The organism is Streptomyces sp. NPDC048606, from assembly GCF_040650855.1.
Taxonomy (GTDB): Bacteria; Actinomycetota; Actinomycetes; order Streptomycetales; family Streptomycetaceae; genus Streptomyces.
In genome coordinates, this window is record NZ_JBEZIB010000024.1 from 1 (window position 1) to 53,885 (window position 53,885).

54 protein-coding genes and 1 pseudogene (1 of these 55 running past the window's edge) are annotated in these 53,885 nt (G+C 72.9%); 22 read left to right on the forward strand and 33 right to left on the reverse strand.

The window, feature by feature from the left end; translation table 11 throughout:
* The 3 genes and pseudogenes from AB0D01_RS24560 to AB0D01_RS24570 all read right to left on the reverse strand — a co-directional run.
* A pseudogene (locus AB0D01_RS24560) lies at window positions 1-183 on the reverse strand (phosphatidylserine decarboxylase family protein); the annotation flags it as partial.
* Between the two features lie 101 nt (window positions 184-284).
* Window positions 285-773, reverse strand: a complete 489-nt coding sequence (locus AB0D01_RS24565) for a DUF4265 domain-containing protein (RefSeq protein ID WP_363058701.1) — start codon at window positions 771-773, stop codon at window positions 285-287.
* 128 nt (window positions 774-901) lie between these two features.
* A complete protein-coding gene (locus AB0D01_RS24570) occupies window positions 902-1,666 on the reverse strand; it encodes a hypothetical protein (RefSeq protein WP_363058703.1) in 765 nt (254 codons plus the stop codon).
* A gap of 117 nt (window positions 1,667-1,783) precedes the next feature.
* On the opposite strand from AB0D01_RS24570, the gene AB0D01_RS24575 reads away from it, so the two are divergent.
* Window positions 1,784-2,677 (forward strand): RNA polymerase sigma-70 factor, encoded by an 894-nt coding sequence (locus tag AB0D01_RS24575; protein ID WP_363058705.1) that lies wholly within the window; start codon window positions 1,784-1,786, stop codon window positions 2,675-2,677.
* Between the two features lie 12 nt (window positions 2,678-2,689).
* Here the strand turns inward: AB0D01_RS24575 and AB0D01_RS24580 are convergent, their stop codons facing one another.
* Complete coding sequence (locus AB0D01_RS24580; protein WP_363058707.1) at window positions 2,690-3,451, reverse strand: hypothetical protein; 762 nt, start codon at window positions 3,449-3,451, stop codon at window positions 2,690-2,692.
* Between the two features lie 155 nt (window positions 3,452-3,606).
* Between AB0D01_RS24580 and AB0D01_RS24585 the strand changes: the two genes are divergently transcribed.
* From AB0D01_RS24585 to AB0D01_RS24595, 3 genes are all read left to right on the forward strand, one after another.
* A complete protein-coding gene (locus AB0D01_RS24585; RefSeq protein WP_363058709.1) occupies window positions 3,607-3,975 on the forward strand; it encodes a PRC-barrel domain-containing protein in 369 nt (122 codons plus the stop codon).
* A gap of 164 nt (window positions 3,976-4,139) precedes the next feature.
* Window positions 4,140-4,352 carry a hypothetical protein gene (locus AB0D01_RS24590; protein ID WP_363058710.1) on the forward strand — a complete coding sequence of 71 codons (213 nt, stop codon included), beginning with the start codon at window positions 4,140-4,142 and terminating at the stop codon, window positions 4,350-4,352.
* A gap of 76 nt (window positions 4,353-4,428) precedes the next feature.
* Window positions 4,429-5,298: a GNAT family N-acetyltransferase gene (locus AB0D01_RS24595; protein WP_363058712.1), complete on the forward strand. Its 870-nt coding sequence runs from the start codon at window positions 4,429-4,431 to the stop codon at window positions 5,296-5,298.
* 63 nt (window positions 5,299-5,361) lie between these two features.
* Here AB0D01_RS24595 and AB0D01_RS24600 read toward each other — a convergent pair whose 3' ends face one another.
* The 3 genes from AB0D01_RS24600 to AB0D01_RS24610 form a co-directional block, all read right to left on the reverse strand.
* Window positions 5,362-7,095: an FG-GAP-like repeat-containing protein gene (locus tag AB0D01_RS24600; RefSeq protein WP_363058714.1), complete on the reverse strand. Its 1,734-nt coding sequence runs from the start codon at window positions 7,093-7,095 to the stop codon at window positions 5,362-5,364.
* Between the two features lie 95 nt (window positions 7,096-7,190).
* The gene (locus AB0D01_RS24605) at window positions 7,191-8,345 is read right to left on the reverse strand and encodes a transglycosylase family protein (protein WP_363058716.1); all 1,155 of its coding nucleotides are present in this window, start codon (window positions 8,343-8,345) and stop codon (window positions 7,191-7,193) included.
* Between the two features lie 181 nt (window positions 8,346-8,526).
* Entirely contained in the window at window positions 8,527-9,882 is a 1,356-nt protein-coding gene (locus AB0D01_RS24610; RefSeq protein ID WP_363058718.1) for a VCBS repeat-containing protein, read from the reverse strand.
* 445 nt (window positions 9,883-10,327) lie between these two features.
* Here AB0D01_RS24610 and AB0D01_RS24615 point away from each other — a divergent pair, with 445 nt between their 5' ends.
* Window positions 10,328-10,777, forward strand: a complete 450-nt coding sequence (locus AB0D01_RS24615) for a hypothetical protein (protein WP_363058947.1) — start codon at window positions 10,328-10,330, stop codon at window positions 10,775-10,777.
* Window positions 10,778-10,804: 27 nt separating this feature from the next.
* Here the strand turns inward: AB0D01_RS24615 and AB0D01_RS24620 are convergent, their stop codons facing one another.
* The 3 genes from AB0D01_RS24620 to AB0D01_RS24630 form a co-directional block, all read right to left on the reverse strand.
* Complete coding sequence (locus AB0D01_RS24620) at window positions 10,805-11,482, reverse strand: dihydrofolate reductase family protein (RefSeq protein WP_363058720.1); 678 nt, start codon at window positions 11,480-11,482, stop codon at window positions 10,805-10,807.
* A gap of 156 nt (window positions 11,483-11,638) precedes the next feature.
* Window positions 11,639-12,520, reverse strand: a complete 882-nt coding sequence (locus tag AB0D01_RS24625; protein ID WP_363058722.1) for a methyltransferase domain-containing protein — start codon at window positions 12,518-12,520, stop codon at window positions 11,639-11,641.
* A gap of 210 nt (window positions 12,521-12,730) precedes the next feature.
* Window positions 12,731-13,321, reverse strand: a complete 591-nt coding sequence (locus AB0D01_RS24630; RefSeq protein ID WP_363058724.1) for a hypothetical protein — start codon at window positions 13,319-13,321, stop codon at window positions 12,731-12,733.
* A 291-nt stretch (window positions 13,322-13,612) separates the two neighbouring features.
* Between AB0D01_RS24630 and AB0D01_RS24635 the strand changes: the two genes are divergently transcribed.
* Window positions 13,613-14,551 (forward strand): hypothetical protein, encoded by a 939-nt coding sequence (locus AB0D01_RS24635; protein WP_363058726.1) that lies wholly within the window; start codon window positions 13,613-13,615, stop codon window positions 14,549-14,551.
* A 34-nt stretch (window positions 14,552-14,585) separates the two neighbouring features.
* Here AB0D01_RS24635 and AB0D01_RS24640 read toward each other — a convergent pair whose 3' ends face one another.
* Window positions 14,586-14,906 carry a helix-turn-helix domain-containing protein gene (locus AB0D01_RS24640; protein WP_363058728.1) on the reverse strand — a complete coding sequence of 107 codons (321 nt, stop codon included), beginning with the start codon at window positions 14,904-14,906 and terminating at the stop codon, window positions 14,586-14,588.
* 305 nt (window positions 14,907-15,211) lie between these two features.
* On the opposite strand from AB0D01_RS24640, the gene AB0D01_RS24645 reads away from it, so the two are divergent.
* The gene (locus AB0D01_RS24645) at window positions 15,212-16,474 is read left to right on the forward strand and encodes an NADH:flavin oxidoreductase/NADH oxidase family protein (protein ID WP_363058730.1); all 1,263 of its coding nucleotides are present in this window, start codon (window positions 15,212-15,214) and stop codon (window positions 16,472-16,474) included.
* Window positions 16,475-16,519: 45 nt separating this feature from the next.
* On the opposite strand, the gene AB0D01_RS24650 is transcribed toward AB0D01_RS24645, so the two are convergent.
* Complete coding sequence (locus AB0D01_RS24650) at window positions 16,520-17,728, reverse strand: cytochrome P450 (RefSeq protein WP_363058732.1); 1,209 nt, start codon at window positions 17,726-17,728, stop codon at window positions 16,520-16,522.
* Between the two features lie 208 nt (window positions 17,729-17,936).
* On the opposite strand from AB0D01_RS24650, the gene AB0D01_RS24655 reads away from it, so the two are divergent.
* On the forward strand, window positions 17,937-18,593 hold the full coding sequence (locus AB0D01_RS24655; RefSeq protein WP_363058949.1) for a hypothetical protein: 657 nt from the start codon (window positions 17,937-17,939) through the stop codon (window positions 18,591-18,593).
* Between the two features lie 63 nt (window positions 18,594-18,656).
* On the opposite strand, the gene AB0D01_RS24660 is transcribed toward AB0D01_RS24655, so the two are convergent.
* A complete protein-coding gene (locus AB0D01_RS24660; protein WP_363058734.1) occupies window positions 18,657-20,048 on the reverse strand; it encodes a Mucin-2 in 1,392 nt (463 codons plus the stop codon).
* Between the two features lie 767 nt (window positions 20,049-20,815).
* On the opposite strand from AB0D01_RS24660, the gene AB0D01_RS24665 reads away from it, so the two are divergent.
* Window positions 20,816-21,268, forward strand: a complete 453-nt coding sequence (locus AB0D01_RS24665) for a barstar family protein (protein ID WP_363058736.1) — start codon at window positions 20,816-20,818, stop codon at window positions 21,266-21,268.
* Window positions 21,269-21,319: 51 nt separating this feature from the next.
* Here AB0D01_RS24665 and AB0D01_RS24670 read toward each other — a convergent pair whose 3' ends face one another.
* From AB0D01_RS24670 to AB0D01_RS24690, 5 genes are all read right to left on the reverse strand, one after another.
* Window positions 21,320-21,493 (reverse strand): hypothetical protein, encoded by a 174-nt coding sequence (locus tag AB0D01_RS24670; protein ID WP_363058738.1) that lies wholly within the window; start codon window positions 21,491-21,493, stop codon window positions 21,320-21,322.
* A gap of 46 nt (window positions 21,494-21,539) precedes the next feature.
* Window positions 21,540-23,189, reverse strand: coding sequence for a PQQ-binding-like beta-propeller repeat protein (locus AB0D01_RS24675; protein WP_363058740.1), 1,650 nt, complete (start codon window positions 23,187-23,189; stop codon window positions 21,540-21,542).
* Window positions 23,190-23,332: 143 nt separating this feature from the next.
* Window positions 23,333-24,376, reverse strand: a complete 1,044-nt coding sequence (locus AB0D01_RS24680; RefSeq protein ID WP_363058742.1) for a hypothetical protein — start codon at window positions 24,374-24,376, stop codon at window positions 23,333-23,335.
* Window positions 24,377-24,443: 67 nt separating this feature from the next.
* A complete protein-coding gene (locus AB0D01_RS24685; protein WP_363058744.1) occupies window positions 24,444-25,055 on the reverse strand; it encodes a GDSL-type esterase/lipase family protein in 612 nt (203 codons plus the stop codon).
* A 125-nt stretch (window positions 25,056-25,180) separates the two neighbouring features.
* Window positions 25,181-26,497 (reverse strand): hypothetical protein, encoded by a 1,317-nt coding sequence (locus tag AB0D01_RS24690; RefSeq protein ID WP_363058746.1) that lies wholly within the window; start codon window positions 26,495-26,497, stop codon window positions 25,181-25,183.
* Between the two features lie 224 nt (window positions 26,498-26,721).
* Here AB0D01_RS24690 and AB0D01_RS24695 point away from each other — a divergent pair, with 224 nt between their 5' ends.
* Together AB0D01_RS24695 and AB0D01_RS24700 are read left to right on the forward strand one after the other, a co-directional pair.
* On the forward strand, window positions 26,722-27,354 hold the full coding sequence (locus AB0D01_RS24695; protein ID WP_363058747.1) for an HAD-IA family hydrolase: 633 nt from the start codon (window positions 26,722-26,724) through the stop codon (window positions 27,352-27,354).
* A gap of 105 nt (window positions 27,355-27,459) precedes the next feature.
* Window positions 27,460-28,212 (forward strand): hypothetical protein, encoded by a 753-nt coding sequence (locus AB0D01_RS24700; protein WP_363058749.1) that lies wholly within the window; start codon window positions 27,460-27,462, stop codon window positions 28,210-28,212.
* A gap of 104 nt (window positions 28,213-28,316) precedes the next feature.
* On the opposite strand, the gene AB0D01_RS24705 is transcribed toward AB0D01_RS24700, so the two are convergent.
* Window positions 28,317-29,771, reverse strand: a complete 1,455-nt coding sequence (locus tag AB0D01_RS24705) for a hypothetical protein (protein ID WP_363058751.1) — start codon at window positions 29,769-29,771, stop codon at window positions 28,317-28,319.
* Window positions 29,772-29,943: 172 nt separating this feature from the next.
* Here AB0D01_RS24705 and AB0D01_RS24710 point away from each other — a divergent pair, with 172 nt between their 5' ends.
* The 3 genes from AB0D01_RS24710 (at window position 29,944) to AB0D01_RS24720 (ending at window position 31,374) form a co-directional block, all read left to right on the forward strand.
* Complete coding sequence (locus AB0D01_RS24710) at window positions 29,944-30,165, forward strand: hypothetical protein (RefSeq protein ID WP_363058753.1); 222 nt, start codon at window positions 29,944-29,946, stop codon at window positions 30,163-30,165.
* 206 nt (window positions 30,166-30,371) lie between these two features.
* Window positions 30,372-30,821 carry a hypothetical protein gene (locus tag AB0D01_RS24715; protein ID WP_363058755.1) on the forward strand — a complete coding sequence of 150 codons (450 nt, stop codon included), beginning with the start codon at window positions 30,372-30,374 and terminating at the stop codon, window positions 30,819-30,821.
* A 97-nt stretch (window positions 30,822-30,918) separates the two neighbouring features.
* Window positions 30,919-31,374 carry a hypothetical protein gene (locus tag AB0D01_RS24720; protein WP_363058757.1) on the forward strand — a complete coding sequence of 152 codons (456 nt, stop codon included), beginning with the start codon at window positions 30,919-30,921 and terminating at the stop codon, window positions 31,372-31,374.
* On the opposite strand, the gene AB0D01_RS24725 is transcribed toward AB0D01_RS24720, so the two are convergent.
* A complete protein-coding gene (locus tag AB0D01_RS24725) occupies window positions 31,371-32,279 on the reverse strand; it encodes a LysR family transcriptional regulator (protein ID WP_363058759.1) in 909 nt (302 codons plus the stop codon). The genes AB0D01_RS24720 and AB0D01_RS24725 overlap by 4 nt on opposite strands.
* A 72-nt stretch (window positions 32,280-32,351) precedes the next feature.
* Here AB0D01_RS24725 and AB0D01_RS24730 point away from each other — a divergent pair, with 72 nt between their 5' ends.
* Complete coding sequence (locus tag AB0D01_RS24730) at window positions 32,352-32,741, forward strand: RidA family protein (protein ID WP_363058761.1); 390 nt, start codon at window positions 32,352-32,354, stop codon at window positions 32,739-32,741.
* 42 nt (window positions 32,742-32,783) lie between these two features.
* Window positions 32,784-33,664, forward strand: a protein-coding gene (locus AB0D01_RS24735; RefSeq protein ID WP_363058951.1) for an IS5 family transposase whose coding sequence is annotated in 2 segments (ribosomal slippage) — window positions 32,784-32,892 and window positions 32,892-33,664 — 882 coding nt in all. Because the reading frame shifts where the segments join, the coding sequence is not laid out codon by codon here.
* Window positions 33,665-33,794: 130 nt separating this feature from the next.
* On the opposite strand, the gene AB0D01_RS24740 is transcribed toward AB0D01_RS24735, so the two are convergent.
* On the reverse strand, window positions 33,795-34,274 hold the full coding sequence (locus tag AB0D01_RS24740) for a DUF3515 family protein (RefSeq protein ID WP_363058763.1): 480 nt from the start codon (window positions 34,272-34,274) through the stop codon (window positions 33,795-33,797).
* A 128-nt stretch (window positions 34,275-34,402) separates the two neighbouring features.
* Here AB0D01_RS24740 and AB0D01_RS24745 point away from each other — a divergent pair, with 128 nt between their 5' ends.
* Complete coding sequence (locus AB0D01_RS24745) at window positions 34,403-34,924, forward strand: hypothetical protein (RefSeq protein ID WP_363058764.1); 522 nt, start codon at window positions 34,403-34,405, stop codon at window positions 34,922-34,924.
* A 145-nt stretch (window positions 34,925-35,069) separates the two neighbouring features.
* Here AB0D01_RS24745 and AB0D01_RS24750 read toward each other — a convergent pair whose 3' ends face one another.
* Window positions 35,070-36,296: an MAB_1171c family putative transporter gene (locus AB0D01_RS24750; RefSeq protein WP_363058765.1), complete on the reverse strand. Its 1,227-nt coding sequence runs from the start codon at window positions 36,294-36,296 to the stop codon at window positions 35,070-35,072.
* A 729-nt stretch (window positions 36,297-37,025) separates the two neighbouring features.
* Here AB0D01_RS24750 and AB0D01_RS24755 point away from each other — a divergent pair.
* Window positions 37,026-38,471 (forward strand): FAD-dependent monooxygenase, encoded by a 1,446-nt coding sequence (locus AB0D01_RS24755; RefSeq protein WP_363058767.1) that lies wholly within the window; start codon window positions 37,026-37,028, stop codon window positions 38,469-38,471.
* Here the strand turns inward: AB0D01_RS24755 and AB0D01_RS24760 are convergent.
* The 3 genes from AB0D01_RS24760 to AB0D01_RS24770 all read right to left on the reverse strand — a co-directional run bounded on the left by AB0D01_RS24760 (window position 38,466) and on the right by AB0D01_RS24770 (window position 41,161).
* Window positions 38,466-38,705 carry a hypothetical protein gene (locus AB0D01_RS24760; protein ID WP_363058769.1) on the reverse strand — a complete coding sequence of 80 codons (240 nt, stop codon included), beginning with the start codon at window positions 38,703-38,705 and terminating at the stop codon, window positions 38,466-38,468. The genes AB0D01_RS24755 and AB0D01_RS24760 overlap by 6 nt on opposite strands.
* 141 nt (window positions 38,706-38,846) lie before the next feature.
* Window positions 38,847-39,773, reverse strand: coding sequence for a glycosyltransferase (locus tag AB0D01_RS24765; protein ID WP_363058771.1), 927 nt, complete (start codon window positions 39,771-39,773; stop codon window positions 38,847-38,849).
* Between the two features lie 89 nt (window positions 39,774-39,862).
* Complete coding sequence (locus AB0D01_RS24770; protein ID WP_363058772.1) at window positions 39,863-41,161, reverse strand: UDP-glucose/GDP-mannose dehydrogenase family protein; 1,299 nt, start codon at window positions 41,159-41,161, stop codon at window positions 39,863-39,865.
* 304 nt (window positions 41,162-41,465) lie between these two features.
* Here AB0D01_RS24770 and AB0D01_RS24775 point away from each other — a divergent pair, with 304 nt between their 5' ends.
* Window positions 41,466-41,807 carry a hypothetical protein gene (locus tag AB0D01_RS24775; protein ID WP_363058774.1) on the forward strand — a complete coding sequence of 114 codons (342 nt, stop codon included), beginning with the start codon at window positions 41,466-41,468 and terminating at the stop codon, window positions 41,805-41,807.
* Between the two features lie 39 nt (window positions 41,808-41,846).
* Window positions 41,847-42,752, forward strand: a complete 906-nt coding sequence (locus AB0D01_RS24780; protein ID WP_363058776.1) for a hypothetical protein — start codon at window positions 41,847-41,849, stop codon at window positions 42,750-42,752.
* A gap of 12 nt (window positions 42,753-42,764) precedes the next feature.
* On the opposite strand, the gene AB0D01_RS24785 is transcribed toward AB0D01_RS24780, so the two are convergent.
* A complete protein-coding gene (locus AB0D01_RS24785) occupies window positions 42,765-43,739 on the reverse strand; it encodes an L-threonylcarbamoyladenylate synthase (protein WP_363058778.1) in 975 nt (324 codons plus the stop codon).
* Between the two features lie 144 nt (window positions 43,740-43,883).
* On the opposite strand from AB0D01_RS24785, the gene AB0D01_RS24790 reads away from it, so the two are divergent.
* Entirely contained in the window at window positions 43,884-44,936 is a 1,053-nt protein-coding gene (locus AB0D01_RS24790) for a MerR family transcriptional regulator (RefSeq protein ID WP_363058780.1), read from the forward strand.
* A gap of 21 nt (window positions 44,937-44,957) precedes the next feature.
* Here AB0D01_RS24790 and AB0D01_RS24795 read toward each other — a convergent pair whose 3' ends face one another.
* The 5 genes from AB0D01_RS24795 to AB0D01_RS24815 all read right to left on the reverse strand — a co-directional run bounded on the left by AB0D01_RS24795 (window position 44,958) and on the right by AB0D01_RS24815 (window position 51,628).
* Window positions 44,958-45,764, reverse strand: coding sequence for a DUF1295 domain-containing protein (locus AB0D01_RS24795; protein WP_363058782.1), 807 nt, complete (start codon window positions 45,762-45,764; stop codon window positions 44,958-44,960).
* Window positions 45,761-47,146 carry a cyclopropane-fatty-acyl-phospholipid synthase family protein gene (locus tag AB0D01_RS24800; protein ID WP_363058784.1) on the reverse strand — a complete coding sequence of 462 codons (1,386 nt, stop codon included), beginning with the start codon at window positions 47,144-47,146 and terminating at the stop codon, window positions 45,761-45,763. Before AB0D01_RS24800 ends, AB0D01_RS24795 begins: the two co-directional genes overlap by 4 nt.
* Window positions 47,143-47,859 (reverse strand): DUF1365 domain-containing protein, encoded by a 717-nt coding sequence (locus AB0D01_RS24805; RefSeq protein ID WP_363058786.1) that lies wholly within the window; start codon window positions 47,857-47,859, stop codon window positions 47,143-47,145. Before AB0D01_RS24805 ends, AB0D01_RS24800 begins: the two co-directional genes overlap by 4 nt.
* A gap of 98 nt (window positions 47,860-47,957) precedes the next feature.
* Window positions 47,958-49,277 carry an FAD-dependent oxidoreductase gene (locus AB0D01_RS24810; protein WP_363058787.1) on the reverse strand — a complete coding sequence of 440 codons (1,320 nt, stop codon included), beginning with the start codon at window positions 49,275-49,277 and terminating at the stop codon, window positions 47,958-47,960.
* A gap of 191 nt (window positions 49,278-49,468) precedes the next feature.
* On the reverse strand, window positions 49,469-51,628 hold the full coding sequence (locus AB0D01_RS24815; protein ID WP_363058789.1) for an MMPL family transporter: 2,160 nt from the start codon (window positions 51,626-51,628) through the stop codon (window positions 49,469-49,471).
* A gap of 175 nt (window positions 51,629-51,803) precedes the next feature.
* Between AB0D01_RS24815 and AB0D01_RS24820 the strand changes: the two genes are divergently transcribed.
* Complete coding sequence (locus AB0D01_RS24820) at window positions 51,804-52,220, forward strand: MarR family transcriptional regulator (protein ID WP_363058953.1); 417 nt, start codon at window positions 51,804-51,806, stop codon at window positions 52,218-52,220.
* A gap of 25 nt (window positions 52,221-52,245) precedes the next feature.
* Here the strand turns inward: AB0D01_RS24820 and AB0D01_RS24825 are convergent, their stop codons facing one another.
* Window positions 52,246-52,782, reverse strand: a complete 537-nt coding sequence (locus AB0D01_RS24825; RefSeq protein ID WP_363058791.1) for a hypothetical protein — start codon at window positions 52,780-52,782, stop codon at window positions 52,246-52,248.
* Window positions 52,775-53,885, reverse strand: partial view of a DUF6286 domain-containing protein gene (locus AB0D01_RS24830; RefSeq protein ID WP_363058792.1) — the 3' portion only. It continues 8 nt past the right edge of the window; 1,111 of the gene's 1,119 nt are visible here — the last part of the coding sequence; its start codon lies beyond the right edge, outside the window — the gene reads right to left on this strand; its stop codon occupies window positions 52,775-52,777. The genes AB0D01_RS24825 and AB0D01_RS24830 overlap by 8 nt, the downstream gene beginning before the upstream one ends.

Genomic DNA, 53,885 nt, shown 5'->3' on the forward strand with positions numbered 1-53,885 from the left:
GGGGTCGCGGAAGAACCACAGCATGCCCGCGGCGAGCGCGGTGGCGGGCACGGCCGCCGCGGCCCAGCGCCCGGACTTGCGCGCCCGGGTGAGGCCGATCGCCGCGGTGGCGACGGTCGGCAGGAACCACGGCGTCGCCCCTCGGGCGATGGACAGCGGACCGAACTTCAGAGGGGCATTCATCAGGGCTCCCGAACGCAGACGTACCGTATGGCCCCCATATCCTGCCGGCCCCGGACGGCGGCGCCGTCCTCACCCGCGCGGGCCCGCACAGAGCCGAGCCGTCACGACGGGCCGGCGAACGGTACGACGTCGGCCCACTCCCCGTAGCCGTACCCGGCGTTGACGGCTGCCTCCATGACGGCGAACACCCTGGAGGGCTGAGCCCCGGGCGGTACGTCGACGGCGACGAACCCGGCGCCGTTCCACTCGCTGAGGAGCCCGGCCGCCATGACCTCGGTCTTGATCTCGTCAGCGAGCTTCCGGCGAACGGCGGGCGGAAGATCGGGAGCGAACAGGAGCCGCAGCGTGCGGTGGGAGGATCTCCCGACCACTTCGGTGACGTAGTCGTCGTCGTTGAGCACCACGACGTCGCCCAGGGCGATCCCGTAGGCGGAGAAGGGCACGCAGGCGACCTCGTGGTGTCCGTTGTCGGACGTGCTCAGCCAGAGCTGCTCGACCTGGTCGTCCAGGCCGAAGGGAGCGAGGTCGACGCGCGCGATGTGGTTGGTCGCGGCGCGCCCGACCGGATGCTCGTGAACAACGAAGTGCATGTTGCTCTCCCGATGACCGCTGACCGCTGACCGAACCCGATGGTCAGCCATCATGCGCGAACCCGTCACCCCGGCGGCCGGCGGGGTGTGGGGCGCCCGATCCAACGCCCCCGCCCCCGTGAACGTGGTCAACCCGCGAGGAGGGACCGGACGTGGTCGTTGCCCACGAGGGCGAGGTACTCCGCCAGACCCCGGCCCGCCGGGCCCCGCGAACGGAGCGCCCCGGTCACGGCATGGGCCATCGTCCGCCCTCCGGAAGCGGGACCGGCATGGAGGACGCGGGTGATCAGGTCCACGCCGAGCTCCTCGTCGACGAGGACGACCGCGTTCGCCAGGTCGACGAGTTGGGCCGGCAGGTCGAAGCCGTGGCGGACCCCTGCGTCGATGGACTCCAGTCCGCGCACGATGACGTCACGCACGTCCGGCAGACAGGCACGCACGGTGGACGTCGCGAGACAGTCCCCGAGCCTGTCGTCGAAGTACTCGCGGTCCCCGATCCGGATGAGGGAGCGGGACAGGTCCAGGAGCAGATCGGACGAGTTCTTCTCCTGCGCCATCTCGTGGCTGTCCGCGGCGGTTTGGGAGAACAGTCCGTAGCTGCGGTCGACGGAGAATCTGCGGTCGATGTCGAGGCCGTACCAGAAGGCGGCCCGAGGATCACGGGTGGCTTCCTGGACCGTTCGATAGCCGGCAGGCTCGGCCCAGGCCACGAGGGTCAGACAGGCCCAGTACCGTTCGAAGTCGGGTGCCGAGGCGTCTTCCATCAGGGCGGTGAGGTCGGGGACGCGCTCACGATGTTCGGGGTGGTCGAGGCCCTCCCAGATGACGTCCTGGACATCGTCGGTTCGATTCCCCTCGAAGTCCGTCCGGAGGAGGGCCTCGAAACGGGTCACGCGCATTGCATTCCTCATCATTCGCCGGCGCAGTACCCCTCGTTGACCGGAAACCGGGGCCGCCCACTGTGTCATCTTTGCCTTGTCAGGGGCAGGGGTGCTTGGCACGATACGCCGATGATCACCTCGAGCGAGTCGGAGCTGGACCCCTTCACCGCGCACCGTCCCCTGCTGTTCGCCACCGCCTACCGGTTGACCGGCACGGTCACGGACGCGGAGGACGTCGTCCAGGACGCCTGGCTGGCCTGGAACAAGGACGACCGCACCCAGGTGAGCCACCCCAAGGCGTACCTGGTCAGGGCCGTGACCAACCTCGCCCTGAACCGGCTGACGTCGGCCCGCGCCACGCGGGAGACGTACGTCGGCCCGTGGCTGCCCGAGCCGCTGCTGACCTCGCCCGACGTCGCGGAGAACAGCGAGCTGGCCGAGAGCGTGTCGACCGCGATGCTCGTCGTGCTGGAGAGCCTGACGCCCGTGGAGCGGGCGGTGTTCGTGCTGCGCGAGGCGTTCGGGTTCTCGCACGCGGAGATCGCCGGGTTCCTGGACCGGCCCGAGGCGACGGTCCGGCAGATCGCCCGTCGGGCGCGTGCCCACGTACAGGAGCGGCGGCCCCGCTTCGACACCGACGGCGCGCGCCGCGAGGAGGTCACCGCCCGGTTCATGGACGCCTGCGCCGGCGGCGACCTGAACGCCGTCATGGAGCTCCTCGCGCCCGAGGTGACGGCCTGGTCGGACGGCGGCGGCAAGGTCACCGCCGCCATCCGCCCGCTGCACGGCCCCGCCCACGTGGCCCGTTGGCTCCTGGGCGTCATGGCCAAGCCCGAGATGGCCACCGCCACCGTGGAGACGGCCTTCGTCAACGGGGAACTCTCCGTGCTGTGCCTCATGGGCGGGGCCCCCATCGGCGCGCTCACCTTCGACGTCGACGAGAGCGGCCTGCTGGTCAACCTGCGCTTCCAGGTGAACCCCGACAAGCTGCGAGGGCTGCACGGCGTGCGCGACGAGGTCTGACGCCCGCGTACGTCAGCGTGCGGGGCCCCGCCCGCCGCCCCGGGCCGCCTTCGCCGCCGCCTTCGCCGCGGCCTTCGCGTCCGCGGCCGCGCGCCGCTCGCGCTCGTACGCGACCCAGGCGTCGGAGTCGATGCGCTTGCGGTAGACCTGCTCCGGCTCGGCCGCGCCCAGGTGCACCGTCCACACCCACAGGACGGCCGACGCCACGAAGAAGCAGAGCGCGAGCCCCAGGTAGGAGCCGGCCTCCTCGGACTCGGAGACCCCCTCGTCGTGCATGAAGCCGGGTACACCGACGATGAGCACGTTCACCCACCAGGCGAGCGCCGCGTTGAACAGGGCCAGGGCGACCCAGTACGCGACGCGCATGCTCCGCGCGGGACCGCTCAGCTCCCCCAGCAGGAGCAGGCGCCGCAGCGAGACCGGCCCCGACCGGCGGCGGGTGCCCGACTCCGACTCGGCGCGACGCACCGCTGCGTAGCAGTCGTCCAGCCAGCGGTCCGGGTCCGGAGCCGACGGCGGGGACGGAATCGGGGACGACTGCGGGGACGGAGACAGGGACGGGCCGTCGGTCGGGGCCGCCAGTTCCTTGGCCTGGATCCAGCCGGAGATGAACTGGATCTCCAGCTGGGCCTTCTCCAGCTGCCGACGGTAGTGGTGGTCGGCGCTGCGCGCCTCGCGGCGGTCCCGGATGAGGAGGCTGGCTCCGCCCACGAGGCCGCTGATCACGGGCACGCAGAAGGGGGCGAACAGCACCAGGGAGTCCATGACAGCCACCGTGCGCGCCTCCTCACTCCCCCCAGCGTCGCACCGTCGCGCGGCGCGGCCCCGTCCTGGGGGGCCGATCGGGCGATTCGATCGGGGCCGATTCGATCGGGGCGGGCGGGGCAGGCGAGGGCGGGCAGGCAACCGTCTACGGAAGGAGTCATGAGATGACCGACGACATGTGGGCCTACCGGTCCGGCATCGTGCACCCGACGGGTGAGGACCTGACGGGCTTCCGCGTGGAGGCCTCCGACGGGCACATCGGCAAGGTCGACCGGCATTCGAGCGAGGTCTCGGACGCGTACATCGTCGTGGACACCGGCGTGTGGATCTTCGGCAAGGAGGTCCTGATACCGGCGGGCACCGTGATCCGCGTGGACCGCGAAGCCCGGACCGTCCACGTCGAGCAGACGAAGGAGCAGATCAAGGCGGCTCCGGAGTTCCACCGCGAGAACCATCTGGGCGACCCGGACTACCGCTTCGAGCTGAGCAAGTACTACGGCGGCACCGGCCCGTTCGGTGGTCCGCTCGGCTGACGCCCCGCGGGACCGGCGGAGCCCGCGGGGCCGGCCGGGCGCGCGTTCGGGTGGTGTGGGCGGTGTGGGTCGTGTCGGGTACGGCGTGCGACGCGGTGTCGTCATGCTGGTCGTCGGGCCGGGCCGGGTGCGGCCCCACCGCACGCCCGCGAAAGGAGCACGGCATGGCCACGGACGAGGTACGACGCTTCCTGGCCGCGCTGCCGCCCGAGGAGCGGTCCGCCGTCGAGGGCAGGTCGCCCCAGGAGCAGGAGCGGCTGGCCGCTGCCTGGGAACGCGAGCTGGAGTCGGACGACGAGCTCGACACCCTGGACGAGCTGTCCCCGCCGGCGGCCGAGGCCGAGGCCGCCCGACGCGTCATCGAGCGCGAGGCCTGACCCGCCGCCGCGCCGCGCTCCCGGTACGTCCGTAATTCGGGTGCGTACGGCGGCGCGGTGGGGTGGGATCGGCCGCATGACGATCGAGTGGGACAGACCCGCGGTCGGCGGGGCGGACGCCGCCCTGACCGTACTGCGGGAGTGGCAGGACGACGGTGCGCCGTTCCAACTCCATCCGGGGGACCTCGGCTGGTTCCGCCGGTTCGGCTCGGCGGCGACGGACTCGGCTCTGCGGACCTGGAGCCGGGACGGACGGCTCCTCGCCATCGGGCTGCTGGACGGTCCCGGGCTGCTGCGGCTGGCCATCGCGCCCCGCGCCCGACGGGACGAGGAGTTGGCCCGGCGGCTGGCCCTGGACCTGGCCGATCCGCTGCGCGGCGTACCGGGCAAGGGGACGGCGTACGTGGAGGCACCCGCGGACGCCCTGCTCCAGGACCTGCTCTCCCACGACGGGTGGGACGTCGACGAGCCGTGGACACCGCTGCGCCGCGACCTCGCGGAGCCGGTGGAGGACGCGGGCGTGCGGACCGAGGTGATCGGGCCGGACCGGGCGGGCGTACGGGCCCGGGTGCACCGGGCGGCGTTCGACGGGTCGACCTTCACGGACGGGCACTGGCACGCCATGGCGGCCGGACCGGCGTACGCCGACGCCCGCTGCCTGGTCGCGTACGACGACCGGGGCGAGGCGGTGGCGGCCGTGACGGTGTGGTCGGCCGGTCCGGGCCGGCCCGGGCTGCTCGAACCGATGGGCGTGGCCGCCGCACACCGCGGGCACGGCCACGGCAGGGCGATCACCCTGGCCGCGGCGGCCGTGCTGCGGGAGTCGGGTTCGTCGAGCGCGGTCGTCGCCACCCCGAGCTCCAACGTCGGCGCCGTCGCCACCTATCGGGCGGCCGGCTTCGAGCCGCTCGCCGAGGTCCGGGACCGGCGCCTCGACGGCCGATGACGACCTCCCTCCTCCTCGACGGCCTCCTCGACCTCCTCGGGGATGCCCGGACGTCCTCGCGGGTCAGAAGAGCAGTTCACCGGCCGGGTATCCGGTGCCGACCTTGACGGGGGCGGCGAAGGCGCCGGCGCCGGTGCCCTTCAGCAGGAAGAGGGTGTCGCGGCTGTCGCGGGCCAGCAGGTCGGCGCGGCCGTCGCCGGTGAGGTCGCCCGGGGTGGTCAGCGCGTCGAAGGCCTTGAGGCCGGAGGCGGTCTTGACCCGGGGGGCGTAGCCCCCGGAGCCGTTGCCCCGGTACAGGTACAGGTCGCCCGCGGCGTCGCGCCCCAGGAGGTCGGGCCTGCCGTCGCCGGTGAGGTCGCCGGGGGCGAGCAGCCGGTCGTAGACGTTCCAGCCGTTGCCGATCTTCAGGGGGGAGCCGTAGGAGGCGGCGCCGTTGCCGGCGTGGAGCCACAGGTCGCCCTTGGTGTCGCGGGTGACGAGGTCCGGTCTGCCGTCGCCGGAGAAGTCGCCGGGGGCCAGCAGGAGGTCGTACGCCGACCAGCCGGTCGCGGCCCGGACGCGCGTGGATCCCTTGTACGCGCCGGCGGCGTCGGCGGGGTAGTGCCACAGTGCGCCGTCGTCGTCGAGGGCGGCGAGGGTGGTGGTTCCGGGGAGCCGGACCACTTCCCGTATGACGTTCCAGCCGCTGCCGGTCTTGCAGGCGCCGGCCAGGGTGCCGTCGCCGCGGCCCGCGTAGCGGAAGAGGGCGCCGGAGGCGTCGCGACGGAACAGGGCCGGGGCGGAGGCGGCGATCGTGCCGCAGTCCGCCCAGGAGGCGGCGCCGCGCAGCATCCGGTGGTCGGAGACCGCGGGGGCGTCGGGGAGCGCGTCCCCCTTGGGCGACTTGAAGTGCCGGGAGCTGAAGAACAGGTAGTCGAGCTTCTTGTCCTGGCGGGTGAGTTCCCCGGAGCGGCAGCGCGGGTCCGTGCCCACGGTGCAGGCGGCCGGGTCGAAGAAGTCGGTGTCGGTCTCGTCGGCCTCGATGAAGGCGCCGTGGGCCCCGTCGTTGACGGTCGGGTCGTAGAACTCGCTCAGCGGTGCCGTGCGGGGGCTCGCGTTGAAGTCGCCGCCCAGCACCACGGGTATGCCCGCGTCCTGCCAGGCCTCGGCGCGCGCCGCGAGCTTCTCGGCCTCGCGCAGGCGCAGGGCGGGCTCGCGCCAGTAGAGGTGGACGGAGCAGGCCCAGTTGGCCCGGTTCTGTACGTAGTTCTTGACGCAGGGGACCTTCACCGGCTCCACCTCGGGTCCCACGGTCAGGTCGAGGTCGAGGGTTTCGGTGATCGGTCCGCGGACGAGGACGGCGTTGCCGTAGTCGCCGTCACCGCACGAGGGGTCGTCGCCGGTGAGGGTGGCGCTGTAGAAGCCGTTGAACCCCAGGGGCGCCAGGCGCGCGAGCACGGCCTCGTACTGGGGGCCGCAGACCTCCTGGAGGAAGATCTGGTCGGCGTTCCAGGTGGTGACGGAGGCCTGGGCGACGATGCTGTCGATCCGCTCGCGGTCGTCGTAGCCCTTCGTCGGGTCGGAGCACTCGCTGCCGCAGATGTTGTGGCTGACGAAGCGCAGGGGCGGGGCGGTGGCGGGGGTGACCGTGTCGGCCCGGGCCGGGAGCGCCGTGGCGACCGTGGCGGCGACCAGGGCGAGGGCCGCGGCGGGGACGGCGAGGGCCCGGGCGGCGTACCGGGCGCTGCGGCGGCTCGGGGGTGGACCGGGGCGCGGACGTGAGCGCGGACGCGGGCGTGGGCGTGGGAACAGGCGCATGGGAACTCCTGTGGTGGGGTGGTCTGGGCGGGGCGGGAAAGCCGACGGGGGCCTCGGCCCGGTCGTGGTGGACCGGGCCGAGGCCCCCGGTGGGACTACCAGTTGGTGCCGATCTCGGTGCGCGCGGCGCCTCCGGCGAAGGTCGGCCCGGTGTAGCGGAACAGCTTCCCGGTGGCGTTCTCGACGGCGACGAGGTCGCCCTTGCCGTCGCCCGTCACGTCGCCGACCCCGGCGAGGCCGCGCATGTCGTCCCACCCGGTTCCGACCTTGACCATGGTCGACCCGGAGTAGGTGGGGCCGGAGTAGCGGTTGAGGTCGCCGGTGGTCTTGTTGACGGCGACGATGTCGGCCTTGCCGTCGCCCGTGACGTCACCGACCCCGGTGATGGAGGAGTAGACGTTCCAGCCGGTGCCGATCTTCGCCCGGGTCGCGCCGCCGAAGGCGGGGCCGGAGTAGCGGTACAGGTCGCCCGTCGCCTTCTCCACGGCGATCAGGTCGGCCTTGCCGTCGCCGGTGAGGTCGCCGACCGCGGTGATGTTGGCCATCCCGTCCCAGTTGGTGCCGACCTTGACGCGGGTCGAGCCGCTGAACGTCGGGGCGGAGTAGCGGTAGAGGTCGCCCGTCGCCTTCTCGACGGCGACGATGTCGGCCTTGCCGTCGCCCGTCGCGTCGCCGATGCCGACGATGTCGCTCATGCCGTTCCACCCATGGCCGATCTTCGCGCGGGCCGCTCCGCCCGCGAAGCCCGGTGCGCTGTAGCGGTACAGGTCGCCGGACGCGACCTCGACGGCGATCAGGTCGTTCTTGCCGTCCCCGTTGATGTCGCCCACGCCCGTCAGGTTGGCCATCTTCGACTGCGGTCGGGTGGGCTCGGGCGGGTACGGGTCGGCGTTGTCGTCGCCGAGGCCGGCGGCCGGCCCGCAGTGCGGCCATGCCCCCTCGCCCTGGGTGGCGAGCACCTTCTCGGCGATGCGGATCTGCTCTTCCTTGGTGGCCTGGTGCGGGTAGTTGGCGTACTGCGTGCCGCCGAAGGCGTCCCAGGTGGACTTCAGGAACTGCAGGCCGCCGTAGTAGCCGTTGCCCGTGTTGATGGCCCAGTCGCCACCGCTCTCGCAGCGGGCGACCTTGTCCCAGGTGGCGACCGAGGCGGCGTCGGCGGTGCCGGCGGCGAGGAGGGGGAGGGTGAGGGCCGCGATCGGGGCGGCTATGAGGGTGCGCAGGGCGAACCGCTTGCGGCTGAGCATGGACATGACGAACCTCGTACTTCGGGTGTGGGTGTGGTGTGGATGTGGGTGTGGGTGTGGCCGTACGCATGGATGCGGTGGAACTCCGGCCACCGGGCCGGGGCCGACGCTTCCGGTCGGCCCCGGCCGGGCGCCGAGGGCTACTCGGAGTACTCGGGGTACTCGGGGTGTGACGTCGTCCCGCCGGCTACCACTTGGTGCCGATCTTCACCGCGTCGCCGCCGGCGAAGTTCGGGCCGGAGTAGCGGAAGAGGTCGCCGGTGGAGGCGTTGACCGCGAGCAGGTCGGGGATGCCGTCCTTGTTCAGGTCACCGGGGCCCGTCAGGTTGATCATCGAGTTCCACTTGGTGCCGATCTGGACCCGGGTGCTGCCGGAGTACGACGGTCCGGAGTAGCGGTACAGGTTTCCGGTCTCGGTCTCGACGGCGATGATGTCGCCCTTGCCGTCGCCCGTGATGTTGCCGACGCCGACGATGGTGTCGTAGACGTTCCAGCCGGTGCCGATCTTGGCCCGGCTGCCGCCGGCGTACGAGGGGCCCGAGTAGCGGTAGAGGTCGCCGGTGGCGGACTCGACGGCGATGATGTCGCCGACGCCGTCGCCGGTGATGTCGCCGACCGAGGCGATGCCGTGCATCTTGTCCCAGTTGGTACCGATCTTCACCCGGTTGCCGCCGCTGTAGTTGGGGCCGTAGTAGCGGTAGAGGTCGCCGGTCTTGGCGTCGGTGGCGATGATGTCGCCCTTGCCGTCGCCGTTCTGGTCCCCGACCCCGACGAGGGTCCCCATCGTGTCCCAGTTGGTTCCGATCTGGACGCGGGCGGTGCCTCCGGTGAAGTTCGGGCCGGAGTAGCGGAAGAGCTTGCCGGAGGCCGACTCGACCGCGATGACGTCGCCGATCCCGTCGCCCGTGATGTCCCCGACGGCGGTGACGTCCGTCATCCCCCGGTCCGGGACGGTGATCGGGCCGTCGATCACCTTGTTGTAGCGATAGGGCATCATGCCCTCGGACTGCATGTAGCTCTTGGTCACCTTGATGTGGCGGGCGTTGGTGCCCCGGCGGGCGTGCTCGTAGATCCACATCTCGGTGCGGGAGGAGTCCGCCCACTTGTCGAAGAGCACGGTGTGCTCGTTGACGTCGTTCAGCGCGTCGCCGGGCAGCAGGTCGTCGTAGCCGCCCAGCTTGGTGGAGTAGTTCGGCAGGGTCCAGGTCGTCGCACCGATGCCGGCGTTGAGGTGCCAGGCCATGGACACCAGGCCCGAACAGTCCGTCCGGTAGGGCTTGCCCTGCGGGTCCGCGTAGGTGGCGCCCTGGTTGTACGGGACGTCGCGGTCGACCCAGAACTGTGCGCGCTGGAGTATCTCGGCCCGGGTGATCGCGCTGCCCGGGGTCGAGGTGGCGGCGACGGCGGCGGGTGCGGCGGCCGGCGCGGAACCCGCCGCCTGGGCCGGGAGGGTGACACCGAGCACGACGGCGGCGAGCGAGGCGGCGACGAGCGCGGAGCGGCTCACGGCGGACGGGGCGGGGATGGATATGGACATGCGCATGACAGAACTCCTCATGGAACGGTGCGGTGGATGTGACGCGGCGAGCGGAGACTGGAACGGGCCTGGGCGGCGACCAACACCAGGTCCGCACAGCGGACCTGACAGATGGTCGCCCCGAACTCCCCCTGGAGTCCGTCTCGTTCACGACACGTTGAACGCTACGGTGCGTTTACGAATCCATCAATCAATAAAGCGATGATGGATCAAATTCATGCAGGTCAAAGCGTTGCAACTGTTGCAACAGGCATGACACTAAACGCAAATGATCGACAGTTGTGTTGCAATGGCCTGGTGGTGAAGGCGGCGATCGACTCCTCGTCAGATCCCCTGGACCACGACCGGGTTCGGCCACCTCGCGGCAACGGTGGGAGACTCGGGGCACGGGCGGGCCGGCCCCTCCGACCCGTCGCGCGCCACCGATCGATCCCGAGAGTGCAGGTTGACCATGTGGGAGGGTTGTACGCCGGTCCTGGGTGCCGAACCCGAGCCGTCGCGCCGGGAGATCGCCGGCTGGAAGGTCCCCGGCATCGGTGAAATGGACGTGGAGTCGCACGGCTTCCGCTCGACGGTGCTGCCGGCGAACGGCTCCCTGTCCGTCGAGCTCGCGTTCCGCAGTACATACGTGGAGTCCGCCACGACCCCGTACCGACCGCTCGGGCCAGTCACCCTGGTGCTGGACGGCGTACGGTCCCTCGACACGGAGACCCCCGAGACCCCGTCGGACCCGCTGTGGAAGCGGGCGCTGCGGGGCGACGGCGGGGACGCCCTCCTGCGGATGTCCTGGGACCAGGAGGAGGACGTCCTGTACGTCGGCGACGGCCGAACCACCCTGCGCTGCCGCGGCGGAACCTGGCGCTGGCGGCTCGACACGACCCCGGGACCGGCCGCGCCGTGACCCGGGGCCGCGCGGCCCAGCCGGTCCTTAGGCCGTGCCCTCCCGGCCCTCGCGGACGACGAACTCGCCGGCTCCGGTCGTGCCGAACGCGTCACGGCGCAGGGTGAGGGCGACGGCCCCGGAGCCACCGGCCGCCACCTTCGACTCGGTGATCCGGTAGGTGGACGGGACGGCGCCGTCCCCGTCCCCGCCGCCGCCGCCGCCGAAGAGGCGCTTGCCCGCGCCGACGACGACGGGGAACTGGATCAGGCGGTACACGTCGACCAGCCCGGCGTCGTGCAGGCTCCGCACCAGCCGCCAACTGCCGTGCACCTGGAGCTCGCCGCCCGGCTGCTCCTTCAACCGGCGCACCTGCTCGACGACGTCCTCGCCCCGCAGCACGGTGGTCTTGCCCCAGGCGGCGTCGGCGTCGGAGAGGGTGTTGCTGACGACGTACTTCTGCCCGGTGTTGAGGGTCGTGGCCACGATGTTGTCCGGCTCGGTGACCTGCGACCAGTAGGTGCGCATCATCGCGAAGGTGGTCCGCCCCAGGAGGACGGCGTCGGCCCGCCCGAACCACTCCCCCACCTGGTCGAGTTGGCCCTCGGTGCTGTGCGGCACGAGCCACCCGCCCCGGTCGAACCCGCCCGACGCGTCCTCCTGGACACCACCGGGGCCCTGCATGACACCGTCGAGGCTGACGAAGGTGTGAACGCTGAGTTCCATGCCTCTTCTCTCGTACTCGCTCGTGCGACGAGGACCGCCGCTGCCGTGTTCATTCGTCTTGTAGACAGATGAGCGACGGGAAATGTGACACCGGAGCCGAACTTCCCCGCACGAATTCCCACGGGTCCCGTCGGCGGGCGCATGCGCCCGCTCGTGTCACCGGGGCCGGTAGGCGGTGGCCAGCACGGAGACGGTGACCCGATCGGGCAGGGTGCCGCCGCCGTCCAGGTCCGCACGACTCACGTGGCGTGCGCTCGGCGTCATCGCCACCAGGTCCAGGACGTCCGGCCCGGACAGGGTCGCGGAGTACTCCACCCGTTCGGTGACGACGGCCTCGAAGAAGGGGGCGAGCGCACGGTGCAGGCGCTGTTCCTTGGCCGGGTCGATCGTGACCATCGCGGGCACCCGGCCCCGCAGCTCGGCCAGGTGTCGACCGGTGGGTCGGACCACGATCAGCCGGCCCGTCGGGCGCAGTATGCGGCGGAACTCGGCCGGGTTGCGCGGGGCGAACACGTCCAGCACGACATCGGCCGTCCCGTCGGCCAGTGGGAAGGGACGGAAGACGTCCCAGGCCACCGCGGCGGCCCGGTCGTGGGAACGAGCCGCCAAGCGCAGTGCGCGCACCGACGTGTCCATCCCCAGACCACGTGCGCCGGACAGTCGGTCGAGTACGCCGGCCAGGTAGTAGCCCGTACCGCACCCCACGTCCACCACCGTGGCCCGCTCGGACGCGGACTCGGACGCGCACACGGCGTCGGACACGGCGTCGGCCGCCAGACGGGCCCCGACCTCGCGGACGGGCGCGTAGGAGCCGGTGGACAGGAACCGGTCCCGGGCCCGGACCATGGTCGCGTCGTCCCCGCTGGTGGCGCGGGTGCCCGTCAGCAAGCCGGCATAGCCGTGACGGGCGATGTCGAAGGCATGGCCCACCGGGCAACGGAGAGCGGCGCGGTCGGGGTACAGGCGGTGCGTACGGCACACCGGGCAACGCAGCAGGTCGAGGGAGAGATCGAGGGCAGGGGGAAACGGCACGGGCACGAGGCACTCCTGGCGAAGGGTGAAGGGAAGGGATCGTGCCCGCGCGCGCGGAGCCCCACGGCCTCACTGCCTCAGGCGGCAACGGGCAGGGGGGAGTTGGTTCATGCGGCAGGCACGCCGAGGAGGGCGACGCCGTCCGGCATCGCCCTCAGCGCCTTCCGATCACAGGAAGCAGCAGTGCGGGGTGCTCATGAATGCCATGCCGCGAGTCTACGAGTACGGCGAAGGCCCCGACGTGACCCGGTCCGCCGCTCGCCCCTGCCCCACCGCGCGCAGATCGTGGATCGGGAACGTCACGGGTGGGGCCTGTGCCCGGCATCCCCCGCCCTCGCCGTGCAGTTCCTCCGGCCGCAGCGCCCAGGCGATGGCCTCGCCCGGACCGAAGTACGAGGGGTCGAGGTCGAACGTGGTCGTGGTCGTGGTCGTGGTCCTGGTTCCGTACGGCCGACGCGCCGGCTCCGGACCGAGCCCGCAGCCGGCCGGCCGGACCTCGACGACCGTCCGGACGCAGAGCGCGGCGGCGGCCGCGAAGGCCCACCGGCCCTCGTCGAGCGGCGAACCGCCGAACCCGCCGTGCGGCCGGTCCTCCTCCACCGTGAACCCGAGGTCGGACGTGATCTCGACGCCGATCCGCCCGTGCGTGCCGTCACGGCGGTGCAGCGCCTCCCACACCACCCGCTGGAGCACCTCGGTGGGCAGCTCCGGGCTGTCCCGCTCGACCCCGAAGTACCTTTCCGGACGCGCCCGTACGTCTTCCTCGAACGCGACCCCCCTCAGCCGATCGACCACACGGAGCCCCATTCGTCCTCCCGCCACCACCCCGTCGCCACGGCGCGGTCCTGACATCCCACCACGTCATTCTCCCGCCGGCCCTTCCGGGGCGGGCGCGGGCTGATGCCCCGTCGGGGCCATATCCGGTGGATCCCGCGTCGGGGGCGCGGCAGAATCCGGTGGGAACCGGGTCGAGGGAGAGCTTGTTTGTACGTGTTCGCGTGTGTCGGTTGCGGATCCGAGCTGACGGGACCGGTGTCCCGGGTCGCGCTTCCCGTGCACACCGATTACGGGGGATGGGAGGAACTCCACCCCCCGCTGATGGAGCCCGCCACGTACGCCGTCGATCCTCGGCCCACCGGACCGCCGTGGCGCGTGTGGGAAGAGGTCGGGGAGGAGGCCGCCGCCCGGCAGGGGGTGTACGCCCCGGTGTACTCCGTCTCCTTCGGCGCGCGGAACAGGATCGTGATCGCCCCCGGCGACTCCCGGTCCATGGTGCTGATCCCCGAGAAGTGCGACGGCTACTGCCGGGGCGTGGACGGCAGGGACGGCCCGAACCTGGCCTGCGAGGCGTGCGGTCTGGCCGTGGCCACCCGCATGGACGACTGCGGGCTCTGGCAGGGCGTGTGGTTGGAGCCCGACGCGGTCGTACGCCGCCCCTCGGGGCTCCCGGCCGGCCCGCCTCCCGACTGGGACGACCTGGCACGCCCCGAGCACCGCGTTGCGCCCGTCGAGCTCGACGGGGGGTGGAGCCGCCGCTGGGAGGCGGCGTTCGGGGTGGCGCTCGCCCACCTCGCGGTGGCCACCGAGGGCCGGCCGGTCACCCTGCCGGTCGGCCCCGTCGCCGAGTTGTTCGGGCACGCCGTCGACCGTTGCCTCCCTCCGGGCTCCGGGGCGGCCCGGTCCGTGGAACTGTGCGGCCCGGGGATCCCGACTCCCCGGCCCCGTCCCGACGTCCTCCTCGTCCCGCGCCACCCCCTCACCGGCGAGCCCTGGCGTCCGCCCGGCGACGAGGGCCCGGTGGTGCCGCTGGACAGCGGCGTCTGGGCGTACCTCGTCCACCCGGGCGAGACCTCGCCGCGGCCCGCGACCGGAGTCCTCCCGGAGGGTGTGCTGCGCGACGACTACGCCCTGACGGAGCTTCCGTGGTGGCCGCTGGCTCCCCATCCCGACGCCTTCACGGGCACCCTGGTCGGGCTGCCCGCCATCCGCGGCCCCCGCCTGAGCCGGTTCCGCGATGCCCGCGCGCCGGTGGGCTGAACTCCGGTGGGCTGAACTCCGGTGGGGCCGGGCTTCAGCCGACCGTGATCCGCCGTACCGGTGTCCCGTTCGCCGCCCAACGGCCTTCGTCCGAAGCGGCGACGAGGCCTTGGCTGGACAGGTCCTTGAGGTGGCGGGTGATGGTCCGCGGGGTGTAGCCGATCGCCTCCGCCAGCTCCGGCACCGTCCGCGGTTCGCCCCCGGTCAGCAGCGCGTAGGTGCGTGCGACGTTCCGGGCGAGCTGGGCGGGAACGGTCGGCTCGGAGCCGACGTCGGGACCGGTGTGCGCCGCCGCCGGAGGCGGGGGCGGGGCGGCGGGCGACCGCCTGCGGATCGGGCGCGGGGTCCGGTTCACGGTCCGGTGTCTGCGGCCTCGCCTGCGCTTGCTCATCCTGGGCCCTCTCCACTCCGTATCGAATCCGTCTCGAACGCGTGTCGTGCAGAACGATCCGTACGCGTCCCGAGGTCGGGGCCCGGGTCATCTTCACCGGGACGGAGGACAACCGCGGGGCGTGCCGGCCGCCCGTGCCGCCCGCCGCGGACCGCCCGTACCGGATCCGCGCCGCACCACGGACACTGGTCGACGAGACGGAACAAGATCGATCGCCGACGGCCGACGACGACAACGACGGCGACGGCGACGGACCAGGGGGAATTCCGATGGACCTCTTCACACCACTCGACTTACCGAACGGTTCGCGGCTCCCCAACCGGTTGGCCAAGGCCGCGATGGAGGAGAGCCTCGCCCACCAGCCCGGGCAGTCACCCGGACCGGACATGGAGCGGCTCTACCGCCGCTGGGCCCGGGGCGGCAGCGGGCTGATCATCACCGGCAACGTGATGGTGGACCGGCGGGCCCTGACCTCACCGAGGACGATCGTCCTCGACGCGCGTACGCCCCCGGAGCCCTTCCGCCGATGGGCGGCGGCGGCCGCCTCGGGCGGCGGACAGGTCTGGATGCAGATCAACCACCCGGGACGGCAGGTGCGGTCGGACCTGCCCGGGGTCGCCTGGGCGCCCTCCGAGGTCGGCATCAGCCTGGGACGCCACACAGCGGCCTTCGCCCGCCCCACGGCCATGACCGAGGCCGACATCGAGGCCACCATCGCCCGCTTCGTCACCACGGCGCTCCTCGCCGAGGCGACGGGGTTCCACGGCGTCCAGATCCACGCCGCGCACGGCTACCTCCTGAGCCAGTTCCTCTCCCCGCGCGTCAACCTCCGCACCGACCGGTGGGGCGGCGGCCTGGAGAACCGGGCCCGGCTCCTCGTCGAGACCGTACGGGCCGTACGCGCCCGGGTCTCGCCCTCCTTCGCCGTCGGCGTCAAGATCAACACCGCCGACTTCCAGCGCGGCGGGTTCGACGTCGACCAGGTCGCGCGGGTCATCGCCCTCCTCGACGGTCTCGGCGTGGACCTCGTGGAGCTCTCCGGCGGCAGCATCGAGAGCGCCGCGACCATGGGGCGTACGTCCGACGACACCACGTTGGGGCGGGAGGCCTACTTCCTCGACCTCGCGGAGCGGCTCGTCGGGTCCGCGACGATGCCCCTGATGCTGACGGGCGGGATCTCCCGCCGGGCCACCGCGGACCGGGTCCTGGAACGCGGGTTCGCCGTGGCGGGCGTCGCCACGGCCCTCGCCCTCCGCCCCGACCTGCCGCGCCGCTGGCACGCCGGCGAGGACCTCCGGGTTCCGCCGCCCCGCTTCTCCTGGCGCGACCAGGACGTGGCCAGCGCCGGAGTGCTGTCCGTCGTACGGGAGCACACGCGCCGCATCTCCCGGGGCCGTCACCCCCGGCCGCGCCTGCCCCCGGTCCTCATCCTGGCCCGGGACGTCCTGGCCAACCGTCGGCAGGTCCGGGCGTACGGCCGGTGGCTGGCCGCGAACCCGGCGCCCGAGGCGCACGCGGCGCCGACGAACTGAACGGCCGGCGGCGGGGGCGGGCGCGGCCGGGGGCGGGCGCGGCCGTCAGTGGGTGTCGTAGCGGACCGGGAGCGAGGTCAGGCCGCGGGCGCGCAGGGAACGGCGCCAGGTGGGGGCGGGGCCCGCGGGTTCGAGGGTGGGAAAGCGCTCCAGGAGGGCGGCGAGGGCGATCTCGGTTTCGGCGCGGGCCAGGGCGGCGCCGAGGCAGTAGTGGATGCCGTGGCCGAGGGCGACGTGGCCGGCGGTGTCGCGGTCGAAGTCGAGGACGTCGGGTCGGGAGAAGCGCGCCGGGTCCCGGTTGGCCGCGGCCGGGGACAGCAGGACCGTCTCCCCCGCCGGGATCGTGACGCCGGCGATCGTGACGTCCTCGGTCGGGAAGCGGCGGATCGCAAGGAGGACGGGGCCTTCGTAGCGCGTGAGTTCCTCGACGGCGGCGGGGAGGAGCGAGGGGTCCTTGCGGAGCAGCTCCAGCTGTTCGGGGTGTTCGAGCAGGGTGTGGAGGGCGTTGCCGATGAGCTGGACGGTGTTCTCGTACCCGGCGAAGAGGATGAGGAAGGCGAGGGACATCAGCTCGTCCTCGCCGAGGCGGTCCCCCTCCCCGTCCCCTCCGCCGTCCCTGTCCCCGTCCCCGTCCCGTACGGCGATCAGGTCGGACAGCAGGTCGTCGGCGGGCCGCGCGCGCTTGTGCGCCAGGAGTTCGGTGAAGAAGCCGAGCATCGCGACCACCGCCTCCTTGGCGGCGGCGGGTCGTTCGGGGTCCGGTGCGACGAGGGCGTCGGTCCAGGAGCGGAAGTCGGGGCGGCGGTCCTCGGGGATGCCGAGCAGGTCGCAGATGACGATGATCGGCAGCGGGCCCGCGTAACCGGCGACCAGGTCGGCGGTCCCGGCCGTGCCGAGGGCGTCGAGGAGGCGGTCCGCGGTGGCGCGGATGGGGGTGCGGAGCTGTTCGACGCGGCGCGGGGTGAAGGCCCGGCCGACGAGCTTGCGGATGCGGGTGTGGTCCGGGGGGTCCATGTTGAGCAGGTTCGCGTCGAGGGCGGGCGGCAGGGCGAGGCCGCGGTAACCGCCCTCGGCGGCGTTCCTCTTGTCCAGGGACAGCCGGGGGTCGGCGAGGGCGGCGCGCACGTCGTCGTAGCGGGTGACCAGCCACGCCGGCAGCCCGTCGGTCCCGGCGATGCGGCGAACGGGTGCGGAGTGGCGCAGCCGCTCGTAGACGGAGTGGGGGTGCTCGACCAGTTCGCCCTGAAGATCCATGGGGCCACCCTAGGTCGTGGGCACGACCAGACGGCCACCGGGCTTCGTGCGGGCGGGAGTTGTCGGGGTGTGCCGGCGGGACGGCAGGTGTTGCCACGGGGCCGGAAATGCGCTCGGGCCGCCGGTGGCGGGCGTGTGAGCATGGTGCGGACGGGTGGCGCGCCGGCCTGCCCGTGCGGATCGGACGAGGGGTGGACGCGTGGGGAAGATGTCGGATGAGGAGCGGCGGCGTGTTCCGTCGTCGCCGCCGCCCGAGTTGGTCGCCGAGGCGGCCGCGAACCCGGGCGGTTCGGTCGCGGTGATCGACCGTGACCTGGTCAGTGACCCCAACGGCTTCGTCCCGGGGGAAGCCGTCCAGGGGGTCTGGCGGGTCGGTGCGGACGGGAAGCTGACCGGTGAGTTCGTGGAGAACCCGAACTACGGTCCGCCCCAGGACGACTTCGCGAGGCTGACGGATCCGGATCACTGGCTGGGGTGGCTCGGTGAGCGGCCCGCCGTCGCTGTGCGCGAGTCCATCGAGGGGATCCTGCGGGAGCAGGTTCCCGACGCGGTACTGGAGTGGTTCAAGGTGCCGGAGGTTCCGCGCTACCTCACGGGGGCCCGCCGGGGGACGGACGGCGCGAACACCGTGCTCGTCACCCGGGCGGGCATCGCCGTGCCGTTCGCGTTGTCCGTGGTCAGTCCCGGACGCAGGCGGGAGATCCTCCAGGGGGTGTTCACCTGGGTGGCCGTCGGTCTCGACCGGCCCGACGGGCGCAAGGACCGCGTCTGGTTCGACCTGCGGGCCGGTCTGGACTGGGCCGAAGCGGAACTGCGCGAACGGATCCACCTCGTCGGCGGGGGCCGGGGCCCGGACGGCGCCTGAGAGCCGTACGCCCGTGCGCCCGTACGCCCGCAGGCCGCAGGGCCCCCGGTCAGGCGGCCCCGGTCAGGCGGGGACGCCCGCCCGGTCCAGGACCGCGGTCATCTCCGCCTCCGGCAGCGCGGGGTTGGCACCCGCGCTGGACGCCAGTTCGGGGACGGCGAGGGCCTCGCGGAGCCTGGGCAGCGGGAGCCGCGGATCGCGGGCCGCCTCCTGCCGCGTCCGGACCGTCGGGTCGTGGCTGAGGCTTTCGATCAGCGCGGGGGTGGCGGCCGGGTCCCGTACGGCCAGCCGGCGGAAGTGACCGTCCGGGTGGTCCGCGTAGCGCGCGGCGAGCCCCTCGCGCCGGAAGCGGGGGTGGGTTTCCGCCATCCAGGCCGAGAACGTCCCGCCGAGCCGCGCGTACACGCGCATCAGGACCTCCTCCGACGGGTCCGGGTGGTGGATGCCCAGGTGGGCCTCCACCACGGGGTCCTCGACGCGGACCAGCGTGCGCAGCAGGTCCGGCGGCAGGTGGGGGCTCCGGGCGACCGCGCGCCGCAGCAGCGGGTGGGCGGAGGTCGCGGCCCGGCGCAGCACGTCGGGGTCGGCGCGCCCGTCCCGCACCCACGCGACGTCCCCCCTCGCGAGGTCCCCCACCGTGAAGTCGATCGCCATGCGGCGCGCCTCGTCCAGCTCGGGCCGGACGGAGACCGCGAGGCGTACGTCCTCGTCGGGGTCGACCGCGAGCCGTTCCACGAGGTCGGCGGGGAGCGAGGGGTTCTCGGCGAGGGCGGCGAGGTGCGTCCGCTCGGCGAGGCACCGTTCGGCGTCGGCGCGGCGGAGGAGCCCGTGGCGCAGTGCTTCGGGGGCGGCCTGCGGGTCGTGGAGGAGTTCGGCGGTGAGGTGTGCGTCGTGTCGGCACGCCCACAGCGCGGCGGCCCGTCGTACGTCGGGGTCCGGGTCGGCGGCCAGGGCCGACCGGTCGCCCTGCGCCAGGGCCTCCCAGTCACGCACCGCCCTGAGGCGTGCGGCCGGATCGTGGTGCGTCGCCAGCGCGGTCGTGAACGACGGTGCCAGGTGGGGCGAGTCCAGCAGGGCCTCGCGTACGAAGGCGTCGGGGTCGTCGAGCAGGCGGGCGCACACGGCGTCCGCGAGCGGCTGGACGGTCGTACGCGGCGTGTGGTCCTCGGATCCGAACGCGAGGGCGGCCCGCACCTTGGGGGACGGGTCGTCGACGAGTCGGGCCCGCTGCTCGGGGTCGGCACCGGTGCTCATCGCGAGGTGTGTGCGGGCGTTGCGGACCGGATGGGCCAGGATCAGCGCGACGGCCTCTTCGGGCAGTCCGGCCCGCTGGACGGCCTGCCGGGGCGGGCCGTACCCGTCTCCCTCGAAGGCCAGCAGGCGCAGGAGCAGCGGGGTGGGCAGCGCGGGGTTGCGGGCGACCCCGTCGAGTGCGGATGCGTGGAACGCGACCATCGCTTCTCCGATCCCCGTGGCTCGTGGCTCGTATCTCGTGCCTCCCCGGTGTACGGGCAGACACCATGATCGCCCATGCCCGGGCCCGGGCATCATGGCCCGTGTGACGGAAGGTACGGGCGGTACGAACCCGGGTGGGCGGGAACGGTACGCGCTGACCAGTACGGAGGACGACCACCTCTGGGGCACGTGCTCCGAGGCGGAGGGCCTGTTCGGCGACTTCGGGCGGGCGACGTACGAGCTGCTCGGTTGGGAGCCGGAACGAGCCGACGCACCGGGCCGCTTCGACCACCGGGTGTGGCTGGTACCGGAGGACGGCGCCCTCGACCCCTGGCTCCTCGACGACGCGCGGGCGCCCGGCCCGCACAGCCCGCGCGGCCCGCACCCGCGCCGGGACTCCCTCGTGCTCACCGGCACCGACGACCACCTCGGCCCGCCGGAGGGCCACCGCGGTCCGGTCCGCGTGCACGACGGGTACCACTGGCTGGGCTCCTGCCGGGAGTTCGCCCGCGTCCTGCCGGACGAGCGGCCCTCGCCGCCGCTCGTCCTGCGGGGCCTGGCACCCGGTGAGCGGCTGCGTCGGGCCCTGGCGACGGGCGGTCGGCGGGCCCTGGACCTGGACGAGGCCTGGCTGGAGGTACGGGACGACACCGGCGAGGCGCTGACCGAGGTGTTGTTGCGACCCCGGGTCCGTGCGTGGGGCCCGTCGGCGCTCGGGCCGGACCTGATCGACCTGGAGCTCGTCACCGGCCCTCCCCGCGCACCCCGTGCCCGGCCGTGCCCGACCGATCTGGGAGCGCAGGCTCACCGGGCCACCGCGCGCCCGCAACGCGTGGGCCGACGTCGACGCGCACGGGCGCGACACCTGGCTCGGCCTCGTCCGCGACCGTGGCTGCGCCCTCGCGTACCCGGCCCGGCCGGCCGGGCGGGTCCACGAGCTCGACGGGCGGTACGTCACCGACGAACCGGGCCTGTGGCTGGCGCTCGGCGAGGCGGTGAACGGCCCGGGCGGCTACTTCGGCGGCTGCGTCGACGCCCTGGTCGACTGCCTGCGCGGCGGCTTCGGCCTCACCCGCCCGGCGGAACTGATCTGGCACGACGCCGCCACCGCCCGCGCGCACCTGTCCCACCTCCTCACACCGGACGGCGACCACCACGACCTGTTCGCCCTGGTCCTGGAGGTCCTGACCGAGCGCGGGATCCACGTCACCTTGAGGTGAGGCTCCGGGAGGTCCGGTCGCCCGGTGCCTGCCCCGGCGGGTCCGCCGGGCTCAGTTCTCGGAGAGCGGGTAGTCCGGCGACCAGCCCGTGGCCGTCGACGAGGTTCCGGCCGCGCGCTCCTGCGTGGCGGCGGTGGCCGTCGTGAAGGTTGCGGCGAAGGTGAGAACGGCCAGGAGCGCGGCAACGGCGGCGGCGCGTGCGGTCGTCCTGCTCGGAGTCGACATCTGCTTGCCCTCCCGTGATGGACGCGGATGCCCACTGTAGGTCCGCTCAGTGGCCCGCCCCCAGGGGTGCTTCGGACATCACCAGGATCCGGCCGTCCACGGTGCCGACGAGCAGGTGTCCCGCGGGGGCGACGGCCAGGGACAGTGCGGTGGTCGGCGTCCCGTCGACCTTCAGGTCGGTGTGCCATCGCACCGAGCCGTCGTCGGCGTCGAGGGCGGTCAGGGCGCCGGTGTTGTAGGCGACGTAGACCGTCTCGCCGTCGGTGTCGAGGGCGGTGGCGGGGTGGTCGGTGCGGTGCTGCCAGCGCACCTCGCCGTCCAGGGAGCGGCGTACGACGTAGGCGCCGCCGGGCTGGAGTCCGTGGCCGTGGTGGACGGCGCCGGCGTAGACCAGGGACGGTCCGATCTCGGCCGCGGGGCCGCCGAAGTGGTGCTCCTGCGGTACCCAGGAGTGCGGGAAGAGTCGGCGCAGCGTCCCGTCGGCGGCCACGGCGGTGACCCACTTGTCGCGGTGCGGGGCGTCCGGGTCGGTGCCGACCAGGACGTACGGCCGGCTCGCGCGGCGGACCGGGAAGGGGTGGTTGAACAGGTCGAAGCCTCCGACGTCCGGGCCGTCCACCGGGCAGTCCGCCGCCGGGCCGTCTCCCGATCCGCTCTCCGGGCCTTCGAGGTCGAACATCAGCAGCGCCGCGGGCTGTTTGCGGCGGCCGCCCGACGGCCGGAGGATCGTACGGCGGCGGTCGCCCGGGACCAGTACCGTGAACACGCCCGGACTCAGCGTCTCCAGCACCCGCCCCGTGTCGACGGCGATCCGGGCCAGCCGGGTCGGGGAGGTCTCCCAGTGCCGCCCCTTGCGGCGCCCGAGGCGTTCGGCGTTGGTCCACACCGAGGCGCCGTCGGACGCCGGCACCAGCTGTCGGCCGCCCTCCTCGTCCTCCACCGCCCAGCACCGCTCCCCCGACGGCAGCCACGCCTCCGCCAGGACCCCGTCCAGGGCGGCCAGTACGCGCCCGTCCCGCATGCCCTCGACGGCCCACACCCGTCGGCGCGGCGACCACGGCGGACCGCCGGCCCCGGTCGCGAGGTCCGCGAGGGTGCGGCGGGCCGGCGCGCCGTGGTCGGCCCGGACGAACGGGTGCGCGGGGGCGCGCAGTTCCCGGGCACCGACCCCCCTCGGCCCGACGGCGCTCCAGTCCGCCCGGTCCACGACGACGGTGTGCCCCTGCTCGGCGGCGCGCGGGTTCTCGTGGTCGTCGTACGGGGCCAGGACCAGGCGGAGTGCCGACGCGTCGCGCCACCGCACGTCGAGGACCTCCCGGGGGTGCTCCAGCGCGGAGACGACCGCACCCGAGTCGAGGTCGATCAGCAGCAGCTCGCCCTCGAAGGCGTAGCCGCCGTCGTACCGGCCGGTGCCGACGGCCAGCAGGGGCAGGGCGGGGTGGAAGGCGAGGCAGCGGACGGGGTACCGGGACCGCACCAGGTGCCGGCAGCGCAGCCCGTCCCGCTCGTAGACGCCGATCCGGTACCCCGTCCACCGGGAGTCGGCGGTGCCGCTGCCGCTCCACTGGACGTACCCGAGGTCCCCGCCCACGGCGACGGTCCGCGAACGCCCGTCCACCACCGCCCTTGCGGGTTCTCCGATCTCGGCGAAGGGGCCGTCCCCGAGCACGCGTCGGACGGTGGGCACAGGGGTCATACGGGTTCCTCCCGGGAGCGCGGCACGGCGCGGCACGGTGCGACAGGGTGCGGCACGGTGCCGGTCCATGATCCCGGCCGGGGAGGAGGCGTACCAACGCGTTTCGGGTCCGCGGTGCGCGGCCTGCGGCCGGTGGGGGTTCGTCAGGACGCGGGCCGGTGGAGCCAGGGTGCGCCGGTCGCCCAGAACATCACGTCGGCGCCCAGGGTGCCGCCGCCGAAGTCGACGAACTCCTTCTTGGTGTAGGGCTTGCCCGTCGCGGGGTTGGTGTACTCGAAGTCGGGTTCCTGCACGGCCATGGCGACGAGGGGGAGGCGGTCCCGGTAGCGGGCGAAGAAGGGGTAGGAGTTCTCCATCTGCGCCGGCCGGTTCGGCAGGACGTCGGGGCCGCCCAGACCGATGCCGTGGGTCGCGGCGAACTCGAAGGTCTTCTCCATGTAGCCGTGGTCGTTGTTCCACTCGCCGGGCCAGAAGTTCACGTACTGGATGAACTTCGTCCGCTTGAAGACCTGGGCTCCGTAGCGCATGTTGTCGAGTTCCGCTTCGAAGTAGGACGCGTCGGTGTATCCGCTGTGGTCCTTGGTCAGGTCGACCTGGGTGGCGGTCTCGGGCAGGTTCACGCCCGCCAGACGGCCGTCGAAGCGATCGGCGAGGGCCTTGAGCAGGCTCTGGAACCGCGCGCGCACCTCGGGGTTCCACTGGGCGGCGACGGCGCCGGGTTCACCGGCTCCCAGCCCGTTCTCGTTGGTGGTGGCCGCCGCGCCGCCGGCGTACCGGGGGTCGGTGAGCAGGTAGTTCGGGAGGCGCGTGGGGGCGCTGAAGAACCGGTCCTGGACCTGGACGAACAGCTTCTTCCCCCGCGCCCGGACCTGGCTCAGGGCGTCCTCGACGGCGGAGAAGTCGTACTGGTCCTTCCGCGGTTCCAGGGCCTTCCAGGGCACGACGACCTGCGCTCCCGCGATGTCGGGCCGGTCGAGGAGGGGCTTGACCTCGGTGTCGAAGTCCCCGATGGAGGAGTAGAGGTAGTTCGCGGGAGCCGGCGCGGAAGCGGGAGCGGGAGCGGGGGCCGCGTGCCGGACGGCGGGGGCGGGGGCCGGCGCGGCTGCGGCCGGCGGCGCCGCGCCGAGGTGCGCGAAGGGCGTGGCCAGGAGGACACCGATCATGGCGGACAGTCGTCGGATCGTCATGAACGGCGAGGCTACGAAGCACTTCTAAGAAGGTTGTGAGAAACCGCCGCGCCCCCGCCCCGCCCGGTCAGGTGCGCGGTTCGAGGGCTCCCAGGCCCAGGACGCGGAGCGTGTGCTCGGCCATCTTGAGGTGGCCGACGGCGTTGGGGTGGGCCGGGTCGTCGAGCCAGGAGATCGGGTCGGCGCCGTCGAAGTGCTCGTTCCAGTAGGCCTCGTGGTCCACGAGCAGTGCTCCGGTCTCCTTCGCGATGTCCCGTACGGCCTGGGCGTACGCCGGGAGCGTGCCGCGGGCCTCGCGGCCGGCGATGCTGACCAGCACCGGGGTGTGCAGGACGATCTGGGTGTCCTCGCCCGTGCGGGCGATGAGCTCGCGCATGGCGTCGTGGAACTCCGGCAGCCCGTCCAGGCCGGCGCGGGCGTCGTTGGTGCCGAGGGATATGGACAGGACGTCGGGTGCGAAGCGTCCGATGAGGTGGTCGTAGGAGCCGAGCACGTCGACGGCGCGCCAGCCGGAGACACCGGTGTTGACGACGATGTCGGTCAGCCGGTCCAGCTGCCACCTGACCCGCTCCTGGAGGTGTTCCACCCAGCCGCGCGCTCCGTGGGTGTGCAGTACGGCCTGGGTGATGCTGTCGCCGGCGGCCACCCACGTCATGGGTGCGGTGGAGAGGCGGATCATGTCGTTTCGCTCCGGTGCGGTCGTGAGGGGCTCCGGCGGCTGCCGATGCCCGGGGTCCTGCTGTCCTGCTTGAGATCGGAAACATAACGCCGGCGCGGCACGGTCCTCTTCCCGTCCCGGCGCCGTCACGTGGTCCGCCGCGCGACGCACAGCGCGCGGACCTCGTCGAGCAGGGTCCGGTGGTGCTCGCCGTACGTGTTCACCGCGTGCCACACGGCCTCCAGCGCCGCCTTCAACGGGTCGGCCTCGGCCGCCGCGAGCACCGTGGGGAGGGCCGCGTGCATCTGGGAGGTCCATGCGCGTGCCTGGAGAGTACGCCGGGCCTGCGCCGCGACCCGGTACCCCACGTCGACCGTCATCACCGGTACCTCGTCGTCGGACGGGTCCGGCGGTATCAACCCTCGCAGCCCCCTGCCGAGCCGGCTACGCCGCTGCCGGGCGTCCGTCGGCCCGGGCGGAGCCGCGGGAAGCGGTGGCCATACGTAGGGCGGTCGTTCGGGAGGCACCGCCTCGACCACCCACCTGTCCGGCAACCCGGAGTCGGCGTACACCGCCTCCCACAGCCGGGCCTCCTCGTGGAACGGCGGCGGCAGCGGGCGTCGCCCCTCCGTCACCGCCGTGAGCGCGACGTCGACCCAGGCGAGGCCGTCGAGGCCCGCCGCCTCGCAGGCCCTGCGGGCCGCCAGGACGGCCACCGCCCGCTGCGTATCGGGGTCTTCGGCACCCAGGGCGTGCACCAGGTCGCTGTCGAAGGGGAGCAGGCGGGCCACGTTGCCCCCGATCCCCCGCAGCGCTTCGCTCGGCGGCCGTCCGCCCCAGGCCCACCGCTCGTGGTGCGCCCGCTCCTCCTCGACGGCCCGCTCGTACGCCTCCCGGGCCAGGCGTTCCGTCTCGGCGCGCTGCTCGGGCGTCGGTGGCGGGGGAAGTTCGCGTGCGACGCGGTGCCAGTACGCGGCGGCGCGGGACGTCTGGGCGGAGCAGTCGGTCCGGGGCGGGCGGCGCGGGCCAGAACTGCAGGAGGTAGTCGTCGAGCCGCGGCTCTCCGGACAGCCTGATCGCGCGCTCCCGCGCCGCGTCCATGCCCCGGGCGCTGTACCGCACCCAGTGTCGACCGGGGGCAGGCCCAGCTCCCACGTGTCCCCGCCGCCCCACTCCGCGAGGGTGGTGGACAGTGGTCCCGGGCGGAAGGACACCTCGACCACGTCCTCCCAGACGGGGTCGAGGGCGGGCTCCTCGTCCAGGACCTCCACGACGAAGCCGACGCGGCCCGTGTGCAGGCCGGTGTTCAGCCAGAGCGTGCCCGCGACCGCCGCCCCGCACAGGCCCGTGCCCTGACCCGCCAACGCCTCGGTCAGATCGGGGGACCCGCTCGCCGGGTCGCTCCAGACGTGGATCTGGCCGTACTCGATCCTCACCTCGCCCATGACCGGTCTGCGCACCACGGTCCCCGCCCCCTTCCGTCACGGTCGATCATGCATCGGGACACCGACAACGGGCCGCTGGTACCTTGGGCCGCGGCCCCACACATCGGCCCACACATCGGCCCCGCACAGGGGCGGACCGCCTGCCCTCCGGACGGAGACGACCGCGTCCGGACGACCGCGCGCCGAGCTCGGCGCGTGACGTACACATCTCCCCCGGTCGCCACCACTGCTGGAGTTTCCGCATGACTTCTCACCTCACCGGCCTCGTCCTCGACTTCGGAGGGGTGCTCACCACGCCGCTGCTGCCCGCGGTGCTCGGTTTCGAGGAGCGGGAGGGGCTGCCGCAGGGCGCCTGCGTCAACGCCCTGTACCTGGACGCGGAGAGCGTCCGGCTCACCCACGAGCTGGAGCGCGGCGGGATCACCCAGACGGAATGGAACGCGGCCGCCGCGCCCAAGCTGGGTGTCGCTCCGGACAACCTGATGGGGCGGATCTTCGCGGACCTCCGGCCCGAGCGGGCCGTGATCGACGCGGCCGCCGCCGCGCGGCGGGCCGGGATCACGGTCGGGATCCTGTCGAACAGCGTGGGGCTCTCCCCCTGGAACCTGTACGACGGCTACGACCTGGACCTCCTCTACTCCCACGTGGTCATCTCCGAGCTCCACGGGATGCGCAAGCCGGACCCGGACATCTTCCGGCTCGTGCTCAAGTCGATGGGGTTGTCCGCCGAGCAGTGCGTCTTCGTCGATGACACGGAGGAGTACGTGACGACCGCAGAGGCACTCGGATTCACCGGAGTCCACGCCCGGCAGCCGCAGAAGACCGTCGCCCGGCTCGAAGCGCTCCTGGGCGTGCCGCTGTCCGACGGCCACTGAGCCGCCACGGGCGACGGGTGGCGGGGTTGCTCGGGCCGGGGGGTCGTTCGTAGATTCGATTCGGGTTGCGGTGGGGGGCGGCTCGCCCGTCGTCGAGGAGGTTCCGTGTTTTTCAGCATGAAGATCAGTCAGCCGATGACGCCCGAGGAAGAAGCCGCGCACGAGGCGGCCACCATGGCGTTCAACGAGGCCTGCGACGAACGCGACGCGCTTCCCCCCGGACCGCCCTACGATCGCCACAGCACGGCCGCCAACATACGTCAGCACCGGGCGGAGACGATTCCCGGCTACCTCGCCGCGGACCGCAAGGTCCACCGGGCGTACTGGGCGTCGACGGCGACGGACCTGACGAATCTTCACATCCGCATCACGGCGATGTCGTACCACGTGACGGTGATGCACCGGCTGGGCATGATCATGACCGACTACGAGCGACCGCCCTACCCGAAGCAGCCGTCCTACCTGTGGTTCGGTCCGGAACAGGACGCGATGAAGGCGGAGAACCCCGAAGGCCTGGCCGCGGCCCGGGCCGCGCACGACGAGAGCGTCGAGGCGCACCGCCTCTGGAGTCCGCAGGACGTCCGCGGCATACCGGAGCACAAACTCCAGTACGGCGTCGGCGAGTACTTCGTCACCCCGGAGGAGATCGCCGCCGCGCTGGCCGCGTACCGCCTGCGCTCGGACGACGAGGTGATGGCCGCCATCGCCACGGTGGGGAAGGTCGAGGACGCGGAGGAGGGGGAGGACCTCCAGGTTTACCCGGTGGGCATCGGGACCGGTGACTGGATCACGTGGATCACCTACCTGGAACGTGCGCGGCGGCGCGGCGGCTTCAGCGTGGAGGGCGGCGACCTCTGAGCCGGCGCGTACGCCGCGACGTGCGCGGAGCCGTGCCGGGAGCCGTGCCGCCGAAGCCGCCGGCGGGGTCGCGCCGGCGGCTTCGGGGGTTGGGTCGGTGCGGCTCAGGCGGTGGTGCGGCGGCGACGCTTGCCGGTGCCCGCCACGAGCGCGGCGCCCATGGCGAGGGCCACGCCGGCGCCGCCGAGGGCCCAGGTGGTGGCCGGGTCGGAACCGGTGGTGGCGAGCTGGCCGCCGCCGGTGGTGGTGCCCGTTCCGGTGGTTCCGGTGCCCGGGTTGACGATCGGCGTGGTGGTCGTACCGCCGTCAGGCTTGGGCTGGTTGCCGGTGTTGCCGCCGGTCTGGCCCCCACCGGTCTGACCCCCGTCCGTCTGACCGCCGCCACCGGTGTGGTTGCCCGGGGCCTCGATCGAGGTGTAGCTGAAGATCAGCGGCGACATGATGTCGGAGTCGTAGCCCGCGTCGACGACGAAGAAGGCCTTGCCCTGCGGGGCGTCCGGCGCGACCTTGACGCGCAGCTGGATGTCGAGCTTCGCGTTCCTGGCGATGGCGCGCTCGAACTCGATGCCCGCGGTGTCCAGGTCGAGCGGCTTCCCGGCGACCCAGTTCTTGCCGTCCCACACCTCGACCTGGAGGTGCTTGGCCTTGAGCTTGTTCGCGGGGTTGCCGAAGAACATCTCGAAGTTGTACCGGTCGTACGCGCCCTTGCCGGTGTTGTCGACGCTCAGGGTGAGCGGCTTCCACGTACCGTCGGCGGTGAACCCGGTCTTCGGTACGCCCTTCAGCTCCACCTTGGGGCCGAGCTGCGCGGTCTCCTTCGCGGGCGTCACCTTGGACTCGTACCGGACGCGGTCGGCGGAGCCGCCCTGGGCGGTCGTGCTCAGCGAGAAGCGGCTGGTGGGCGTGTCCTGGGCGAACTTCATGCGGAGCTTGAGGTCGAAGACCTCGTCGGCCTCGATGTCGACGTCGGCGACGGAGAAGCTGTAGACCTCTTCCGAGCCGTACGCCTCGACCTTGTGCCAGCCCCAGGTGCCTGCGGCGTTGGGGGCGTAGACCTCCGCCTGGATGTCGCCCGCCTCCCAGCCGAAGGTGTCGAGGGTCCACAGGACCAGTTCGAGCGAGTAGTCGTTGGCCGCGGGGCGGCCGGAGTTGTCCACGTGGAGCGAGAACTCGCGCCAGTCGGCGCCCGCCTTGAACGCACCGGGAAGCCCGGTCAGCGTCGTCGTCGGGGCCTTCGCGGCCTTCTGGTCCTTGGCCGCGCCGGCCCCGGGCTTGGCCTGGTCCTTGGCCGCCTCGGTGGTCTTGGGAGCGTCGGTCTTGGGTGCGTCCGGCTTCGCCTGCCCGGTCTGGCCCTTGCCGGCCTCGGGCTTCGCCTGCTCCTTCGGTGCCTGCGCGTCCTGGCCGGCCGCCGGGGCCGCGTCTTCCTTGGGTGCGGTGTCCGGCGTGGTCACGGCCGGGTTCTGCACCTCGTCAGCCATGGCGGGAGTGGTCATCAGCACGGTCGGTCCGACCACGGCCGCGGCGGCCACGACGGCGATGCGCTGGATCTTGAGCTTCATCTCTTCGGTTCCCCCTCGTCAGCCCCTGCACGCACAGCGCGCATCCCCTGGGGCCTGTCAACATCATCTTTGAATATGGTTCAGCGTAGCCGCCCCCGTCCAGAAGATTTTTCGCAGTACGTCACCTTCCGGCCGGCCCCTGACGCACCCACCGAGCGAGATCGAGAGCCGGGTGACGATGGTGTGCGCCCCCGTCTTCGGCATCCTGATCGCCCTGGCCCTCGACCGGATCATCGGCTTCCGCGCCTGCGAGCACCGCGTCGTCGGCTGTCTCGCGGTGGCCGCCGCGCTCGTCCCGATCCTGTCGCTGCCTCTGGTCACCGAGGAGCGCGAAGGAACCCAAGACGGTCGCCGACCGCCTGATCCGGCAGATCGACCCCTCCTGACCCGCTGACGAGGGACGCGGGCCTCGCGAGCCCGGCCACGTGGAAGGGCCCCACCGGCCGTCGAGGAACACGTCGGGGTTGCCCTGGCACTTGTAGCGGCCGACTATCAGAAAGCCCGTCACGCATAGCGCCCGCTCCATACACTGAGTGGGGTCGCACCCGGGAAAATTAGACCCTACCCAACGATCCATCCGGACTCCGAAGGGATCAAGAATTGAAAGGGAAGAACACGTTCCGCAGCCCATGGAATGTTTTCCTGTGCGGGATCGGACTTCTCACGCTGTTCGTTGGTTACGCCACCGCTTCCCGAATGCCGTGGAGCGAGGCCCCCTTCACCATCACCGTGTGCCTCTTCGCCGGCCTGTGGGTGTCGATCAGGGCGGCATTGTGTGTGGCATGGGTCGACGCCTCAGGAGTCAGATACTTGGGGATCCTCACCTGGAAGCGGATTCCATGGGCCGCCATTGAGGAAGTCACCTGCGAGTTTCGCAGCGGCACCTTCATGTCCTCTGCCATGCCGGTCCTGAAGCTCAAGAGCGGCGAGTCGGTGTCACTCGACGGGCTGGCCGGCTACACCACTGGGGACAACGAGAACATGCGAGTGACCATCCATGTCCATGAGATGAACGCAGCTCACAGTCTGTACCAGAAAAGAAACGGTTAGTCGATCAGCCAATCAAAAACAACGGGACCGCAGTCCATGAGGCTGCGGCCCCGTGTCAGGACCCGCTGATGTTCGGTGACGACGATGGGAACCTTTGATGCAGGGAAAGATGACGTTCCGTAGCGCGTGGAACATCCTCGTCGGCGGGCTGGGACTCGCCTGCCTGTTGGTCGGCTACGCCTGCGTCGCCGGAGGGCTGTGGAGCAAAGAGCCGGTGACTGTATGCCTGTTCGTGATACCCGGGTTATGGATGGTGTTCCGCGCACCGCTGTGTAGGACATGGGTCGACAGCAGGGGGGTCGGCTATGCGGGCATCCTCGCCTGGAAGCAGTTTCCTTGGGAAGCGATAGAGGACATCACGTGCGAGGTACGAGGCGGTGTCCTCTTGACCTCTGCCATGCCGGTGATCAAGCTGAAGGACGGCCGATCGGTGTCCCTCGACGAGCTGGCCGGCTACACCGCCGGAGACGACGAGAACGCCCGCGTATCCATGCAGATCCACGAGATGAACGCCGCACGCAGGCGGTGCCAGAGCAGCAGTAGCCAACGCTAAGGCCTGTCCGCCGGATCTTGGTTTAGTGCGGCCAAGATGCTGGGGACCAGGGGGTTTGGGTCGTTCTTGCGCCACGCGACAGCGACTCGTGTGTGCATGGTGTCGGGCTCGATCCTGCGGAAGGCGACGCCTTTGAGGCGGATCCGGCGGATGCTCTCCGGGGCCAGTGATACGCCGAGGCCGGCGCCCACCAGGGCGCAGACGGTCTGCCATTCCACAGCGTGTTGGGTTACTTGGGGGGTGAAACCCGCCGCGCTGCACAGATCTGCGATCTGGTCGTACAGCGGCGGGCCGACGGCACGCGGCAGCAGCACGAAGGGATGGTTTGCCAACTGATCGACCTGGACGGCTCGTTGGGCCGCGAGGGGATGTGAGACGGGCAGGACGGCCACGAAAGGTTCGGTCAGTACGGTCTCGAACCCGAGTTCCGTGTCATGGGCAGGCGGCTCTCGCAACAGGCCGATGTCGATCGTCCGTTCGCGCAGGGCGGCCAGTTGCGGCATGGTGGTCATCTCCTGGATGTCTAGATCCACTGCGGGAAACCGTTCCCGGAAGGTTCGCAGCAAGCTGGGGAGGACCGTGAGAGCGAGGGAGGCAGCGAAGCCGATCCTCAGGCGGCCGGCCTTGCCGCTGCCGACTTGGCGGGCTGCGGTCAGGCCCTGTGCGAGGTGAGTGAGGGCGAGCCGGGCGGCGGGGAGGAGTTCTCGGCCTGCTGCGGTGAGGCTGATGTGCCCAGGTTCGCGACTGAACAGTGCGTATCCGACCTTGTCCTCCAGACGGCGGATCTGCTGGCTCAGCGGTGGTTGGGCAATACCCAAGCGAGCAGCGGCGCGACCGAAGTGGAGTTCCTCGGCGAGCACGACGAAGGCGTGCAGCTGCGGCAGGGGAAGTTCAGGACGGTTCATACGCTTAGAGATATCACTCTGCATCAAAATGCGTATTAGACGTATCACCGCTGGTCGCTTAGCGTTCGGCGCATGACAGAGCGACGTTCCATTCTCAGCGGCTCGACGTTCGAGGAGCAGATCGGCTATGCCCGCGCGGTCGTCGACGGCGACTGGGTTCATGTGTCCGGGACGACCGGATTCGACTACACCACCATGACGATCTCCGAGGATGTGGTGGAGCAGGCCGAGCAGTGCCTGCGCAATATCGAGGCCGCCCTGGCCGAGGCCAAGTGCACCTTCGCCGACGTAGTACGGGTGCGCTATCTTCTGCCCGACCGGGCCGACTTCGAGCCCTGCTGGCCGACGCTGCGTCGTGCCTTCGGCGAGGTCCGGCCCGCCGCCACCATGCTCATGTGCGGCCTCGCCGATCCCCGCATGAAGATCGAGATCGAGGCGTACGCCCGGCGGATCACCGCGTAACCGTCCCATCCGATCTCGGGGAACGGGGGCATGGTGCCCGAGATCGGGCGGGGCGATTTGACGCATGCCGAGTGGGCACGCCTAGCGCCACTACTACCCGGCGATGGACGACGGGGCGGACGGTGGAGTGACCACCGCACAGTGATCAACGAATCCTCTTCCGTCTGCGCACCGGCGTGCCTTGGCGCGACGTGCCTTCGCAATACGGGCCGTGGAAGACCGCCTACGAACGTCACCGACGCTGGTCGGCAGACGGCACTTGGGACAAAGTCTTGCGCTTGCTCCTGGCCCACGCCGATGCCGAAGGCCGGATCGACTGGAGCATGGTCGGCATCGATTCCACTTGCTGCCGGGCCCATCAGCACGCGGCTGGCGCATGCACGACTCCCCCGCACATCCCAGGACGGCGGGCCGTCCCTGCGCAACATCGGCCCGACGAGGGACTGGGACGTTCACGGGGCGGCCTGACAAGCAAGATTCATCTGGCCGGCGAGGGCGGACGCCGTCCCTTGGCATTCCTGATCACCCCGGGACAGTGGGGCGACGCCCCACAGGTCATCCCGGTGCTGGAACGTCTGAGCGTCCCCCGGCTCACCACCGGCCGCCCCCGCACGCGCCCCGACCACCTCAGCGGAGACAAGGCGTACAGCTCCCGCCGCAACCGCCGATACCTCCGCCGACGCCAGATCAAGCACACCATTGCCGAACCGCGCAGCCAGCGGGCCAACCGGCAACGGCGCGGACGCAGGGGCGGCCGACCCGTCGGCTTCGACAAGGCGATCTACAAGCGTCGCAACGAAGTCGAACGCACGATCAACTCGCTCAAGAACTTCCGCGCCGTGGCCACGCGCTATGACAAGCGTGCCTACGTCTTCCACGGCACCGTCACCCTCGCCACGATCCGCTTATGGCTTCGACCATGATCCGCCGGACAGGCCCTAGACACACGTGCGACGGCAGGCCACAGTCCGACGGGCTGTGGCGACCGGGCAAACGGCTGGAGTACCGAATCCTCGAACCGCCCGGCCGGCGCCCCAGCCCACAAGCCACCCGCTACGGGGTGTCCTCCAGGGACAGGCACCTTGACGTTGGGGGAATCTCGCGCACGCTGTCGTTGATCTTCACCAGCACGTCACCGGCGAGCTGGGAGCCCTTGAAGGAGACCTCCACGGCGGGGACGCGCCCGTAGGTCGTGAAGACCCACACGCCCTTCCGTTCCGCCTCCTCGTCGTTGAGGACCCAGTCGAAGCCGTTCACGTTCACGCAGGTGTCGGTGGTGGGGGCGAGGGGCTGTACTCCGCAGCGCAGCACGACGCTTCCGTCTCCCCAACCCACCACTCCGGCCCCTCCCACGGAGTCACGTGCCCGTCCGAGCAGGTCCTCGGGGAGCCGTGGGACCATCGCGGCGCACGGTGCACTCCGCGCGAACGGCCCCTCCCGCACCCGGTAGTCGTCAAGGGAGTACGCGACTCCGCCACCGCCAATGACGAGAGCCGTCACCGCGGACACCGCGATAATGCGCCTGCGAGCCATTCCCCTGCCCCACCCTTCGAGGTTCTTCGCGCCGACCAGGCCGCTCCACGAGGCATGGAACGGCCGCCGGTACTTCACTGCCGATGATCACACCGGTGGCACGCTCCGGTGGCTTTAGGCTGGCCCGCGTGAGCATTCGGGGGCGGAGTTACCGGTACGTGGGGCCGGGTGCGTTGTTCGGTCTGGTGCGGCCGGGACGGGTGGGGCGGAGCATCCGTTCGGCGGCGGATCTGCGGGAGTGGGCTTCGGTGCTCGGGGCCGCGGAGGCGGTGGAGCCGTTCACCTACGTCGTCGACGCCGCCGGGGTGTTGCGGTGCGCGCCGCGTCGGAGCGAGCACGTGGTGTGTGCCGGTGGCGCGGCGGTCCTGGCCGCCGGGGAGATGAGCCTGCGCGAGGAGGCCGGGCGGTGGGTGGTGGAGGAGGTCAGCAACCAGTCCACCGGGTACTGCCCGGACGTCGACTCGTGGCCGGCCGTCGCCGATGCCCTGGGCGCTGCGGCGATCGAGCACCCGCCCGGCTTCACGCACGCGGTGGTGTTCCGTCGCTGCCCGGCCTGCGGGGAGCTCAACATCGTGCGGGAGGAGTACTTCGTCTGCGTCTTCTGCGACGGGGCGCTGCCCGAGGTATGGAACGTGGCGCCGAGTGAGTGAGGCGGGCCCGGGGTTCGCGAGGGCGATCTCGCGCGGCGCCCCGTCCGCATGCCGTGCCCGCGACGGACGGGCACGGGGCGCCGTCGGCGTCACGCCCCGGGCGCGAGGGTGCGGGCGGCCGGGGCGGGGACGCGCGGCCGTGTGCCTACGTGCCTTCCGGCGCGGCCGGCGCGACCGGTGCGACCGGCGCGGCCGTGGCGGCGGCGAGGTCCGCGGGGCGGATGCGGGCGAAGCGCAGGCTGAGTTCGGTGAGTCCGTCGATGCCCGAGACCCGGATGGGCGACGCCGCATCGCCGTCCCACGCCGGCGCCGCCGGGTCGACCGTGCCGTGCAGGCGCGCGGGGCTCACGCCGGCCAGGGCCGCGTGGATGGTGGCCGCCTCCACCGCGATCAGAGAGTCCTCGTCCGTCAACCCCTGCCGTGCGGCGTACCGCTCGCCCGTCGCGCGGTGCTCCGCGGTCAGGGAGGGGGTGAGGTTGACCAGGCGGTCGGAGATCTCGGTGGCCCGGAGGACGGCCCGCAGTTCGAACGTCGACCACATCGAGATCCGCAGGGGCTTGCCGATGCCGCTCCACGGTTCGAGGGCCCGCCACAGCGGCTCCATCGCCCGGTAGGACCGCCACGCCTGCCGGGTGGAGTCCAGCCCGGGTCCGATGACGGGGAGCAGGAACCCGAGGGTGATCAGGCCCGCCCCCGACGCCGTGAACGGCGGGGCGATGTCGGTGCTCAACGCGTCCCAGGAGTCCGTCCCGGCCCAGCGGGCGGCGACCGCGAGGGCCTTGAGGAGCGCGAAGACCAGGGTGAAGGCGTAGCCCGTCACCAGGAACAGCAGGCCGCGCCGGGTCCATCCCGCCGCCAGCTCGCGCGTCCAGCGCAGGCACTTGGTGATGACCACGATGCTGATCGTGGTGTGGGAGGCCAGGTAGAGGACGATCATCTCCCGGATGAACGGGGTGTTCGCGTAGTACGTGTCGAGGTCCCTCGGGCGTTCGTCGGGGACGTCGCTGAGGGAGAAGAGGACGGCGAAGGCGGTGATGGCGGCGGCAGTGGCCGCCATCCACAGGCGGGTGTGGCGTCGGATGACGGCTTCTGGTCCGCCGCGCCAGTTGATGAGCAGTACCAGCGACGCGCACGCGAAGACGCTGAGGATGGAGTAGACGAGGGGTGCCGAGACGTTGGTGATGCCCGTGAGGCTGTTGACGCGCTGGACCGTGGGGGGTGCCCCGAAGCCGAAGCCGGCGGCCGTCGTCACGAGGATCACGAAGATGGCGCGTGACATGGGGTCGTGCCGGCTGCGCCACAGGGACGGCGACTTCACGAGCAGGGCCAGGAGGAGGACGGCCGAGGGGATGTAGTAGTCCGACCCGCTCACGCTCCGAGGCTCCCCCGGCTCGGGCCGAAGGCGATCGGTTCGCACGCCCCGCCGGCGGGCGTGCTCATTCGTCTCTTCCTCATGAATTCCCCAATTCCCCCATGCCGATTCTCGATTCCCGGACGCCCGCGCCGGGCTTCGCGTTCCCCGACGGCGGCCTCGACGGAGGCAGACCTCGGGTGGGGATGACTTCCGTCCTCAGCACCCGGGCGAGGGCCTCGACCGCCGTGTCGGCGCGGACGCCGACGGGAACGCCGAGGCAGCGAGCCAGATCCGTGGCTGCCGGGGGCGCGCGCGCGTTCCCGCCCGACGCCCATCGGGGACAGTATCCCGTCCACCTCGGGGCCGACTTCGGCGAGGTGCCCGTACGCGTCCCGCACGGGTCGCGTGCGCGTCCCGTACGCGTCCCGATGCGCGTCCCGTACTCGTCCGTAGGCATCGCGCATGGCCGCCCTCCGACCGAACGTGCGGGAAAGACAGGGTTCGGTCGGTCCTCTTGTCAGGGGACGACTCGCGCCGCCACTAGATCACGAAACGATCGTTGATGCAATGAAACGATCGTTGCATGTTGTGCGCACAGAGTTCACAGGCCGCCAGTCATCATTGACCGAATGACAACTATGGTTGGCTAGCTCTGGGGTTGCGCCCGGGGTCCGCACGTAGGGCCGCGCCGCGCATCGGCGCCTTCGAGGCGGCAGTACCGCATCGCAACGAACGGAAACCAGCACCATGCCCACCCTTGAGGGAACCACCCCGCCGCGCCCCCGGGCGATCGTCATAGGCGGCAGCACGACGGGGATGCTCGCGGCCTCGGTCCTGGCCGACTTCGCCGACGTCACCGTCGTCGAGCGCGACGTCCTGCCCGAGGGCCCCGACGCCCGCAAGGGACTGCCCCAGGCGCGCCACGGCCATCTACTGTGGTCCGGAGGGGTGAGGGCGTACGAGGAACTGCTGCCCGGCATCGTCGACGAGCTCGTCGCCCTCGGCGCCCGCCGCACGCCCGTGATGACCGACCTGGTCTCCAAGGCTCCCTCCGGTCAGTGGTTCCGCAGGTGGCAGGGGGCCCGGCACGTCAACCTCGTCTGCAGCCGGGACCTGTTCGACTCGGCCGTCCGCCGCGAGGTCCTACGACGCCCCGGCGTCGGCCTGCGCCGGCAGACCGAGCTCCTCGCCCTGGAGGGCGACGCCACCCTCGTCACCGGGGTCCGCGTCCGCTCCGCGGACGGGGAGGAATCTCTGTCCGCCGACCTCGTCATCGACGCGAGCGGTCGTGGCAGCCACGCCCCCACCTGGCTGCGCGACCTCGGGCTGCCCCCGGTCCCCGAACGGGTCGTGGACGCCGGCGTCGGATACGCGAGCCGCGTCTACCGCGCGCCGGGCACCACCGCCGAGGGCTTCCCGCTCGTCAACGTGCAGGCCGATCCGCGTTCGGCGCCCGGGCGCGGCGGGATCATCCTGCCGGTGGAAGGGGGCCGCTGGCTCGTCACCCTGTCCGGGACCCGCGGCGGCCGGCCCACCCGGCGCAACGAGGACTTCCTCGACTTCGCGCGGTCCCTGAGCGACCCCGTCATAGCCGAGCTCCTGAGCGGGGCGACCCCCCTCACGGACGTGGTCACCACCCGCACCACGGCCAACCGGCGCCGCTTCTACGAGAAGGCCCGGCGCTGGCCGTCCGGCTTCGCGGTCCTGGGCGACGCCGTGGCCGGCTTCAACCCCGTCTACGGGCACGGGCTGACCGTCACCGCGCAGAGCGCGCTCGCGTTGCGCGCGGTGCTGGCCGCGCACGACCTGCGGGCCCCCGGAACGGCGCGACGGATCCAGCGAGCCGCCGCGGGGCCCGTGGGCATCGCCTGGGCCCTGGCGGTCGGGCAGGACGTCTTCTACCCGGGCGCCGGCGAGAAGGGGCCGACCGCGGTGGAGCGGTTCCTCGCCTCGTTCATCGACCGCGCCGTGGACGCCGGCGCGCGCAACCCGCACGCCATGGCCGCCCTCCTGGACGTGATGAGCATGGAGAAGCCGCCGACCCGGTTGTTCCGTCCGGACATGCTGCGCCACATGTTCAGCGGTCCCAAGAAGCCCCTGCTGAGCGGCCCGCCGCTCTCCGAAGCGGAACGCGCGGCCGCCCGTGCGCAGGTGCCGGAGCCGCTCCCCACCGGAGCCGAAGCGGGGTCATGAGGGCGGTTCGGTGGGCGGGACGGCGCCTTCGAGGTCGGTCAGCAGGGCCTGCGCGGCATCGCAGGCGGCCGGTGTCTGGGAACCGTCCGCCCGCCAGTAGGTCATGGCCTTCCGCACGATCTCCATCGTGGGGCCGGCGAGCGACGGATCACGTTCGCAGAGACCGCGGAGCACCACGAGCGTGCCGAGCCGCACCTGCTCGCTCTCCTGGGTCAGCTGCAGTATCGCTTCCACGCGGGGTCATCTCCTGTCGATCAGAGCCGCTGACACTGCATCACATTACGCAGGGATACGGCTACCGACCGTGGCGAGGACTCAAGCGATGCTCAACTGTCCCTGGAGCCGCCGCAGGACCGGGGACCGGGGACCGGAGGGTCAGATGATCGGCGGGCGTCCGGCGGCCGTGAGCCGGACGACCGTGCGCCAGGACATGGGCCGCCGCTCCTGCCGGTGACGACCGGCCCACCCCTCGCGGAACCCGCGCAGGGAATCCCGGGCGCCACTGGCTCCACCCGCCCCACCGGCGCGAACGGCGCGGACCGCGGTGGCCGTGCTCCAGACCAGGAGGTACGGGGGGATCAGCGGGGCGGGCAGGTTGCGGTAGGCCACCCAGACCCGGTTGCGCGCGGCGAGCCGGTGGAACAGGGCGTGCCGGGTGGGGCTGGTGAGGGGGTGGTGCATGCGGAGGTCGGCCGCGTACCAACCGGTGGCGCCACCGGCCCAGATGCGTTGGGCCAGGTCGAGGCCCTCGTGGTAGAGGAAGAACCCGTCCGCCCAGCCACCCGTCGCCTCGAAGACGGCTCGGCGGACGAGGACGATCCCCTCGGTCATCGTGGTGATCGTGCCCGGACGGCCGGCGTCCGCGGTGCGCAGGCGCGGGACCCAGCGTCGTGGCGTGGTGGTGTCGTCCGGGCCGGTGAGGCGTGGTTGGACGTATCCGGCACCGGGGTGGCGTTCGGCTTCGGCGACCAGGCGGGCGAGGAGGTCGGTGGTGGGGAACGTCGCGTCGTTGTCGAGGAAGAACAGGTACTCGGCCGGCCGGTTCGGGGTGGGATCGGAGTCCGCGAGGGCGCGGGCGCCCGCGTTGCGTCCGCCGGGGATGCCGAGGTTCTCCTCCAGGACGACGGTGACCGCCCCGGCCGGGACGATCTCGGGAACGCAACCGTTGCCGACCACGCAGATCCGCAGGTCGACCCCGGTCTGTGCGAGGAGCGTGGCCTGGGCCGCCGCTTCCTCCCGCGGCCGGTCGTTCATGGTGAGCAGTACGACGTCGACGCGGGGCCGGTGCGGGGGCCGGGGCACGCGATCCTCACTTCTGGTGGGACGGACGAGGGGCGTCGGCGAGGGGCGTCGGCGAGGGACGGGCCCGCCGACGTACCGCACCGCCGTGGTCAGGGACGACCGACGGAGGTGTAGCGGAGGCCGATCTCGCGCATGCGGGTGGGGTCGAGGAGGTTGCGGCCGTCGAACAGCACCGGGGTGCGCATCGCGGCGCGGGCCTCGGCCCAGTCGACGTCGGCGAGTTCGGGCCATTCGGTCACGATCACCGCGGCGTCGGCGCCGGCGAGGGCCTCCCGGGGGCTCGGGAAGCGGGTCACGCTGTCCCACGGTTCGCCGGCGGCGGGGCGGGCGAGGGGGTCCCAGGAGCGTACGTGCGCGCCTTCGGCCAGCAGCCGGTCGGCGAGCACGGTGGAGGGCGCCTCGCGCATGTCGTCGGTGCCGGGCTTGAAGGCCATGCCCAGGAGGGCGACGTGCTTGCCGGCGAGGTCGCCGAGCTCCTCCTTGAGGCGTTGGATCGCCCGGCGCTTCTGGATGTTGTTGACGTTGATGACGGCGGTCAGGAGCTGGGGGTGGAAGCCCGTGTTGGAGGCCATCTGGCGCAGGGCTTCGCTGTCCTTGGGGAAGCACGATCCGCCCCAGCCGATGCCGGGGCGCAGGAAGTGGGCGCCGAGGCGGTGGTCCATGCCGACGGCGGCGAGGACCTCGCCGACGTCGGCTCCGGTGTTCTCGCAGAGGGTGGCGATCTCGTTGGCGAAGCTGATCTTCGTGGCGAGGAGGGCGTTGGCCGCGAGTTTGACCATCTCGGCGGACTTCACGTCCATGGTGGCCACCGGGGCGTCGATGCCGGTGTGCAGGGCCGCGACCAGGGCGGCGGCGTCCTCGTCGTCGGATCCGATCACGATGCGGTCCGGGGCCATGAAGTCGGCGACGGCGCGGCCTTCGGCGGTGAACTCGGGGTTGGAGACGTAGCCGACGTGGCCCAGGCCGGTCTCCTCCAGCAGGAGTCGGGCGCGGGCGCCGGTGCCGACGGGGACGGTGGACTTCATGACGACGGCGCGCAGGTCCGAGGCCGTGCCCGAGGCCGTGGCCAGCGATCGCACGACGGTCCAGACGCGGGAGAGGTCGGCGTCGCCGGAGGCGGAGGGCGGGGTGTCCACGCACACGTAGGCGACCTCGGCGCCGGCGAGGGCCTGGTCGAGGTCCTCGGTGAAGCGCAGGCGCTCCTCGTTGCGGGCGATCAGGTCGCCGAGCCCGGGTTCGTGCAGGGGGACGCCGCCGGCGCGCAGGACGCGGACGCGTTCGGGGTCGATGTCCCGGACGGTCACCCGGTGGCCCAGCTCGGCGAGGCACGCCCCGGTCACCAGCCCGATGTATCCGGCGCCGAACACCGCGACGCGTCGCTCCGCCATGGTCCGCCCGCCCCTCTCTTCGTACCGTTTCGGGCGGGTCGATCCGGCTGTGCCCGATGCCGCCCCGTTCGTGGGCGACACCCTACTCGGCCGGCTGGTCCGACCGGGCAGCGGCCGAACCGGCGATGGTGGGATCCGGCCGACCCGCCCTGACCAGCCGGTCGTTCCCGCGCGGCAGGTGGCGGGCGGGAACGCGCGGCACGCGCTGCGTGAATATGCGCGCGGCAACATCAACAATGTGCCGTGCGAGAGGGAAGCACCTCAGCACCGAAGCACCTCAGCACCGAAGCACGGGAGGAACACCATGGCAGCCGCGGCCTTCGCCAAACTCTTGTTCCTGGAAGCCAAAAGGGTCCAGGACCCGGACGGAGCGGACGAGATCCTCGTCAGCCGAGGTGACGGGGGCACCTTCGACATGGCCCGACTGCGGGAGGGAGACGTGTTCGAGTTCGACGAGCGGTTCGTGCCGTTCGTCAATCAGGCACCGGTCGACATCCTCCTGCACGAGGTCAACGAGGCGACGGACCAGTCCAAGTTCATCGGCGGGGCGAAGATCCTCCCCTCCGAGTTGGGCCTCGGGGAACGGAAGCAGGCCATCGGCGCGCTGTCCCTGTCCCTGTACGAGCTGACGTACAAGGTCCTCTGACGCGACGGCCTCCCCGCGACGGCGCTTAACCTGCGGTGCATGGACGCGGATCTGAACCTCGAACTGAGCGCCCTCGCCGCGCAGGAGGCGCTGCCCCTCGACCTCGTGCGGCGTCTGCTGCCGCATCCGGCGGCGCGGCGCGCGGTGGCCCTCCTGCGCCGGGACCTGACCCCGGAGTTGACGGAGGAGATCATCAGGCTGGGCTCCGCGCGCAGTCTCGCCGCCAACTCCTCGGTGCCGGCCGCGATCAGGGCCCGTCTGGCGGAGCATCCGGAGCCTTCGGTCCGGGCCGCGGTGGCGGCGGGTGTCGCGGACGAACCTCCCGGGCTCCTGTCCCGCCTCGCGGGCGACCGGGACTCCACCGTGCGCGCGTTCCTCGCCATGAACGAGCACCTGCCGGCCGGGCTCCTGGCCGCGTTGGCCGGGGATCCGGACGCCCGGGTGCGGTCGGCGGTCGTCGCGCACCGGCCGGACGCGCCCGAGCCGGTGCGCCGCGCCCTGCTGACGGATCCCGATCCGCACGTCCGCCGGGCCGCCGCCTCGGCGTACGCGTCGGCGGCGGCGGACCTGCTGCCCGGGCTCCTCGCCGATCCGGTGACCCGTGCCGTCGTCGTACGCCACGTCGAACCGTCCCCGGCGCTGGTGACGGACCCGGATGCCGAGGTGCGCGAGGCCGTGGCCGCCCACCCCGCACTGCCCGCCGCGCTGCGGGAGGTGCTCGCGGGGGATCCGGACGCCTTCGTCCGCGCCGCGATCGCGGCGCGCCCGGACACCCCCTCGCCGCTGCGCGAGAGCCTCGTGGCCGGCCTGCCGGACGACGACCCCCTGATCGAGTGGGTCCTGTCCGACCACGGCGACACCCACACGTGCCCCGCTCCCGCGGCGGCCCCGCCCGCGCTCACGCGTCAGGAGGCGGAGGCGCTCCTCGCCCGGGCGGGCCTGTAGCGAAGGCAGGCGTCAGGCGGGGCGGGGGCCCGCGGCGCGGCGCAGGCGGTTGGCGATGGCGAGGCCCAGCCCCTCCTCCGCCGGCAGGGAGGCGACGACGAGGTCGCACCCCCGCTGGTCGAACGCGCGCAGGAACCCGTACAGCCCTCGGGCGTAGGCCGCCGGCGAGCCGGGGACGGGCACCACGGCGTGCACCTCGGGCGCGGTGTCGGCGAGGGAGGGCGGGAGCAGGACGCCCACGCGCTGCCCCGCCTCCTGCGCGCGCAGCGCCTCGGCCAGGATCTCCTCGGGCTCGACGAGGACGACCCGGGCGCGCGGCGCGTAGTGCGAAGGGTGCTGGCCGGGGACGCGTACGGGGCTGGTGGCGGGGACGTCGAGCGGGTGGCCGAGGACCGCTTCGAGTTCCTCGCGGGTCACGCCGCCGGGCCGCAGGACGGTGAGGGTGTCGCCCGTGGCGTCGACGATGGTCGACTCGACGCCGACCTCGCAGGGGCCGCCTTCCAGTACGAGGTCGACGGCGTCGCCGAGCTCCGCGCGGACGTCGTCGGCCGTCGTGGGGCTGACGGAGCCGAAGCGGTTGGCGGACGGGGCCGCGACGCCGCCGCCGAAAGCCGCGAGCAGAGCGAGGGCGAGGGGGTGGTTCGGTACGCGTACGGCCACCGTGTCCAGGCCGCCGGTCGCCTCCCGGGGGACCCGGCGACCGCGCCGCAGGACCAGGGTCAGGGGCCCCGGCCAGAAGTGCTCCGCGAGCAGGCGGGCCGCTGCGGGCACGTCCTCGGCCCAGTCGTCCAGGTGCTCGGCGCCGCCGATGTGGACGATCAGCGGGTGGGACGTCGGTCGCCCCTTGGCCTCGTAGACGCGGGCGACGGCGGTGGGGTCCTCGGCGTTGGCCCCCAGGCCGTAGACGGTTTCGGTCGGGAGGGCCACCAGGCCTCCGGCGCGCAGGACGCCGGCCGCCTTCTCGATGTCACTGGTCGTTGCTGTCACCCGCGCAATGTTCTCACCGTTCCGGGTCCCCCGTACGCCGTCCGCAGGTGAGGGGTGATTCGACGCAGAAACAGTGCGAGTTTCGGCGCGGGGGTGTGCGGGTCATGCTCGGTGCCGGGGGACGAGCGACGGCTGGAGCGCCGAATGACCACTACGCGGACGGCCCCCGGTGTCTCGACGGGCGCGGTGGCCCGGCACCTGGGGGTGTCACCGACGACGGTGCGTTCCTGGGAGCAGCGGTACGGCATCGGCCCGGCGGCCCGCGAGGGCGGCAGGCACCGGCGGTGGATGCCCGGCGACGTCGCGATGCTGGAGGAGATGTGCCGGCTCACCTCGTCCGGGATTCCTCCGGCGGAGGCGGCCCGGGCGGCGGTGGCCCTGCGCGGCCGGCCGGATGCGGTGGTGCGGGGGGTGCCGGAGGCGGGCGCCGCAGCCTCGGGCACCTTGACGACCGGGGCACCGGATACGGCGGCGCCGCAGGCCGCCGGCCCGGCGCGGGGGCGGCAGGGCGGTCCGGGCGGGGGGTTGCCCCTCGGGGAGGTGCGGCAGGAGTGTCGGGGGCTGGCGCGTGCCGCCGTACGGCTCGACGGGCCGGCCATGGACGCCCTGCTGTGCCGGGCGCTGGAGACCCACGGCCTGGTGACCGCGTGGGAGGAGGTGATGGCCCCGACCCTCCACGCGGTGGGGCGCAAGTGGGAGTCGACGGAGGACCGGTACGTCGAGGTGGAGCACCTGCTGTCGTGGCACGTCTCGACGGCCCTGCGGCGGGCGGTGGTGTCCGCGCCCGTGACGTCGGGGCACACGGCTCCGGTGGTGCTGGCCTGCCTTCCGGGCGAGCAGCACACGCTGCCCCTGGAGGCGTTGGCGGCGGGGCTGGTCGAGCGGGGGCTGCCGACCCGGATGTTCGGGGCGGCCGTGCCGGCGGAGGCGTTGCTCGCGGCGGTGGGGCGGTCGGGGCCGATGGCCGTCGTGCTGTGGTCGCAGTCCCGCACGACGGCGGACGGCGTACTGGCCCGGCGGGTCGCGGCGACGGCGTTCGGCCTCAAGGGGGCGCGGACCGCCCCGCTGGTGCTCCTCGCGGGCCCCGGCTGGTCGGTGCGGGCTGCGGGGCCGGGGATGAGGCGCACCCACGGGCTGCGCGGGGCGCTGGACGTGATCTCGGACCTGTACGCCGACGGCGGCGGCGCGGCGGGCTAGCGGCTCCGGCCGGCGCTCCGGCTATCGGCTCCGGCCAACGGCCCGGCGCGGGGGCCGGGGCAGGAAGCCGCTGGTGCGGGCCCGGTAGTCGGCGTAGCCGGGGCGGTCGGCCATGTGGGCCTCCAGCAGGCGTTTGCCGCTGCCCTTGATGAGCAGGGCGCTCATCACCAGCGGGGAGATGAGGGTGGCGGCGGCGGTCTGCCAGGTGGCGCAGGCCGTCAGGTACAGGCCCCACCAGACGAGGAAGTCGCCGAAGTAGTTGGGGTGGCGGGTCCAGGCCCACAGCCCGCGGTCCATGATGCGCCCCTTGTTCGCGGGGTCGGCCTTGAACCGGGCGAGTTGGTGGTCGCCTACGGCTTCGAAGCACAGGCCGGTCGCCCACAGGACGAGTCCCAGTACGGCGGTGGCCTCCAGGGGCTCGGGCAGCAGCACGGCCGCCTGGACGGGGAGCGACACCAGCCAGACCAGGCCGCCCTGGAGGAGGTAGACGGTGCGCAGCGCGTACAGCGTCTCGTTGCCCCGTGCCCGGGCGAGCATCCGGGCGTAGCGCGGGTCCTCGCCGTGGCCGCGGCCGCGTCGCGCGATGTGCACGGCGAGGCGCAGCCCCCACACGACGGTGGCGGCGGCCACCACGGTGCGCCGTACGGGGTCGCCGTGGCCGTCCGAGAGGAACCAGGCGACGACGGCGACGGCCGCGAAGGCCGCGCCCCAGGCGACGTCGACGATCCGGTGGACGCCCTTGACCAGGGCGATGGCGAAGGTCAGCAGCATGACGGCGAGGGCCGTGCCGGCCGACGCGGCGAGCAGGACGAGGGTCTGCGCGGTCATCGGGTCCCCCCGCGGGGGTGTCCGCCGGTGGGCGCGGCGGTGAGGACGAGGTGGCGCACGTCGAGGTAGCGGGCGCGGAATCCGGCTTCGGAGTAGGCGAGGTAGAGCTCCCACATCCGGCGGAAGGTGGGGTCGAAGCCGAGGGCGGTCACGTCGGCGGAGGCGTGGAGGAACCGTTCGCGCCACAGCCGGAGGGTTTCCGCGTAGTGGTCGCCGTAGCCGGTGTCCTGGACCAGGCGCAGTCCGGCGGCGGCGCTCTCGCGGGCGAGGGCGGGCCGGGAGGGGATGAGGCCGCCGGGGAAGACGTACTTGCTGATCCAGGTGTGGGTGCGGGCGGTGTGCAGCATCCGCTCGTGCGGCATGGTGATGGCCTGGAGGACGGCGCGGCCCCCGGGGGCCGTCAGGCGCCGCAGGGCGTCGAAGTAGGCGGGCCAGTACGCGGCGCCCACGGCCTCGATCATCTCGACGCTCACGACGGCGTCGTACGTGCCCTCGACGCGGCGGTAGTCGCACAGTTCGACGGTGACGCGGTCGGCGACCCCGGCGTCGGCGACGCGCCTGAGGGCGAGGGCGCGTTGTTCCCGGGAGAGGGTGACGGTGTGGACGCGGGCGCCGCGGCGGGCGGCTCCGATGGCGAGTTCACCCCAGCCGGTGCCGATCTCCAGGAGGTGGGTGTCCGGGCCGGTCCCGGCCAGGTCGAGGAGCCGGTCGATCTTGCGGTGCTGGGCGGCCTCCAGGTCGCGGGCGTCGGCGGGGAGGCGTTCGAAGAGGGCCGAGGAGTAGGTGAGGGTGGGGTCGAGGAAGGTGGCGAAGAGGTCGTTGGACAGGTCGTAGTGGCGGTGGATGTTGCGGCGGGCTCCGTCGACGGTGTTGAGGTCGGCCGCGGGCCTGCGGCGCACCCAGGCGCCGCGCAGCCGGCGCAGGGCGGGGGGTACGAGGTCGTCCACGTGGCGGGCGAGCACGGTGAGGACCCCGACCAGGTCGTCGCTGTCCCATTCGCCCGCCATGTAGGACTCGCCGAAGCCGATGAGTCCGTCGGCGCCGATCCGCCGGTGGAAGGCCTCGGGGTCGTGCAGGTGCAGGGTCGGGTGCGGGGTCGGGGTCGGGGTGGGCGTGGTGCCGCCGAGGGGCTGCGGGGGCAGCAGGGGCGGGGCGCCGTCGGTCCGGACCCGCAGCGGCAGTCGGTCGAGGGCGCGTTCGACGATCCGGCGGGCGAGGGCGCGGCGCAGGGCGGAGGCCTTCGGCAGGCGGGCCACGTCGGGCCAGAGCGCGGCGTCGACCGACGGGCGGCCGACACCGGAGCCACGGGTTCCGCCGGTTCCGCCGGTCTCGCCGGTCTCGTCGGTCTCGCCGTGGGGGACGGGAGGGAGGGTGCGGGTCACAGGGTCTTCTCCTGGGCGGGGTGGGCCGAAGCGGTGGACGGGGGCCGGGCCGTGACGGGAAGTCCTTTGAGCAGGAGGCGGATCCCGTGTCGGCGGATGCCGAGCGACACCCCGACGGTCGACCACGGGTTGCGCAGGACGGCGGCGAGCAGCGCGCGGGCGCCGGCCGGGCGGTGGGTGCCCCGGACGGTGGCGGTCAGGGGGCGGGAGCCGTCGGGGTGGCGGAGCTGGACGGTCAGGTCCAGGCGGTCTCCGGGCAGCGGCAGCCTCATCCGGTAGCTGCCCTCGACGCCGAGGAACGGGGAGACGTAGAAGTCCTTGGGCACCTCGTCGCGGCCCTGGTCGTCGGGGTCCAGGAGGTAGCAGTGGCGCCCGCCGTAGGTGTTGTGGACCTCGGCGACGACGCGGACCACGCGACCGGCACGGTCGTGGCACCAGTACAGCGTCAGGGGGTTGAAGACGTGGCCCAGCACGCGGGCGTGGGCCAGCATGAGGACCCGCCCGTCGGCGTCGTGCACCCCGCGGCTCGCCAGGTAGGCGTCGAGCCCGGCGCGCAGGGTGGGCGCGTCTCCGCCGAAGTGGTCGCGTGGGTCGAAGCGGGCGAGCGGACGCAGGAGGCGGGGCAGGACCGGGAGCCGGTCGAGGTCGACGAGCCACATGTAGGTGCGGTGCCCGAGGGCGTACGTGAAGGGCGTGACTCGGGTGTGCCGCACCTCGGTCGCGTAGAGGGCGGGCACCCGGGGCGCCGTCCGCGACAAAGTCGGAGCCGTCCGCGACGGGGTCGGGTGGGGCGGGTCGCCCGGGGCGGGGGTCACCAGGTCACCCCGAGGGATGCGGCGGCGCGGGCTCCGGAGCGGCAACCGTCCTCGTGGAACCCCCACCCGTGGTAGGCGCCCGCGTAGGCGACGACGCGGTCGTCGAGGGTGGGCAGCAGGCGCTGCGCCGCCACCGACTCGACCGTGTAGACCGGGTGTTCGTAGGTCATCCGGGCCAGGACCGTGCTCTCGTCGATCAGGTCGTCGCCGGGGTTGAGGGTGACGATGTGCGGCTCCTGTCCGGACAGGCGTTGCAGGCGGTTCATGTCGTAGCTGACCTGTACGGAGCCGGGTCGGGCCGAGCAGGACGGCAGCCGGTAGTTCCACGACGCCCGGGCGTGGCCGCCGCGGGGCAGCAGCGAGGTGTCGCGGTGGAGCACGGTCGGGTTGCGGGAGTAGGTGAAGGCGCCGAGGACGTGGCGTTCGCGCGGCGTGGGGTCGGCCAGCAGGCGCAGGGCCTGGTCGGGGTGGACGGCGATGACGACGGCCCGGTGGTCGGCCGACTCCCCGTCCTCGGTGATCAGCCGTACGCCGTCGGCCGTGCGGGCGACGGTGCGCACGGGGGTGGCGGTCCGGACGGAGGAGAGGGCTTTGGCGGCCCGTTCGACGTAGGCCCCGGAACCCCCGGTGACGGTCTTCCAGCGCGGGGATCCGGTGACCGACAGCAGTCCGTGGTGGTCGAGGAAGCGGAAGAGGTAGGCGGCCGGGTAGTCCAGGGCGGTGGCGGGTGCGCAGGACCAGACGGAGGCGACCAGCGGGATGGCGAAGTGGCCGACGAAGTACGGGGAGAAGCGGTGCCGGCGCAGGAACGCGCCCAGGGTCGCGTCCGGGGACGGGGACGGGGCCGAGGCCTGGGCGGGGGACGGGGCCGGGTCGGGGGCCGCCCGCGCGTCCTCGTCCGCGAGGAGGCGGCGGGCGGCGCGGTGGAAGCGGGGTACCTCGGCGAGCATCCGCAGGTGGCGCCCGCGCAGCAGGTTGCCGCCGCCCAGCAGTCCGAGCGGGCCCCGGGCGCCGGCGTACTCCAGGCCGCAGCCGTCGCAGCGGACGGACATGCTCATCTCGGAGTCCTGCGTGGCGACGCCGAGTTCGCGGAAGAGGCGCAGGAGGTGGGGGTAGGTGCGTTCGTTGTGGACGATGAATCCGGTGTCCACGCCGATGGTGCCGCCGCCCGGGGTCGGCAGCTCGTGGGTGTGGGCGTGTCCGCCGAGGCGGTCGTCCGCCTCGTACAGGACGACGTCGTGGGCTCGGGACAGGATGTGCGCGGCCGTCAGTCCGGATATGCCGGCGCCGACGACCGCGATGCTCGGTCGGTCCAACGTCTCCACCCCCTGGTGTGGTGGGCCCGGGGGCGCTCTCCCCCGGGCCCCGCCTCCGTGGGACGGTCTGCGCGTCGGAGGAGGCCGCTGCGATGCGATCAGCTTCCCGGGGTCAGGGACCGGGCTCAACTCGCATTGTTTCCGCATTGAATTCCTCGCGTACGCCGTCACGTGGTGGGCCGCCCGCGCCGTCAGCTCGGCCGGGGGCTCGCCGTGGGATCCGCGTCGGTTCGGGACAGCGCGCTGGGCCACCAGGCGCGCGGGCCGATGTCGATGACCAGGGCCGGTACGAGCAGGGAGCGCACGACGAGGGTGTCGAGCAGGACGCCGAAGGCGACGATGAAGGCGATCTGGACCAGGAAGGCCAGGGGGATCACCATCAGCGCGGCGAAGGTCGCGGCGAGCACCACGCCGGCGGAGGTGATGACCCCTCCCGTGGTGATCAGGCCGCGCAGGACGCCCCGGCGGGTGCCGAGGACGAGGGCTTCCTCGCGGACGCGTGACATCAGGAAGATGTTGTAGTCGACGCCGAGGGCGACCAGGAAGACGAACCCGTAGAGCGGGACGGAGGCGTCCGTGCCGCTGAACCCGAGCAGGTGCTCGAAGACGAGGGCGGACACGCCCAGTGTCGCGAGGAAGTTGAGCGCGACGGTCGCCACCAGCAGGACCGGCACCACGACGGCGCGCAGGAGCGCGACGAGGATCAGCAGGATGATGCCGAGGACGACGGGGACGATCACGGTGCGGTCGCGGGCGGAGGTCCGCTGGGTGTCGTACTGCTGGGCCGTGTAGCCGCCGACCAGGGCGTCGGCGCCCTCGACCGCGTGGACGCGCTCGCGCAGTACCCGGACCGTCTCCTTCGCGGCGTCGCTGTCGGCCGCCGCCTCCAGCGTGGCGTCCAGGCGGACCCGGCCGTCCACGACGAGGGGGGTCCCCGTCCCGGGCCGGCCGCCGGTGGTGATCGGGGAGACGGCGACGACGCCGTCCGTGGCCTCGGCCGCCGCCCGTACCTCGGCCGCCCGGCCCGCGTCCGTGATGATCACGGCGGGGTTGCCCGAGCCGCCGGGGAAGTGCCGGGCCAACGTCTGCTGGGCGGCGACCGAGGGGGCGTCGTTGACGAAGATCTCGTCGAGCGGCACGCCCTTGGACGACAGGGCCGGGGAGAATCCGGCGGCCACCGCGAGCAGCAGCGCGGTGGACACCCACACCCGACGCGGCGCCCGGTCGATCACGGCGGCGACGCGGTGCCAGACGCGATGGCCCTCGCCGGCGGAGTCGGCGGAGTCGGCGGGGTCGGCGGGGTCGGCGGGGTCGGCGGACGGGCCCGTGGCGCTCTTGGGTGTGGCGGGCCAGTAGGCGGCCCGGCCCAGCAGGACCAGTACGGCCGGCAGGAAGGTGAGGGTGGTGAGGACGGAGCAGACGATGCCGATGGCTCCGACGGGGCCGAGGGCCCGGTTGTTCGTCAGGTCGCTCGCCAGCAGGGCCAGCAGGCCGAGGGCCACGGTGGCGGCGCTGGCGGTGATGGCTCCGGCGGAGCGGCGTACGGCGGCGGTCGCCGCCTTGACTCGGTCCCCCTGACGGACGAGTTCCTCGCGGAAGCGCGCCGCCAGGAGCAGCGCGTAGTCGGTCGCCGCCCCGATGACCAGGATGGACAGGATCCCCTGGACCTGGCCGTCCACGCGGACCGCGCCCCGGTCTGCCAGGGCGTAGACCACGGCGCACGCCACACCGAGCGCGAAGACCGCGCTGACGATGATCACCAGGGGCAGCAGCACGCTGCGGTAGACCAGGAGCAGGATCAGCAGCACCGCGCCCAGGGCGACGCCGAGCAGCAGCCCGTCGATGCCGGCGAACGCGTCGGACAGGTCGGCCTGGCTCGCGGCGGGCCCGGCGATCCGGACCGTGGTCCCCGGCACCTGTCGCGCGGCCTGTCGTACGTCGTCCAGGACGTCGGGCAGCTGCTTGCCGAGGTCGGTGGCGAGCGGGACGACGGCCTGGAGGGCCCGGCCGTCGTCGGAGACGAGGGCCGGGGAGGGCGGTGCGACGACGCCGGGCCTGCCGGCGAGGCCCGCGACCGCCCGGGTGGCGGCCTCCTGCCGTTCGGCGGCGACCGGGCCGCCGTCCGTGGTCCAGACGACGATGGCGGGCACGGACGGCGAGGTCTCGAAGGCCTTGCGGGCTTCGAGGACCCGCGTCGATTCGGCGTTGCGCGGCAGGAAGGCCGCCTGGTCGTTGGTGGCGACCTCGCCGAGCCGGCCCGCGTACGGTCCGAGCGCTCCGCCGATGCCGAGCCACGCGATCACCAACACGAGTGGCACGAGCCGGCGTACCCAGCGCTGTGCGTTCTTCAAAGGGGGCCCCTTACCCATGAGATTAAGTCACTGATGAAGAATCTCAATCATCGAGAGACTCTATGCTCATGTCATGCGCGCCACCGACGACCCCACCCCGCCGGCACCCCTGGCACCCCCACTTCCGGCCGACGACCCGATCGGGTTGCAGTCCTTCGCCGTTCTTTTGCGCGGGATGAACGCCGAGTTCAACCGCATCGCACAGGAATTCGCCCAGTCCCAGGGCCTCCACCTCACCGACGTCCAGGCGCTCATCGCCGTGCTGGACGCCGACAGCGGCGACGACGCCGACGAGGGTCCGATGACCCCGGGCCGCCTGCGCAAGCACATGAACCTCACCTCCGGGGCCATGACGGCGTGCCTGGACCGGCTGGAGCGGACCGGCCATATCCGCCGGGTCCGGGCGGCCGACGACCGCCGGGTGGTCCACCTCCACTACGCCCGCGCCGCCAAGGAGGTGGCCCGCGACTACTTCCGCCCCCTGGCGCACGGGACGGACGCGGTGCGCGCCCGCTTCACCGAGGACGAACTGCACGTCGTCGTGCGCTTCCTGGCCGAGATGAACCACCAGCTCGCCCTCGTGCGGCGCTGACCCGAACCCCGCCCGGAGGGGCCCGTCAGACGGTCCGGCCCGCGCGGGGCCGTCGCACGCGCAGGCGGACCTCCGTGTCGAGGCGCGGGGGCAGGAGGGCGGCGACGGGGGGCAGGACCGTCGTGGTGAGGGCGGCCAGGACCTCGTCCGGGCGCGCTCCGGGATCCAGGTGCAGGGTGACGGCCAGGCGCGGTCGCGCGCCGGTACCCGTCAGGCGGCAGCGCGCCCGCACGACCCCGGGGATCTCGGCGCAGCCCCCGCGTACGGCGCGGCGCAGGGCGCCGGCGTCCAGCGTGCAGCCCGGCGCCGTGAGGGACAGCCGCCGGCGCGGTGCCCGGCCGCGCACCCGGGCCACCAGCAGGGTCACCCCGAGGAACAGCCCCAGACATCCGACGAGGGCCGGGGCGGCGGTGGGGTGCTCGCCCAGGCGGGCGCGTACGGAGGCTACACCCGCGCCGATGCCCATGGCCCCGGCCGTGCCCGTGGCCGTGGCGGCGCCCGCGATCAGGGCGGAGCCGACCAGGGCCAGCGCGACCCGGTTGGCCACCCCGCGGCTACGCATCGGAGCCCCCGTCGCGACGCGGTGCGGCGGGCCCGCCGCCGGAGGCGGCCCTGAGGGCGAGGGTGACGCGAGGGCTCCGTACGGGTGCCATCGCGGCGACCGCCCCGACGACGGCCCGGTACGCCGCCTCCCTCACCGCTTCGGCGTCGGCGTCGGCATCGGCATCGGGCGTGGCCGCGGCTCCGCCTCCGCCGCCGAAGGCGAGTTCCGCCCGCACCCGGACCGTACGGGCGGTGCAGCGCACGGAGCACACGCGCAGTGCCGGCTGTCCGGCCAGGGCCGCGCGGACCAGGCGCGCGGCGTCGGCACGGCCGAGGACCGCCCGTACGGTCGGCACGGTGTCCAGGGTCAGCATGCGGCGGCGCCCCGGCGTGAGGGCCAGGGCCACCAGCCACAGGCCCAGGAGCGCGCACCCGGCCGCCGCAGCACCGCGCAGGCCGGGGTCGCGGAGGTGCCCGAGGAGCGCCTCGTACGGGAACCAGGCCGCGGGATCGACCGGCAGGCGCGGCGCGAGCACCCGCCCGAGCAGCAGGCCCGAGGCGGCGGTGACGGCCACCGCGAGGCAGCCGGCCGACACCCCGCGCCGCGACCACGCCCTCGGGGCGCGCCGCCCGGCCGGGGCGGGCGGGCAGGCCGGGACAGGCGGGCAGGCCGGGGCAGACGGGTCAGGCGGGCCGGCCGGGACAGGCAGGCCGACCGGTACGGCCAGGGCGCGCCCACCGGCCGGGGCGCCCCGGCCGAGCGGGACGGCCGGGCCGACCGGAACAGCCGGGGCGCCCGGGCCCACCGGACCCACCGGACCCACCGGGGCGGCCTGCGCCGGCGCGAGCCGCTTCACCCGGACCAGGGGGACGCCGACCTGTCGGCCCGTCAGGTGCTCCGTACGGGCGCGCACGTGCTCCTGCACCCGCCCGGCCCGGGCATCGACGGCCTCGGTCAACGGCAGCGCCAGGTCCACGGCCACCTCGAATCCCCGGTTCCGGGTGGACGCCGGCCCCGTCGCGGCGCCGTGCGCGGTGCCGCGCAGGACGCGCCCGTCACCGCCCGTGAGCGATTCGGCCGCCGCCTGCCGGGCGATCTTGGCCGCCACCCGGTCGGCGACG

Excerpts from the sequence above, each read along its gene's own strand:
- AB0D01_RS24575 (WP_363058705.1), top strand. The coding sequence starts at position 1,784 with ATGATCACCTCGAGCGAGTCGGAGCTGGACCCCTTCACCGCGCACCGT.
- AB0D01_RS24645 (WP_363058730.1), top strand. The coding sequence starts at position 15,212 with ATGGACCTCTTCACACCACTCGACTTACCGAACGGTTCGCGGCTCCCC.
- AB0D01_RS24655 (WP_363058949.1), top strand. The coding sequence starts at position 17,937 with ATGTCGGATGAGGAGCGGCGGCGTGTTCCGTCGTCGCCGCCGCCCGAG.
- AB0D01_RS24675 (WP_363058740.1), bottom strand. The coding sequence starts at position 23,189 with ATGACCCCTGTGCCCACCGTCCGACGCGTGCTCGGGGACGGCCCCTTC.
- AB0D01_RS24630 (WP_363058724.1), bottom strand. The coding sequence starts at position 13,321 with ATGGGGCTCCGTGTGGTCGATCGGCTGAGGGGGGTCGCGTTCGAGGAA.
- AB0D01_RS24705 (WP_363058751.1), bottom strand. The coding sequence starts at position 29,771 with ATGAAGCTCAAGATCCAGCGCATCGCCGTCGTGGCCGCCGCGGCCGTG.
- AB0D01_RS24635 (WP_363058726.1), top strand. The coding sequence starts at position 13,613 with ATGGAGCCCGCCACGTACGCCGTCGATCCTCGGCCCACCGGACCGCCG.
- AB0D01_RS24565 (WP_363058701.1), bottom strand. The coding sequence starts at position 773 with ATGCACTTCGTTGTTCACGAGCATCCGGTCGGGCGCGCCGCGACCAAC.
- AB0D01_RS24595 (WP_363058712.1), top strand. The coding sequence starts at position 4,429 with ATGACGATCGAGTGGGACAGACCCGCGGTCGGCGGGGCGGACGCCGCC.
- AB0D01_RS24620 (WP_363058720.1), bottom strand. The coding sequence starts at position 11,482 with ATGGAACTCAGCGTTCACACCTTCGTCAGCCTCGACGGTGTCATGCAG.
- AB0D01_RS24615 (WP_363058947.1), top strand. The coding sequence starts at position 10,328 with ATGTGGGAGGGTTGTACGCCGGTCCTGGGTGCCGAACCCGAGCCGTCG.
- AB0D01_RS24585 (WP_363058709.1), top strand. The coding sequence starts at position 3,607 with ATGACCGACGACATGTGGGCCTACCGGTCCGGCATCGTGCACCCGACG.
- AB0D01_RS24605 (WP_363058716.1), bottom strand. The coding sequence starts at position 8,345 with ATGTCCATGCTCAGCCGCAAGCGGTTCGCCCTGCGCACCCTCATAGCC.
- AB0D01_RS24610 (WP_363058718.1), bottom strand. The coding sequence starts at position 9,882 with ATGCGCATGTCCATATCCATCCCCGCCCCGTCCGCCGTGAGCCGCTCC.
- AB0D01_RS24720 (WP_363058757.1), top strand. The coding sequence starts at position 30,919 with ATGCAGGGAAAGATGACGTTCCGTAGCGCGTGGAACATCCTCGTCGGC.
- AB0D01_RS24755 (WP_363058767.1), top strand. The coding sequence starts at position 37,026 with ATGCCCACCCTTGAGGGAACCACCCCGCCGCGCCCCCGGGCGATCGTC.
- AB0D01_RS24590 (WP_363058710.1), top strand. The coding sequence starts at position 4,140 with ATGGCCACGGACGAGGTACGACGCTTCCTGGCCGCGCTGCCGCCCGAG.
- AB0D01_RS24600 (WP_363058714.1), bottom strand. The coding sequence starts at position 7,095 with ATGCGCCTGTTCCCACGCCCACGCCCGCGTCCGCGCTCACGTCCGCGC.
- AB0D01_RS24790 (WP_363058780.1), top strand. The coding sequence starts at position 43,884 with ATGACCACTACGCGGACGGCCCCCGGTGTCTCGACGGGCGCGGTGGCC.
- AB0D01_RS24680 (WP_363058742.1), bottom strand. The coding sequence starts at position 24,376 with ATGACGATCCGACGACTGTCCGCCATGATCGGTGTCCTCCTGGCCACG.
- AB0D01_RS24650 (WP_363058732.1), bottom strand. The coding sequence starts at position 17,728 with ATGGATCTTCAGGGCGAACTGGTCGAGCACCCCCACTCCGTCTACGAG.
- AB0D01_RS24770 (WP_363058772.1), bottom strand. The coding sequence starts at position 41,161 with ATGGCGGAGCGACGCGTCGCGGTGTTCGGCGCCGGATACATCGGGCTG.
- AB0D01_RS24660 (WP_363058734.1), bottom strand. The coding sequence starts at position 20,048 with ATGGTCGCGTTCCACGCATCCGCACTCGACGGGGTCGCCCGCAACCCC.
- AB0D01_RS24775 (WP_363058774.1), top strand. The coding sequence starts at position 41,466 with ATGGCAGCCGCGGCCTTCGCCAAACTCTTGTTCCTGGAAGCCAAAAGG.
- AB0D01_RS24795 (WP_363058782.1), bottom strand. The coding sequence starts at position 45,764 with ATGACCGCGCAGACCCTCGTCCTGCTCGCCGCGTCGGCCGGCACGGCC.
- AB0D01_RS24685 (WP_363058744.1), bottom strand. The coding sequence starts at position 25,055 with ATGATCCGCCTCTCCACCGCACCCATGACGTGGGTGGCCGCCGGCGAC.
- AB0D01_RS24780 (WP_363058776.1), top strand. The coding sequence starts at position 41,847 with ATGGACGCGGATCTGAACCTCGAACTGAGCGCCCTCGCCGCGCAGGAG.
- AB0D01_RS24725 (WP_363058759.1), bottom strand. The coding sequence starts at position 32,279 with ATGAACCGTCCTGAACTTCCCCTGCCGCAGCTGCACGCCTTCGTCGTG.
- AB0D01_RS24740 (WP_363058763.1), bottom strand. The coding sequence starts at position 34,274 with ATGGCTCGCAGGCGCATTATCGCGGTGTCCGCGGTGACGGCTCTCGTC.
- AB0D01_RS24695 (WP_363058747.1), top strand. The coding sequence starts at position 26,722 with ATGACTTCTCACCTCACCGGCCTCGTCCTCGACTTCGGAGGGGTGCTC.
- AB0D01_RS24730 (WP_363058761.1), top strand. The coding sequence starts at position 32,352 with ATGACAGAGCGACGTTCCATTCTCAGCGGCTCGACGTTCGAGGAGCAG.
- AB0D01_RS24825 (WP_363058791.1), bottom strand. The coding sequence starts at position 52,782 with ATGCGTAGCCGCGGGGTGGCCAACCGGGTCGCGCTGGCCCTGGTCGGC.
- AB0D01_RS24820 (WP_363058953.1), top strand. The coding sequence starts at position 51,804 with ATGAACGCCGAGTTCAACCGCATCGCACAGGAATTCGCCCAGTCCCAG.
- AB0D01_RS24670 (WP_363058738.1), bottom strand. The coding sequence starts at position 21,493 with ATGTCGACTCCGAGCAGGACGACCGCACGCGCCGCCGCCGTTGCCGCG.